This is a genomic window from Ectothiorhodospira sp. 9100, from assembly GCF_022227565.1.
Taxonomy (GTDB): domain Bacteria; phylum Pseudomonadota; class Gammaproteobacteria; order Ectothiorhodospirales; family Ectothiorhodospiraceae; genus Ectothiorhodospira; species Ectothiorhodospira marina.
Genome location: NZ_JAJNAN010000018.1, coordinates 1 through 57,671, shown reverse-complemented (window position 1 = coordinate 57,671; position 57,671 = coordinate 1). Strand labels below are relative to the sequence as shown.

Annotated in this window: 49 protein-coding genes and 1 tRNA gene (1 of these 50 running past the window's edge); 29 read left to right on the top strand and 21 right to left on the bottom strand. The window is 62.0% G+C overall.

Going from position 1 to position 57,671, the window contains the following annotated elements:
- From LPW29_RS15745 to glgB, 3 genes are all read right to left on the bottom strand, one after another.
- Nucleotides 1–238 carry the 5' portion of a tyrosine-type recombinase/integrase gene (locus tag LPW29_RS15745; RefSeq protein ID WP_238627534.1) on the bottom strand. It extends 173 nt beyond the left edge of the window, so only the first 238 of its 411 coding nucleotides appear in the window; the start codon lies at nt 236–238; the stop codon falls past the left edge of the window.
- A 30-nt stretch (nt 239–268) separates the two neighbouring features.
- Nucleotides 269–344 (bottom strand) — tRNA-Ala (locus LPW29_RS07720).
- A gap of 52 nt (nt 345–396) precedes the next feature.
- Nucleotides 397–2,574, bottom strand: a complete 2,178-nt coding sequence (gene glgB, locus LPW29_RS07715) for a 1,4-alpha-glucan branching protein GlgB (protein ID WP_238627532.1) — start codon at nt 2,572–2,574, stop codon at nt 397–399.
- 191 nt (nt 2,575–2,765) lie between these two features.
- Between glgB and glgC the strand changes: the two genes are divergently transcribed.
- From glgC to malQ, 3 genes are read left to right on the top strand one after another with little or no spacing between them, the layout of a single operon-like run.
- Nucleotides 2,766–4,031 carry a glucose-1-phosphate adenylyltransferase gene (gene glgC / locus LPW29_RS07710; protein WP_238627531.1) on the top strand — a complete coding sequence of 422 codons (1,266 nt, stop codon included), beginning with the start codon at nt 2,766–2,768 and terminating at the stop codon, nt 4,029–4,031.
- Nucleotides 4,021–5,766, top strand: a complete 1,746-nt coding sequence (locus LPW29_RS07705; protein ID WP_238627530.1) for a glycoside hydrolase family 57 protein — start codon at nt 4,021–4,023, stop codon at nt 5,764–5,766. Before glgC ends, LPW29_RS07705 begins: the two co-directional genes overlap by 11 nt.
- 44 nt (nt 5,767–5,810) lie before the next feature.
- The gene (gene malQ / locus LPW29_RS07700) at nt 5,811–7,304 is read left to right on the top strand and encodes a 4-alpha-glucanotransferase (protein WP_238627529.1); all 1,494 of its coding nucleotides are present in this window, start codon (nt 5,811–5,813) and stop codon (nt 7,302–7,304) included.
- Between the two features lie 2 nt (nt 7,305–7,306).
- On the opposite strand, the gene LPW29_RS07695 is transcribed toward malQ, so the two are convergent.
- The 11 genes from LPW29_RS07695 to bchF form a co-directional block, all read right to left on the bottom strand.
- The gene (locus tag LPW29_RS07695) at nt 7,307–9,619 is read right to left on the bottom strand and encodes a putative bifunctional diguanylate cyclase/phosphodiesterase (RefSeq protein WP_238627528.1); all 2,313 of its coding nucleotides are present in this window, start codon (nt 9,617–9,619) and stop codon (nt 7,307–7,309) included.
- A 169-nt stretch (nt 9,620–9,788) separates the two neighbouring features.
- A complete protein-coding gene (locus LPW29_RS07690) occupies nt 9,789–11,354 on the bottom strand; it encodes a mucoidy inhibitor MuiA family protein (RefSeq protein ID WP_238627527.1) in 1,566 nt (521 codons plus the stop codon).
- A gap of 32 nt (nt 11,355–11,386) precedes the next feature.
- On the bottom strand, nt 11,387–11,989 hold the full coding sequence (gene bchJ / locus LPW29_RS07685) for a bacteriochlorophyll 4-vinyl reductase (protein WP_090250340.1): 603 nt from the start codon (nt 11,987–11,989) through the stop codon (nt 11,387–11,389).
- An 18-nt stretch (nt 11,990–12,007) separates the two neighbouring features.
- Nucleotides 12,008–12,865: a putative photosynthetic complex assembly protein PuhE gene (gene puhE, locus LPW29_RS07680; protein WP_238627526.1), complete on the bottom strand. Its 858-nt coding sequence runs from the start codon at nt 12,863–12,865 to the stop codon at nt 12,008–12,010.
- A gap of 246 nt (nt 12,866–13,111) precedes the next feature.
- Nucleotides 13,112–13,606: a photosynthetic complex assembly protein PuhC gene (gene puhC, locus LPW29_RS07675; RefSeq protein ID WP_238627525.1), complete on the bottom strand. Its 495-nt coding sequence runs from the start codon at nt 13,604–13,606 to the stop codon at nt 13,112–13,114.
- On the bottom strand, nt 13,606–14,277 hold the full coding sequence (puhB, locus tag LPW29_RS07670; protein WP_090250347.1) for a photosynthetic complex putative assembly protein PuhB: 672 nt from the start codon (nt 14,275–14,277) through the stop codon (nt 13,606–13,608). Before puhB ends, puhC begins: the two co-directional genes overlap by 1 nt.
- The gene (gene puhA / locus LPW29_RS07665; protein WP_090250349.1) at nt 14,274–15,098 is read right to left on the bottom strand and encodes a photosynthetic reaction center subunit H; all 825 of its coding nucleotides are present in this window, start codon (nt 15,096–15,098) and stop codon (nt 14,274–14,276) included. The genes puhB and puhA overlap by 4 nt, the downstream gene beginning before the upstream one ends.
- A 367-nt stretch (nt 15,099–15,465) precedes the next feature.
- Nucleotides 15,466–16,179 (bottom strand): magnesium protoporphyrin IX methyltransferase, encoded by a 714-nt coding sequence (gene bchM / locus LPW29_RS07660; protein ID WP_090250351.1) that lies wholly within the window; start codon nt 16,177–16,179, stop codon nt 15,466–15,468.
- A gap of 29 nt (nt 16,180–16,208) precedes the next feature.
- A complete protein-coding gene (bchB, locus tag LPW29_RS07655; RefSeq protein WP_238627524.1) occupies nt 16,209–17,798 on the bottom strand; it encodes a ferredoxin:protochlorophyllide reductase (ATP-dependent) subunit B in 1,590 nt (529 codons plus the stop codon).
- A gap of 3 nt (nt 17,799–17,801) precedes the next feature.
- Nucleotides 17,802–19,094 (bottom strand): ferredoxin:protochlorophyllide reductase (ATP-dependent) subunit N, encoded by a 1,293-nt coding sequence (locus LPW29_RS07650; RefSeq protein WP_090250357.1) that lies wholly within the window; start codon nt 19,092–19,094, stop codon nt 17,802–17,804.
- Nucleotides 19,091–19,618: a 2-vinyl bacteriochlorophyllide hydratase gene (bchF, locus tag LPW29_RS07645; protein ID WP_238627523.1), complete on the bottom strand. Its 528-nt coding sequence runs from the start codon at nt 19,616–19,618 to the stop codon at nt 19,091–19,093. The genes LPW29_RS07650 and bchF overlap by 4 nt, the downstream gene beginning before the upstream one ends.
- A 410-nt stretch (nt 19,619–20,028) precedes the next feature.
- Here bchF and LPW29_RS07640 point away from each other — a divergent pair, with 410 nt between their 5' ends.
- From LPW29_RS07640 to fni, 6 genes are all read left to right on the top strand, one after another.
- A complete protein-coding gene (locus LPW29_RS07640) occupies nt 20,029–20,847 on the top strand; it encodes a cobalamin B12-binding domain-containing protein (RefSeq protein WP_238627522.1) in 819 nt (272 codons plus the stop codon).
- Between the two features lie 40 nt (nt 20,848–20,887).
- Complete coding sequence (ppsR, locus tag LPW29_RS07635; RefSeq protein ID WP_238627521.1) at nt 20,888–22,312, top strand: transcriptional regulator PpsR; 1,425 nt, start codon at nt 20,888–20,890, stop codon at nt 22,310–22,312.
- Between the two features lie 127 nt (nt 22,313–22,439).
- A complete protein-coding gene (gene chlG, locus LPW29_RS07630; protein ID WP_238627520.1) occupies nt 22,440–23,324 on the top strand; it encodes a chlorophyll synthase ChlG in 885 nt (294 codons plus the stop codon).
- A 352-nt stretch (nt 23,325–23,676) separates the two neighbouring features.
- Nucleotides 23,677–24,864 carry a geranylgeranyl diphosphate reductase gene (locus tag LPW29_RS07625; RefSeq protein ID WP_090250368.1) on the top strand — a complete coding sequence of 396 codons (1,188 nt, stop codon included), beginning with the start codon at nt 23,677–23,679 and terminating at the stop codon, nt 24,862–24,864.
- An 18-nt stretch (nt 24,865–24,882) separates the two neighbouring features.
- On the top strand, nt 24,883–25,146 hold the full coding sequence (locus LPW29_RS07620) for a hypothetical protein (RefSeq protein WP_238627519.1): 264 nt from the start codon (nt 24,883–24,885) through the stop codon (nt 25,144–25,146).
- A 3-nt stretch (nt 25,147–25,149) separates the two neighbouring features.
- Nucleotides 25,150–26,205: a type 2 isopentenyl-diphosphate Delta-isomerase gene (gene fni / locus LPW29_RS07615; protein ID WP_090250372.1), complete on the top strand. Its 1,056-nt coding sequence runs from the start codon at nt 25,150–25,152 to the stop codon at nt 26,203–26,205.
- A 114-nt stretch (nt 26,206–26,319) separates the two neighbouring features.
- On the opposite strand, the gene LPW29_RS07610 is transcribed toward fni, so the two are convergent.
- From LPW29_RS07610 to LPW29_RS07595, 4 genes are all read right to left on the bottom strand, one after another.
- Nucleotides 26,320–27,810 (bottom strand): alpha/beta hydrolase, encoded by a 1,491-nt coding sequence (locus LPW29_RS07610; protein ID WP_238627518.1) that lies wholly within the window; start codon nt 27,808–27,810, stop codon nt 26,320–26,322.
- A 79-nt stretch (nt 27,811–27,889) separates the two neighbouring features.
- Nucleotides 27,890–28,561 (bottom strand): HAD family hydrolase, encoded by a 672-nt coding sequence (locus LPW29_RS07605; RefSeq protein WP_238627517.1) that lies wholly within the window; start codon nt 28,559–28,561, stop codon nt 27,890–27,892.
- Between the two features lie 3 nt (nt 28,562–28,564).
- Nucleotides 28,565–29,275 carry a bifunctional 2-polyprenyl-6-hydroxyphenol methylase/3-demethylubiquinol 3-O-methyltransferase UbiG gene (ubiG, locus tag LPW29_RS07600; protein WP_177169813.1) on the bottom strand — a complete coding sequence of 237 codons (711 nt, stop codon included), beginning with the start codon at nt 29,273–29,275 and terminating at the stop codon, nt 28,565–28,567.
- 31 nt (nt 29,276–29,306) lie between these two features.
- Entirely contained in the window at nt 29,307–30,626 is a 1,320-nt protein-coding gene (locus LPW29_RS07595) for a TRZ/ATZ family hydrolase (protein ID WP_238627516.1), read from the bottom strand.
- Nucleotides 30,627–30,743: 117 nt separating this feature from the next.
- Between LPW29_RS07595 and mtnA the strand changes: the two genes are divergently transcribed.
- The 17 genes from mtnA to LPW29_RS07510 all read left to right on the top strand — a co-directional run bounded on the left by mtnA (nt 30,744) and on the right by LPW29_RS07510 (nt 50,013).
- Nucleotides 30,744–31,799 (top strand): S-methyl-5-thioribose-1-phosphate isomerase, encoded by a 1,056-nt coding sequence (gene mtnA, locus LPW29_RS07590; RefSeq protein WP_238627515.1) that lies wholly within the window; start codon nt 30,744–30,746, stop codon nt 31,797–31,799.
- A 125-nt stretch (nt 31,800–31,924) separates the two neighbouring features.
- Nucleotides 31,925–34,528, top strand: coding sequence for a DNA gyrase subunit A (gene gyrA / locus LPW29_RS07585; protein WP_238627514.1), 2,604 nt, complete (start codon nt 31,925–31,927; stop codon nt 34,526–34,528).
- 50 nt (nt 34,529–34,578) lie between these two features.
- Nucleotides 34,579–35,661, top strand: coding sequence for a 3-phosphoserine/phosphohydroxythreonine transaminase (gene serC / locus LPW29_RS07580; RefSeq protein ID WP_090250386.1), 1,083 nt, complete (start codon nt 34,579–34,581; stop codon nt 35,659–35,661).
- A gap of 1 nt (nt 35,662) precedes the next feature.
- Nucleotides 35,663–36,826, top strand: a complete 1,164-nt coding sequence (locus tag LPW29_RS07575) for a phosphoglycerate dehydrogenase (RefSeq protein ID WP_238627513.1) — start codon at nt 35,663–35,665, stop codon at nt 36,824–36,826.
- A 30-nt stretch (nt 36,827–36,856) separates the two neighbouring features.
- Nucleotides 36,857–37,948 (top strand): prephenate dehydratase, encoded by a 1,092-nt coding sequence (pheA, locus tag LPW29_RS07570; protein ID WP_238627512.1) that lies wholly within the window; start codon nt 36,857–36,859, stop codon nt 37,946–37,948.
- Between the two features lie 67 nt (nt 37,949–38,015).
- The gene (gene hisC / locus LPW29_RS07565) at nt 38,016–39,137 is read left to right on the top strand and encodes a histidinol-phosphate transaminase (RefSeq protein WP_238627511.1); all 1,122 of its coding nucleotides are present in this window, start codon (nt 38,016–38,018) and stop codon (nt 39,135–39,137) included.
- Nucleotides 39,134–39,991 (top strand): prephenate dehydrogenase, encoded by an 858-nt coding sequence (locus LPW29_RS07560; RefSeq protein WP_090250396.1) that lies wholly within the window; start codon nt 39,134–39,136, stop codon nt 39,989–39,991. The genes hisC and LPW29_RS07560 overlap by 4 nt, the downstream gene beginning before the upstream one ends.
- Nucleotides 39,992–40,084: 93 nt before the next feature.
- Nucleotides 40,085–41,428, top strand: coding sequence for a 3-phosphoshikimate 1-carboxyvinyltransferase (aroA, locus tag LPW29_RS07555; RefSeq protein ID WP_238627510.1), 1,344 nt, complete (start codon nt 40,085–40,087; stop codon nt 41,426–41,428).
- Nucleotides 41,425–42,117: a (d)CMP kinase gene (gene cmk / locus LPW29_RS07550; protein WP_238627509.1), complete on the top strand. Its 693-nt coding sequence runs from the start codon at nt 41,425–41,427 to the stop codon at nt 42,115–42,117. Before aroA ends, cmk begins: the two co-directional genes overlap by 4 nt.
- A 77-nt stretch (nt 42,118–42,194) precedes the next feature.
- On the top strand, nt 42,195–43,877 hold the full coding sequence (gene rpsA, locus LPW29_RS07545) for a 30S ribosomal protein S1 (RefSeq protein WP_090250404.1): 1,683 nt from the start codon (nt 42,195–42,197) through the stop codon (nt 43,875–43,877).
- A gap of 108 nt (nt 43,878–43,985) precedes the next feature.
- On the top strand, nt 43,986–44,312 hold the full coding sequence (locus LPW29_RS07540) for an integration host factor subunit beta (RefSeq protein WP_158407551.1): 327 nt from the start codon (nt 43,986–43,988) through the stop codon (nt 44,310–44,312).
- A gap of 60 nt (nt 44,313–44,372) precedes the next feature.
- The gene (locus LPW29_RS07535; protein WP_238627508.1) at nt 44,373–44,645 is read left to right on the top strand and encodes a lipopolysaccharide assembly protein LapA domain-containing protein; all 273 of its coding nucleotides are present in this window, start codon (nt 44,373–44,375) and stop codon (nt 44,643–44,645) included.
- A 6-nt stretch (nt 44,646–44,651) separates the two neighbouring features.
- Nucleotides 44,652–45,860, top strand: a complete 1,209-nt coding sequence (gene lapB / locus LPW29_RS07530; RefSeq protein ID WP_238627507.1) for a lipopolysaccharide assembly protein LapB — start codon at nt 44,652–44,654, stop codon at nt 45,858–45,860.
- Nucleotides 45,861–45,902: 42 nt separating this feature from the next.
- Complete coding sequence (gene pyrF / locus LPW29_RS07525; RefSeq protein ID WP_238627506.1) at nt 45,903–46,622, top strand: orotidine-5'-phosphate decarboxylase; 720 nt, start codon at nt 45,903–45,905, stop codon at nt 46,620–46,622.
- A gap of 100 nt (nt 46,623–46,722) precedes the next feature.
- The gene (locus tag LPW29_RS07520) at nt 46,723–47,013 is read left to right on the top strand and encodes a ComEA family DNA-binding protein (RefSeq protein WP_238627505.1); all 291 of its coding nucleotides are present in this window, start codon (nt 46,723–46,725) and stop codon (nt 47,011–47,013) included.
- Between the two features lie 118 nt (nt 47,014–47,131).
- On the top strand, nt 47,132–48,025 hold the full coding sequence (galU, locus tag LPW29_RS07515; RefSeq protein ID WP_238627504.1) for a UTP--glucose-1-phosphate uridylyltransferase GalU: 894 nt from the start codon (nt 47,132–47,134) through the stop codon (nt 48,023–48,025).
- A gap of 89 nt (nt 48,026–48,114) precedes the next feature.
- Nucleotides 48,115–50,013 carry a hypothetical protein gene (locus LPW29_RS07510; protein ID WP_238627503.1) on the top strand — a complete coding sequence of 633 codons (1,899 nt, stop codon included), beginning with the start codon at nt 48,115–48,117 and terminating at the stop codon, nt 50,011–50,013.
- Between the two features lie 157 nt (nt 50,014–50,170).
- Here LPW29_RS07510 and LPW29_RS07505 read toward each other — a convergent pair whose 3' ends face one another.
- Both LPW29_RS07505 and rfaH read right to left on the bottom strand, forming a co-directional pair.
- Nucleotides 50,171–52,090, bottom strand: a complete 1,920-nt coding sequence (locus LPW29_RS07505) for a polysaccharide biosynthesis protein (protein ID WP_238627502.1) — start codon at nt 52,088–52,090, stop codon at nt 50,171–50,173.
- Between the two features lie 126 nt (nt 52,091–52,216).
- Complete coding sequence (gene rfaH, locus LPW29_RS07500) at nt 52,217–52,720, bottom strand: transcription/translation regulatory transformer protein RfaH (RefSeq protein ID WP_090250423.1); 504 nt, start codon at nt 52,718–52,720, stop codon at nt 52,217–52,219.
- 148 nt (nt 52,721–52,868) lie between these two features.
- Here rfaH and LPW29_RS07495 point away from each other — a divergent pair, with 148 nt between their 5' ends.
- Nucleotides 52,869–54,437, top strand: coding sequence for an ATP-binding protein (locus LPW29_RS07495; RefSeq protein ID WP_238627501.1), 1,569 nt, complete (start codon nt 52,869–52,871; stop codon nt 54,435–54,437).
- 130 nt (nt 54,438–54,567) lie between these two features.
- Entirely contained in the window at nt 54,568–56,130 is a 1,563-nt protein-coding gene (locus LPW29_RS07490; RefSeq protein WP_238627500.1) for an ATP-binding protein, read from the top strand.
- Nucleotides 56,131–56,386: 256 nt separating this feature from the next.
- Here LPW29_RS07490 and LPW29_RS07485 read toward each other — a convergent pair whose 3' ends face one another.
- Nucleotides 56,387–56,785 carry a S24 family peptidase gene (locus tag LPW29_RS07485; protein ID WP_238627499.1) on the bottom strand — a complete coding sequence of 133 codons (399 nt, stop codon included), beginning with the start codon at nt 56,783–56,785 and terminating at the stop codon, nt 56,387–56,389.
- Nucleotides 56,786–57,219: 434 nt separating this feature from the next.
- Here LPW29_RS07485 and LPW29_RS07480 point away from each other — a divergent pair.
- A partial coding sequence (locus LPW29_RS07480; RefSeq protein ID WP_238627498.1) for a hypothetical protein occupies nt 57,220–57,671 on the top strand: 452 nt, incomplete at its 3' end.

The window sequence follows — 57,671 nt, the reverse complement described above, 5'->3', positions numbered from 1 at the left end:
CATGCCATTCCCGGGCTATCACCTCAAGGCTGTTAGCGACCTTGCCCTGTTTGGGGCTCTTCTGTGCCCGCCGGTGTTCGCTGGGGTCGACACCGTTAGCCAGTTGCTTGCGGGCCTCGTCGCGACGCTCACGAGCGACTTTCAAGGAAATATCGGGGTAGACGCCGAGGGAAAGCCGCTTCTCTTTGCCCCCATAACGATACTTGAACCGCCACCACTTGCCCCCGGACGGGGAGATTTCCAGATAAAGTCCCGTCTGGAAGTGTGCTGGTGGAGCGGATGGGAGTCGAACCCACGACCTCAGCAGTGCGATTGCTGCGCTCTCCCAACTGAGCTACCGCCCCATGTGCGCTGAGTATAAGTCAGCGCAGGCCTTGTTTGCCAGGGGGGCGGTGCTCAGGTGGAAATGGGTTTGAGCAGGATGCCTGCCAGCGGCGGCAGGGTGAGCACCACGGAGTAGGGGCGGCCCATCCAGGGCAGGTCTTCGGCCTCTACTTCCAGGTTGCCTAGATTGCTGCCGCCGTAAAAGTGGGAATCAGAGTTGAAGATTTCCCGGTAACGGCCTGGGGCTGGCACGCCAATGCGGTAACCCTCCCGGGGCGCAGGGGTGAAGTTCAGGGCCGTGAGGATGAAATCGTCCTTCTCTTTCCTCTTGCGGATGAAGCTGAGTACCGACTGGGCGGCATCGTGGCAGTCGATCCATTCAAAGCCCTGCCATTCGAAATCGAAGTGATGCAGCGCCCCCTCCCGGGCGTAGAGGGCATTGAGATCGGCCACCAGTTGCTTCACGCCACTGTGGAAGGGGAATTGCAGCAGATACCACTCCAGTTCCCGGGCGTCGTCCCACTCATTGCCCTGACCGTATTCGCAGCCCATGAACAGCAATTTCTTCCCTGGGTAGGACCACATCAGGGTGTATAACAGGCGCAGGTTGGCAAAGCGTTGCCATTCATCTCCCGGCATGCGGTAGAGCAGCGAGCGCTTGCCGTGCACGACTTCGTCGTGGGAGAAGGGCAGTACGAAATTTTCGGTAAAGGCGTAGAGCAGGCCAAAGGTGAGTTGGTCGTGGTGGTAATGGCGGTGAATGGGGTCCTTCTTGAAGTACTCCAGGGTGTCGTTCATCCACCCCATGTTCCACTTGAGTGAGAAACCCAGCCCCCCGAGCCAGGTGGGACGCGTGACCTGGGGCCAGGAGGTGGATTCCTCGGCCATGATCAGGGCGCCGGGGTGATTACCCTGCACGCTACTGTTGAGATCCCGCAGGAATTCGATGGCGTCCAGGTTCTCCTGGCCCCCGAACTTGTTGGGAACCCATTCGCCCTCTTCACGGGAATAGTTCAGGTAGAGCATGGAGGCCACGGCATCCACCCGCAGGCCATCGATGTGGAATTCCTCCACCCAGTACATGGCGCTGGAGACGAGGAAGTTACGCACCTCGTTGCGCCCATAGTTGAAGATCAGCGTGCCCCAGTCACGGTGTTCGCCCATGCGGGGGTCTTCATGCTCGTACAGGGCGCTGCCATCGAACCGGGCCAGGGCGTGCGCGTCCTTGGGGAAATGTCCCGGTGCCCAGTCCAGTAGTACCCCAACGCCATTTTCGTGACAGTGGTTGACGAAATCCCGGAAGTCGTCGGGGCTCCCAAAACGGCTGGTGGGGGCATAATAGCCAGTGGTCTGATAGCCCCAGGAGCCGTCGAAGGGGTGTTCGGTGATTGGCAGCAATTCGATGTGGGTGAAGCCCATCTCCTTCACATAGGGGACCAGCGAGCGGGCCAGCTCTCGGTAGTTGAGGAACTCTCCATCGCTGCCAAGACGCCAGGAGCCCAGGTGCACCTCGTAGATGGACATGGGGCGGTGCAGCCAGGCATCACCGGCACGCTGTTGCAGCCAGGCCTCGTCGGACCAGGGGAAGGGCTCTGGATCGTGGACCAAGGCGGCGGTTTGCGGTCGCAACTCGAAACGCTGGCCATAGGGGTCGGTCTTGACCAGGGTGGCCCCGGTGTCCCGGTTGCGGATTTCGTACTTGTACAGTGCCCCGGGCTCCAGACCAGGCAGGAAGAACTCCCACACTCCGCTGCCGCCGCGCACTCGCATGGCGTGGCAACGGCCATCCCAGCGATTGAAGTCGCCCACCACGGAAACCCGTTCGGCAGAAGGGGCCCATACGGCAAAGCGTACCCCCTGGATGCCATCCACCTCATGGGCATGGGCGCCCAGGAAGCGATAGGCATGCCAGTGCCGGCCTTCGTTGAACAGATGGATGTCAAAATCCGATACTACGGGGCCAAAGCTGTAGGGATCGTGGTCGATGTGTTCCCGGCCGTGGCCGTCGTCCCAGCGGAGGCGATAATGCTCAGGCAGGGCGTCCAGGGGACCGCGCCATTCGAAGATGCCTCGGTCATGGACCTTTTCCATGGGCTCGTCCAGGTCGTCGAGCCAGGCCTGGGCAGCGTAGGGCAGGTAGGCACGAACCACCCGTTGTTCCTGTTCCACATGGCTGCCCAGCAGACTGAACGGGTCATGATGTCTGGCGTCCAGGATGCGTTGAAGGTCTTCACGGTTGGTTTCACGCATGTGGGTTCCCGTCCTGGTTCGGCGGTTGGGCCTGCCTTGATGTGGCGGCCGGAAAGTGTAATAGAATCGAAATGATCGCGTACCATGATGGCAGGGAACGCGATGTGCCGGTCGGATGCGACCCTGCGAAAAAAACCTTAACATGCTCCAGGGGCCAAGTCCTCCACACACCCGGGTCAGAGAAGGCAGGTATGAAACCACAATCCCAACGCTTCGTCAGCCGCATCACCCGAGATACCCTGGCACTCATACTGGCTGGCGGGCGTGGCTCCCGCCTCAAGCAGTTGACTCAATGGCGGGCTAAGCCCGCGGTGCCCTTTGGGGGCAAGTTCCGGATCATCGATTTTCCGCTCTCCAACTGCATCAATTCGGGTATTCGCCAGGTGGGTGTGATCACCCAGTACAAGGCGCATTCCTTGATTCAGCATGTGCAGCGGGGCTGGAGCTTCCTGCGCGGTGAATTTGGTGAGTTCATTGAGCTGTGGCCGGCGCAACAGCGCATCGAGACTTCCTGGTACAAGGGTACGGCCGATGCGGTGTTTCAGAATCTGGACATCATCCGTGACCACGACCCCAGCTATGTACTCATCCTGGCAGGGGATCATATCTACAAGATGGACTATGGTGACATGATCGCCTACCACGTGGAGTCTGGCGCCGATATGACCGTGGGTTGCCTGGAGGTGGACCTGGACATGGCGCGCGGGTTTGGCGTGATGGGGGTGGATGCGGATGGCCGGGTGGAACGTTTCGACGAGAAGCCCGAGCATCCTCAGCCGTTACCAGGCAAGACGGACAAGGCCCTGGCCTCCATGGGCATCTACGTGTTCAACAAGGACTTTCTCTTCCAGCAACTGGTGGCGGATGCCGACACCCCCGGTTCGAGCCATGATTTTGGCAAGGACATCATCCCCAAGGTGCTCCAGTCCTGCCGGGTAATGGCCTATCCCTTCCGTGATGTACAGACCGGCACCCAGGCTTACTGGCGTGACGTGGGGACCATCGACTCCTATTGGAAGTCCAATCTGGAACTGATCGGGGTGACACCGGAACTGAATCTCTACGATATGGACTGGCCCATCTGGACCTATCAGGAACAACTTCCGCCAGCCAAGTTCGTGTTTGACGATGACGATCGACGCGGCATGGCTGTGGATTCCATGGTGTCCGGTGGTTGCATCATCTCTGGATCGCTGGTACGCCATTCACTGCTATTCTCCAACGTGACGGTGAACTCCTATGCTCAGGTGACCGATTCGGTCATCCTTCCGGATGTGGATGTCGGTCGTAATTGCGTGGTTCACAAGGCGGTCATCGACAAGGGTTGCCGGATTCCGGAAGGAATGGTGATCGGCAGGGATCGAGAGCAGGATGCCAAACGGTTTTATGTCTCCGATGGAGGAGTGACGGTGGTTACGCCCGACATGCTCGGCAACATGCCTCATCATGGCGTTTGATCCTACGAACGCGGTGCACCCGCCATTGAAGGTGGTGCTGTGCTGGCACATGCACCAGCCTCAGTACCTGGATGCCCATTCCGGCGAATATGCACTGCCCTGGACGTATCTGCACGCCATTAAGGACTACGTGGATATGGCGGCGCACCTGGAAGCAGAACCGGGTGCCCGGGCGGTGGTGAACTTTGCTCCTGTCCTGCTGGATCAGATCGAGGACTATGCCCGCCAGGTGAGTGCCTTCCTCAAGGGAGAGGGCCAGATCCATGACCCGGTCCTGGCACTGCTGGTGGCCGAACGGCCACCCGGTGACGCCTCCCAACGACTGAACCTGGCAGAGGCCTGTACCCGCGCCAATCGTCAGCGTCTGATTGAACCCTTTGGCCCCTACCGGCTGCTGGCAGACATGGTCACCTGGCTCAAGCAGCATCCCGATTATGTGTCCTATCAGGGGGATCACTTCTTTTTCGATCTCGTGACCTGGTATCACCTGGTCTGGCTGGGTGAGACAGTGCGCCGTACCGATCCTCGCATCCAGCCACTGATGAAGCAGGGCCGGGATTTCACCCTGGCGCAACGCCGGCAACTCCTGGAGGTGATCGAGGAATTGCTTGGTGGCCTGCTGGGGCGTTACCGGCGCCTGGCGGAGTCCGGGCGGGTGGAGCTCTCCTTTACCCCTTATGCCCACCCCATCATGCCGCTGATGCTGGATATGGAATCGGCCCACGAGGCGGCGCCACAGGCAGAATTGCCGCAAAGTGGCCAGTATCCGGACGGTCGAGCCCGGGTGCAGTGGCATCTGCAACGGGGACTGGATAGCTTCGAAAGACACTTTGGCCGACGGCCAGCTGGCTGCTGGCCGTCGGAAGGCAGTGTCAGCGATGCCACTTTGACCCTGCTGGACGAGGCGGGTATCCGCTGGTCCGCTTCCGGAGAGGGTGTACTCACCCATTCCCTCAAGCAGGCCTGGGAAGAGGACCTGCCTGACGATCGCCACTGGCTATACCAGCCGTATCGTTTTCAGGATCGCGAACTGTCCTTATTCTTCCGTGACGATGGGTTGTCCGATTCCATTGGCTTTCGCTATACCGACTGGCATGGCGACGATGCGGTGGGGGATTTTGTCCACCATCTGGAAGAGATCGGTCAGCGCTGGAATCGCGATTCCAGCAACCAGGGACGCGGCGCCCTGGTCACTGTGATCCTGGATGGTGAGAATGCCTGGGAATATTATCCTGCCAATGGTTATTATTTCCTCTCGGCTCTTTACCGCCGCCTGGCAGCTCACACAGACATCGAACTTGCCACATTCAGTGATTGTCTTAATGCCAGACCACAGCGGGCGCTGGAACACGTGGTGGCGGGAAGCTGGGTGTACGGCAACTTTGATACCTGGGTGGGCTCCCGGGACAAGAATCGGGGCTGGGAGATGCTCATCCAGGCCAAGCAGGTTTTTGATGAGGTGATGTCCCAAGGGCAGCTGACGGCGGCGCAGGCAGAAGCGGCCACGTTGCAACTGGCTGTGTGCGAAGGCTCGGACTGGTGCTGGTGGTTTGGTGACTACAACCCGTCAGGGACCGTGAGCCTGTTTGAGCGCTTGTACCGCCAACACCTGGTCCACCTCTACCGTTTGCTGGGAAAGACCCCGCCAGAGGAACTGTCGCATGTACTCAGTCGGGGGAGCGGGGAGCCCGCTGCCGGGGGAGTCATGCGGCAGGGACAAAAATCGGACGGGTAAGCTCGCCAAAGAGCCCGGAATTCCATGCATAGGACGGAGGAACTGTGTCCCAACACAGCGCCCAAGTACGATCCACCCTGGACCGGCGCCGCGCCGGTATCCTGCTCCATCCCACCTCCCTGCCCGGACCCGGTCAGCAGGGTGCGTTGGGGGCACAAGCCCACCGTTTCGTGGATTTCCTGGTTTCTGCCGGGATCAGCGTCTGGCAGGTATTGCCCTTGAACCAGCCCCATGGGGGCGGTTCACCCTACCAATGCATGTCGGTGCATGCCGGCAGCACTCAGTTGATTTGCCTGAATGATTTGCAGGCGCGTGGTTGGCTTTCTGATGGCTCTCTGCTGGATGAGCAGGGCATGTTGGACCCCTTTGACTCTCAAGCCCTGCGTCAGGCCCGCGAGGGGTTTATGGCCTCGGCAGATCGTGACGATCAGCGTGCCCTGGAGGACTTCAAGGCGCGCCATGCCTTCTGGCTGGAGGATTATGTCCTGTATCTGGCTCTCAAGCGGGAGCAGGATCGAGCCCCGTGGTGGGAATGGGATCCAGAGCTGCGGGACCGGGATTCAGAGGCCATGGAGGCGGCCCGCCAACGCCTGGCGGACACGCTGGCGCAGTATCGTTTCGAGCAGTTCCTGTTCTATCTGCAGTGGGCGGCGGTCAAGCAACACGCCAACCACCGGGGTATTCTGCTGTTTGGGGACATGCCCATTTTTGTGGCTCATGATAGTGCCGATGTCTGGGCGCATCGTGAACTTTTCGATCTGGATGAGCGGGGGCGACCGATGCATGTGGCGGGCGTGCCGCCGGATTATTTCTCTACCACGGGGCAGCGCTGGGGCAATCCCCATTACGATTGGGAGCGCATGCAGGAGAGCGGGTTTGCCTGGTGGATCGAGCGCATCGGTGCCGCCCTGGAGATGGTGGACCTGATCCGAATCGATCACTTCCGGGGCTTCGAGGCCTACTGGTCCATCCCGGTGGAGGACGACACGGCCATCAACGGGCATTGGACTTTGGCACCGGGTCAGGCCCTGTTTCAGCGGCTGCGGGAGCATTTTGGCACCTTGCCTCTGGTGGCCGAGGACCTGGGAGTGATCACCGATGAGGTGGAGGCCCTGCGGGACGATAATGGTCTGCCGGGGATGAAGATCCTGCAGTTCGCCTTCGAGGGGGGCGCCAGTAATCCCTACCTGCCGCATCGGCACGTGGCGAATGCGGTGGTCTATACCGGCACGCATGATAATGACACGACCCTGGGATGGTTCGAGTCCTGCGGTGAAAGCTTGCAACACCACGTTCTGGACTATCTGGGACACCCGTCAGAACCCATGCCATGGCCGCTGATTCGCAGCGCCCTGGGCTCGGTGGCGCGCCTGGCGGTGATTCCCATGCAGGATGCCCTGGTGCTGGACGGCACGCACCGCATGAATGTGCCCGGGACCACCTCGAACAATTGGTCATGGCGTTTTCAGTGGGATGAAGTGCCCGGGGAACTGGCTTCCGACCTGCGTCACCTGATGGCGTTGTACGGTCGGGAATAGGCTTAGCCTGTCCCAATCACAGAGGGAGCCGGATGGTGTTGAGGCCAAATCGCACCGATCTGGAGTAGGGGTTCCATTTCCACGGGAGGTAATGGCTGGCTGAACAGGAATCCCTGGCCCATGTGGCAGCCATTTTCCAGAAGGAATGTCTGTTGGGCTGGGTGTTCCACGCCCTCGGCAATCACACCCAGGTCCAGGTTGTGACCCAGGCCTATCATCGCTTTGACAATGGTTGCGCCCGGCCGTCGCGAGTCGGACTCCCGGTTGAGTTGAGCCACAAAGGAGCGATCGATCTTGAGACCTTGGACTGGAAGATTGCTCAGGTAGCTCATGGAGGCATAGCCAGTGCCGAAATCGTCGATGGAGAGCGAGAAACCCGCTTCCCACAGTTGTGTGAGGATGGTGATGGCCTCGCCCATGGAGCGCATGGCCGTGCTTTCCGTGATCTCGAATTCCAGCATGTCGGGGGGGATGTCGGCGGCACGGACCATGTTGGCGATGTTGCGTGCCAGGTTCTTCTTGTACAACTCCTGAGTAGAAAGGTTGATGGCGACCGGCACGGTGGCGAGTCCCGCCCTTTGCCACTGATGGATCTGCTCGCAGACCTTCTCCAGTACCACGGGACCGATGCCCAGGATCAGGCCCGTGCTCTCGGCAACGGGGATGAATCGGCCCGGCGGGATCAGGCCAAACTCGGGATGATTCCATCGCACCAGGGCCTCCAGGCTCAGGATGCGACCCGAACCCATGTGGACCCGAGGCTGGTAGAACACCACCAGTTCGTTGCGTTCCAGGCCCTGGCGTAGATCCTGTTCCAGACGGAAACGTTCTTCCAGTTGCTTGTTCAGCGAGGTGGTGTAAAAGCGGTATCCACCCTTTTCGCCATCGGCTTTGGCCCGGTGCAGGGCCGTATCGGCGCGGCGCAGAAGTTCGTCCGTGTTGTCGGCATCCTCGGGATAGAGGGCGATCCCGGTGCTGGCCGTCGCCACCAGATTGTGGTCGTCAATGCTAAAGGGCTCTTCCAGCACACCATGGATGCGCTCGGCCACCGCCAGCGCGTCCTGGTGACTGCTGATTTGCCCGCAGAGGATGACGAAATTATCTCCTCCCAGGCGAGCCAGGCTGTCTTCCTCACGCAGCAGCCCGCGCAGGCGCTGGGCCACGCCGCACAGGAGTTGATCCCCTGCCGCGTGGCCCAGGGAGTCATTCACCAGTTTGAGACCGTCCACGTCAATGGCGAACAGGGCCATCATGTGTTCGTGGCGATGGGCAGATGCCATGGCCTGATCCACGCGCTCACGCATCAGGGCGCGGTTGGGTAACTCCGTCAGTGGATCATAGTGGGCCAGGAAGGTGAGCTGGGCCGACAGGGCCTTCTTGTCGCTGATATCCTCGGCCATCTTCACGAAATGGGTGATCCGGCCCTGGCTATCCCGCAGCGGCGTGATGGTGGCCTGCTCCCAATAGTGCTGGCCGTGTTTCTTGCGCACACACAGTTCACCCTCCCATGCGCGTCCTTGCTTGAGGGTCTGCCAGACCTCTTCCTGAGGGTCTTCATCCGGCTCCAGGCCATGGGCCTGGAGCCGGGCAATCGGTCGGCCCTGTACCTCGCCGGATGAGTAACCGGTGAGTGTGCAAAAACGGGTATTGACGTATTCGATCACGCCTGAGTGGTCGGTCATCACCACAATGCTGGGGCTCTGTTCGACGACCAGGGCGAGTTTCTGGAGTTGCTGGTTCGCCTGCAGCAGGTTGTCCTGTTGCTCGATGCGTTCGGTTTGATCCACCACGTTGCAGATATATTCGCTTCGCCTGCTGATGTGCTGATTTAGGTGGATGATCTTCAGGTCGGCGACCAGCGGTGAGCCATCACGGCTGCACAGCCTGACGCTGTGGCACTGGGACATGCCCTCATTGCGAGCCCGCTGCAGCGCGGAGCCCAGGAACAGGCGGTGTTCCGGAATGGCCATGTGGGAGAATAGCTTGTGATTCAGGGCCAGCAGGCGGTGGGCGGCGGCGTTGCCATCCTGGATGAACCCTTGTTCATCGATGCACAGAACAGGGATGGGCAATTCCTGGTACAGGCCGCTAAAACGGGTGAGCGTCGCCTCGGTGGTTTGCTGACTGTCCTGAAGTGCCTCCTGCTGGATCTTCAACTCCGCATGGTAGATGTGGAGCTGCTCGAGAAGGGATTCCAGATCCAGATCCCCCTCATCCAGCGCGGCCAGGGTGTGCTCGAAGCTGTGATCCCGAAGGATCTGCCGGGCCCTTTCGCGCAGGTGTTGTGGGTCGGTGTGAGGTTTCTTGGTGGACATTCAATGACTGCCAATGCCCCGCATGCGGACACTGTGGGATACCCGTGGCATCTGGGCCAGAAAGACACGGGCCGATGGGCCCGACGTTGTGTGCGGGTCTTCCCGACCAGCGGGTGTCGATTCTAGCAGGAGTGCGTCAAGAAGGCCCATACCGTGAGGGGTTTAACGGTCAACGCAGGCCCCAGGGGGTCTCCATGTCTTCGGGCCACGTCACTGTGTAAGAGAACCGCAGGGTCATCTCTTCGCCTGCTGCAACGGTGCGATGCCAGGCCAGAAGGCCGCGATCTTCATTCATGTCCCGTTCGGAGGGTTCACTGACGTCATCGGCCAGGGTGACCGTGATGCGCTCGTCGCGGGAGACCGGTAACCGGTCCAGAACGGTGACATCCAACTCGCGGTCGTGGCTATTGTGAACGGTCATCAAATGGCTGCGCTGAAGCGTATTGTGGCGTCTCAGGCGGCCTTCCTGGCCCTGTTCGTCACGCTCCAGCTGGACCTGGATGCCAACGCGTTCGTCCACGCCAAAGGCCATTTCCAGCGCGCTGTTCGGACGCAGGCGCGGGAGTTGATGCTGGCCTACAAGGGTGCCGTCCTGGAAGAGGGTGAGTGGCCCCGGCAGGAGCGGCACATCGCCCGTGAATTCGCTTTCGGCGAACAGATAGGCACGAGGTGTCATTCGGGGTACGGCACGTACCGAAAGCCGAGTTTCCATGACTTCCTCACCCAGATTGTGGCGATGGGCCTGGTGATCCGAGGCAATGCTCACCCGGCCTGGTACCCGATAACGGACGGTGAAGGCCGTACCTTCGCTTTGCGCCATGTCGGGCTCGGCTGCCAGGGCCACTTCCGGCATGGACCTGGAGAGCCGAGTTGAGGTGGGGACAGGCTGCGGCACATCCAGGTAGCGAGGAGGTGGCTCCGGCAGGTGCCCCCCGAGTCGAGGCTGGGCCGTGGATAGGTACAAGGGGATGTCCGACCAGTCCTGTCCTGTGTTCTGGCGCACTTCGGCGCGCTGGATCAAGTGCAGTTGCCGGGTGTTGGTGTCCAGGCGGGCCTCATAAAGCGGGGTCCAGCGGGCATCGGGTACGGTGTATTCCAGGGTCACGGTGGCATGGGCCACCTTGGGGCTGTGATAGTGAATATGGGCCTGAAGGCTGTCGCGCTGGCCACTTTGCAGTTGCCCAAGCTCGCGGCGCACCCGTTCGATATCGGCCTCCAGAATGCGCCGCGCCCGCTCCTGTTCATGGATCGCGTCAAGCACCCGAAGGGCCCCTTCACCCACTCGCTTCCAGGCCTGCGGCCATTCGCTGCTGTCCGGCAGGGCCTCCGGGTGTGTGCCCAGTTGCTCAATCAGGCGCATTTGCACCTGATGAGCGCGAATCCGGTCATCGATGGTCCGCGCCTCGTCTTCCAGTGCCTGGAGTTTCTCTGTCAGTGCCTGTTCTCGGGGGTGGGCCAGATCCCGTCCCGGGATCGTTCGGGTTTCCACGCCCCCCAGCCGCATGCCCTCCGGCCCATTGGCCCGCACGCGCAGCGTGTTCACGTCCAGCCGGACCGGCAGTCCGTCAATACTGACAACGCCTTCTCCCGCCTCCAGCCGCACTTCCTTTTCCATGATGATTCCGGCGCGGTCAGGGTAGACGGTCACCTGAGTGATCTGCCCGGCCTGGAGGGCGGGGGCGATGGCCAGGATGACCAGGGTGGTGAAGAACACAGCATGGCGGGTGCGAGTCATCAGTTTCGATTCCTGTCAGGCCGGAGTGGGATTTATTGCCAACGGACCTCGAACACGCAGTGGGTGGCACCCGTGGCGGCGCACTGGGTTTCCGTCACCTGGGTTCTGGGGTGAACCAATACCTGGAACAGGCGCTGGAAGGTGCCTGCATAGTAATCGCATACAGGGTGCGCGGACTGTGCCTCTCGACATAGGGGGCTGTTGGTGATGGTCAGTGTGAGGCTGGGTTGGTGATTGACCTGAAATTGACCGCTGCCGGCAAAGGTCCAGGCATTGCGCTCGATGGCCTTGAGCAGAATGCGGCTTGAGAGCCCGGCTGGAAGGGGTTTCAGTATGGACTGCACTGGCTTGGGAATGCGGTTGGCCAGGAGGTAGTCCCCGGTCAGCTGGCCTGCCTCCAGTGATACGGCGCTGGCCTGCTCTGCAGTGAGTTCTTCTCGCAAGGCGCGGTGCAATGCGGTCACGTCACGCTCGTCCACCATGGCGGTGGGTGGGTGTGCCAGATGCCCGGTGAGGCCGGCGGCTTCAAAGATGCGTGCCGTGACCTGCTCGTCGTGCTGGTGACGCAGAGCCTGGGCCATGCGGGTGATGGAGTTCGGCCCGATCCGGGCCGTGGTTTGATTCTGTTCAGTCATGGTGTGTGCAGTGTGCAATCAGTAACGGAGGCGGCTGGAACTGACAGTGAGCCCCGGTGTGGGAGAACGCTTGTCCGGGTCGTTCGCCGCCTTGGTGGTTGGGTAGATGGGCCTGAAATGGGCTTCCTCGGGCTGGCGTGAGCGCAGTGCCCAGTTCCAGAGGGCCTGGGAGGGCAGGGGAAGCACCAGAAACCAATGCTCCAGAATGGCCAGCACCATGAGTACCGCCAGGAATGTGGCCCCGGCCACTTGGTGCGTGGCAGCCATTGGATCCATGGCCATTTGCACGATCCAGACTGCCGCGATGGTGGAGGCAGTGACGGAGATCGGGAAGAGCAGGTTCATGGGTTTCTTGCGGAAATAACTTTCCAGGTAACGCAGGTGCTCGGGCAGCCACTCCTCATTGAGGTTGCGAACGCCCAGGAACACATTGAGCTTGGTGCTGGTACGCATCACCCACAGAATGAGGAAGGTGTATAGCCCCACCTTGTTGACGCCGCCCCATGTGACCAGGGCAATGGCCAAGGCGGCAATGATGAGGGCGAATTCATGGTAGAGAATTGCCTGAACCGCGTAGAGGAATCGTCCCCAGCCACGAGCCCCCTCAGGACATCGACTGCGTCGGGAGCCTGTGATGACGCCCATGAGGAAACTCATCTCCACCCAGCCCCAGAGAATGATGGCGCCCGTGAAGGCCACGTAGGCCCCATACAGCGTTTGTTGTTGAGCGGTCAGGGCGAGTGTGTAGAGTGCGATGCCCGCGAGTACCGAGGCCCCCAGCATGCTCCAGCGATAGGTCCGTCGTGGCAGACCGTCCAGATAGATGATGGCTCCGGTGCTGAACCACCAGAGAAACACCACATAAAGTATAGGCAAGCCGTATTGAATCACCGGCCCCTCACCGTGGACGGCTGATGGACACCCTCGCGGGCGCTGTGATGGAAAAAGGGGGCGGGCAAAGCAGTTGCCACGGTGCCGTTCATCGCTGCGTTCTCCTCATTTTCCCGGCACACACGGAACCCCGGGGAACTCGGTTCGACTGCGGCCTGAGTCGATGGACGAAACTGTACAGTCTTTTGGTTCTCGGCGGCGAGTCCCGTAGGCCCCCGCTGAGGAGAAGATTCAGGAATCTTGCGCCGAATCAAGAAGCTCCGCGAAAGCGGCGGCATTCGAGGAACCGAACGCATTGAGCTTGTAGCGGACGCCCGTGGCGGGATCTTCCAGGGTCAGACCCCCATCCGACCACCGGGTCAGACGGAAGGGTGGATCCTCGTGGTCTTCCAGCTGGCGACGGTCCAGGGCAATGATGCGCAGCACAGTGCGCATGAAGCCATCGGCGCCTGGTTCAACACGCTTGAGCACCTGGTTCGTCTCGGCATTGAGGATTTCCAGGTAACCACCGGGCTTTTCCTGAGGCTTCAAGTCTATGGACTGTATCACCTCAAGATTGTCGTCAGCGGCTTCCGCGGACCCCGTGGGTTCTGCCCGAGGGGGGGGAGGGGATACCGCGTTGCTGCCCAGGTAATAGATGCCGAAGGCGAGGGCCAGTAAAACAACGCCAATTCCCGGAAAAAGGAATCGGCGCTGGGAACGGGAAGAACCGTTGGAGTCAGTCATCAGGCGGTTTCACCGGCAGTTTCTCGGTGGGTCTGCGGTGCAGATTCGGATTCGGCTGCGTCAGTCGCATCCGGGGTCCGGGCACGATTCTGGTCTTCGGCCATGGCTTCCGCCAGGATGTCGGCCACACGCCGTGCGTTGGGTATGCCGCGTAGCATGGGCTGCGGCGTCATCCAACGCCAGGGTCTGACGTGGGGCCAGAGAATGATATAGGAGACGCGTTCCGGGGGGATGAGCACCAACGGGATATCACCCGTGCCGTCCTTGTAAAGCTTGGCTGAGGCAGATTCGATGACGGAGTAGGGGAGGTTGACACTCATCTGCAAGGCAACGCCGAAACGCATGACGATGCGCTGATTGGTGATGGTGTAGACCGTGGCTCTCGCCGTAAGCCAGGCCAGCAGCATCAGCAAGCCGACGGCCGTCACTGACAGGGTCAGCAGGAAACTGGTGGAGGCAAGGGCTGCCACAAGGGATTGCGTTTCGCCATAGCTAAAGGCGGCACGTAACACAATCAGAATGGCAAGGTAGAAAATGACCTTTCTGACGTGAAATGCCCGAATGGCAAAGGTGCTCCAATGAGGAGCACCTTGCCACAAAATGCGCTCCCCCGAAGGGGGGAGCTCAGGCAGACCACGTATCGGTTCAACGGCGTGGTCGTCGTGACTCACAGCAGGGCTTCCCTACGCTCCGGGGATGCATAGAAGTGACCGCCACCGAAGTAGGCCATGATGCGGTCTTCTTCCAGACGCGTCACGGATTCCATGCTCTTGGTGGAGGGTGCATCGGCGAAGTGATGGGACATCACGGAAACCACGCGGACCTCATAGGGACGGCCGTCCTTCAGGCGCTGACCCATGGGCAGCTTGGGATCGGCGTACTTGGCGCGGGCCACCTTGGACAGGAACATCGGCACCAGGATGCGGCGGGCACTGCCCTTGACTTCCACTTCCAGGTAACGGGGCATGGCCTCGGAACGGTCCACCCACACATCGCGAACGGTGCCAGCGGGCTTGTCGTCGGCGGCGAACACGGTCATGCCGCGAGGATCGGGATCCTTTTCGGAGATGCCGAAGCCATGCTTGGTGCTGCGCATGGGCACGATGCGGGGCTCGCCATTCATGGTCACGTCGGGCTCATCGGCACGGTTGGCCCAGGAGGAGGGACCGACGCCGTCGATCATGGGGTTGCCGGTGGGATCCAGCGGCGCACCGGGGAAGGGATATGCCGGCTTGGCGTGGATCTCGCGGGTATCCGGATTGCCGTTGGCAACGATGAAGGAACCGCCGTCCATGGTGGGGAATTCCTTGGGCCCCGGGGCGGCCGGGTAGCCTTGAACGGTAATGTGGGGGGAGCGGTCGGACTCCAGCGGATAACCTTCCCGCTTGTTCTCCCGATGTAGATACCAGACTAGACCTGCGAAGAACAGCCAGAAGACGTACAGGGTGACCTGTGCGACGTCCATATATTCAGTAATGGCACCGGTTGGCATTGCTTTTCCTCCAAGTTTCGGGTGGGTTAGCCGCGTGAAATGGCTGGACCGAACCTCGATCAAGATTGCTTTCGGGTGACGCCCCCGCCTTGCATGGGCGGCCCAAACGCGTTGGGTGATACAAACAACATCAAGTTGACTAGATTTTAGACCACAACATCGCCAATTTCCGGGTCCAGAGGCCCCCCCTGACCCGAAAATTCCTGCTTTCCCAAACGCTCCGGGGCTTGGGCTGCCACACGGGCATGAGCGAGCTTTGGAGCGCTACTTCGGGATAATGCCAGACAAATCGTCGGGGTGTTGGCGCGAGCTGGCTTGAGCATGATCTGGATCAGCTTCACCGGTCAAAGGCTGGGAACAGGGCGGATCAGCTGGAAGATCCGCGCTTGAGTTCGAGGGCCTGTGAGGTATAAAAGCCCCGGGAAATCCGCCGTGTACGCTCCGCACTCCATTCGTCCAGGGACGGCTCTTCGCTGATCAGGCGCAGGAGCTTCTTCTCGGCTACCGGCTCAATCGCGGGGGAACGGTCGCTCTTGGGGAACAGTTTGCCCACGGCGTGCATCACTGACAGGGCGGGCGTGCGTGGGGCGAAGGTGAACAGGATGGCAGCATGGGTGCGCACCGTGAGACCTGCCAGAACACCCACGATGTCATGGTCCTTGTAATGGATGAACGAATCCATGGCCACCACATAATCAAACTCACCCAGTTCGGGTTTGAGAAAGTCGCCCACACGAAAGTCGATTCGACCTTCGCCCAGATCTTCGGCCTCGGCGCGTTCCCGGGCCATGTCCACCAGGTTACCGGCCAGATCGATGGCCACCACCTGGGCGCCACGTTGGGCGGCAGCCACAGAGAGCATGCCGGTGCCACAGCCTGCATCCAGCAACCATTTGCCACTGAGGTCGTCAGGCAGCCAGTCCAGCAGGGTGTTGCGCATCTCTTCGCGCCCGGCACGCACAGTGGCGCGCACCCGGCCGACGGGGGTGTCGGAGGTCAGCTTTTTCCAGGCATCCACCGCGGTGCGGTCGAAGTAGGTCTCGAGCTGACCTCGGCGTTTTTGATAAGAGGGCGTTGGCATCAGTGGAATCCGTTGGCTTGGCTAACGCATTAGCGCCCGAAGTGGGCCTTGGCGTCATACAGCGTGTCGATGGAGATCTCGTGGAGACCCTTTTCCTTGGCAAAGCGTTCAGTGTTGCGACGGGCCTTGCCGCGCACGAAGAAGGGGATCTTGCGAAGCTCCTTCTCGGCATCGGCTGTCCACACGGGTTCGCCGTCCTGGACGGGCTCGGGAGCGGTTTCGGCCGGGGTAGCCTCGGTGTGCGCTTCGGCCGAACTTGTCGCCACACGGCGTTCCGTCGTGCCGGTGCCACCCAGATGTGAGGGGGCGGCTTCAGCGTGGAATTCGAAGTCTTCCCGGAACATGCCCAGCAGGTGCTCTTCAAGACCCATCATCAGGGGGTGAACCCAGGTATCGAAGAGTACATTGGCGCCGCCAAAGCCCATCTGCGGTGCGTAGCGGGCCGGGAAGTCCTGCACATGGACGGGGGCGGAGATGACGGCGCAGCCCACGCCCAGGCGTTTGGAGATGTGTCGTTCCATCTGGGTGCCCAGCACCAACTCGGGCTGCAACTCCGCCACCTGGGCCTCCACTTCAAGATAGTCATCGGTGATCAGCGGGGTGACGTCATAGAGCTTGGCAGCCTCACGCACCTCGCGGGCAAACTCGCGACTGTAGGTGCCCAGGCCGACCACCTTGAAGCCGAATTCCTCGGTGGCCACACGGGCAGCGGCCACCGCGTGGGTAGCGTCGCCGAAGATGAAGACGCGTTTTCCGGTCAGGTAGTTGGAGTCCACCGAACGGGAATACCAGGGCAGGCGCGACTGTGCGTTCTCCAGGGCGGGTGCGGGGTCCACCTTGGCGATCTCGGCAACTTCCTGAATGAATTCCCGGGTGGCGCGTACACCGATGGGGGTCACGCGCGTGTAGGGTTGTTTGAAGGTCCGCTCGAGCCATTTGGCCGCGGTCTGGGCGATCTCCGGATAGAGGACCACGTTGAAGTCGGCCTCGCCCAGGCGGGCGATGTCGGCCGGAGTGGCCCCCATGGGAGCCGTCACATGGACATCGATCCCCAGGCTGCCCAGCAATTGGGTGATTTCCTGGATGTCATCCCGGTGGCGAAAGCCCAGGGCCGTGGCGCCGAGCAGGTTGCAGCGGGGCCGACGAGAACCGGCATCGTCCGCGGGGCGGGCATCGGCATTGCCGGCCAGGGAACGCACCAATTGATAAAAGGTTTCCGAGGCCCCCCAGTTTTCCTTGCGTGAATAGGAAGGCAATTCCAGGGGGATGGCCGGCACCGGCAGGCCGAGTGTCTGGGACAGGCCGCCCGGGTCGTCCTGGATCAGTTCGGCGGTGCAGGATGATCCCACCAGCAGGGCCTGGGGTTTGAAGCGCTCATAGGCCTCAATGGCCGTGTTGCGGAACAACTCTGCCGTATCCTGGCCCAGGTCGCGGGCCTGGAATGTGGTGTAGGTCACCGGAGGGCGCTGATTGCGCCGTTCAATCATGGTGAACAGCAGGTCCGCATAGGTGTCTCCCTGGGGAGCATGCAGGACATAGTGCAGCCGTTCCATGCCGGTGGCCACGCGCATGGCGCCCACGTGGGGTGGCCCTTCATAGGTCCATACCGTCAGTTGCACGAATCAGACCCTCAATTTGGCCCGGCGCATCAGCGGTCGGGCAAATAGTTCAGCAAGGTCGGCCGCCTGATCGTAGCCCTGAATCGGGGTGAAGACCAGTTCGATCGACCACTTGGTTGTCATGCCTTCCGCCTCCAGCGGGTTCGCCAGACCCAGGCCGCAGACCACCACGTCCGGGTGTGCCTCGCGGCAGCGGTCCAGTTGCTTGTCCAGGTGCTGTCCTTCGCTCAGGCAGGTATCTTTTGGCAGCATGGCCAACTCTTCGGCCAGATGCTGGCGATGCAGGTAGGGCGTACCGACTTCCACCAGTTCCATGCCCGCCTCACGGTGCAGAAAACGAGCCAGGGGGATTTCCAGCTGGGAATCCGGAAACAGGAAGATGCGCTTGCCCTTGAGTTCCTCAGTGATATGAGACAGACCGCGTTGCGCCCGCTCAATCCCCGGTGTGGTGACGCGATCGAAGAGCCCCGCATCCACTCCAAAGGCATCGGCCGCGGCTCGCAGCCATCCGGTGGTTCCTTCCACGCCCAGCGGGAAAGGGGCGGGCAGACGTGTGGCGCCCAGGCCCTCCAGGGCGCGCGCGGTCTCATTCAGGAAGGGCTGCGCCAGGATATACCGCGTGTTGGGACCGACGGCCGGCAGTTGATCCGAGCGTCGGGCTGGCAGATAGCGCACCTCATGGATGCCCATCTCGGCGAACAACCGGGTGAACTGATCCTCGACGATGTCAGCCAGCGAGCCTACCACCAGCAGGGAGGCTGGGTCGGCCTCGGTCTCCCGGGGGAGTTCCGGCACCAGGGCGGCGAGGCAGGTATCCTCACCCTGAGTGAAGGTGGTCTCGATACCACTGCCGGTATAGTTGAGCACCCGCACCTGGGGCATGTACTGCTGGGACAGGCGGGAAGCGGCCTTGGCAAGATCCAGCTTGATGACCTCGGAGGGACAGGACCCCACCAGGAACAGCATGCGAATATCCGGGCGCCGCTCCAGCAGTCGCGCGACGACGCGATCCAGCTCTTCGTTGGCATCCGCCAGTCCGGCCAGGTCGCGCTCCTCGATCAGGGCCGTGCCAAAACGGGGTTCGGCAAAGATCATGACGCCGGCTGCCGATTGCATCAGGTGGGCGCAGGTACGTGAACCCACCACCAGGAAAAAGGCATCCTGAATCTTGCGATGCAGCCAGATGATGCTGGTCAGGCCGCAGAAGACTTCATGCTGACCCCGTTCACGGATAATGGAAAAGTCCACGGTCTGCTCCGAGCCGTCGCTGACGGAAGGTTGCGGTGCGCCTGTCATTTGGCGGACTCCTGGCCGGAGGCTGCTGCTCGGGCCTTTTTCGCCTCGGCTTCGCCCAGGCGGGCAGCGCGCAATTTAATCAGGAACTGTGCCGCATTGACCACGTAGACGGTATAAGCCACGAGTGCCAGATACATCTGCTGTTCCGCGCTCATGAAGTTCCAGAACAGCGACGCCATGTAGACGGTGTGCAGGGCAATCACCAGCATGCTCACCATGTCTTCCCAGAAGAAGGCCTTGGCAAACAGGTAATGGCCGAAGACAACCTTCTCCCAGATCGCGCCGGTGATCATGATGGTGTAAAGGATGAACGTCTTGACGACGATGGAGGCGTGAGCGAGCCACAGGCCTTCCCCCGTGGTCAGGTATCGCACCACCAGCCAGGTACTGATGATGAAGACCAGGAACTGCAGCGGTGCCAGGATACCTTGCACGAGTGTCCACGGGGTTTCATCCCGCCGCCGACGCTGCTCGGGGGTGTACAGGGGGCGGGGCTTGCGATCCCCGGCTCCGGCATGCTGCATCGGGTATTTCTCCAGTCAACTCAACGTGGTGCGCTGAGTTTGTACAAGCCCCCTGGCTTTGTCAATCAAGCTGGACGTAAGGATTGGTTGACATTCCCGGATGTCGTAACCATGATTTTCGTAGGTGAAAATACCCGCAGGCCTGCTAAACTGCCTCCGTTGACAAGCCCGGATCGGTGGTCAGGTTTTCCGGACGGGTGAGAGGGTCGCGTCAGTCCAGGCGGCCCGCTTTCAGCCCTGGGGGGAGATGTATGGTCACTGCGAGACGTCAGCTTGGTCGCGAGGGTGGGGAGTCCTCACTGAATCCGGGAGGTGAAGCCGAGCGGAGTGGCGCGACCCAGCGAGGCGGACAAGCTGAAGGTGCCTGCCGGTCGCCGGTGCCAGGCACCCACCGAATGTGTCCCGAGTCCATGCGAAAGGAGTTGTCCCACGTCATTGAGGGCGAGATTATTCCGCGCCTGATGATGGCGCATCGCTCGGAAGAGGCGGTCCGCGGCAGCGCGGCGAAGGATGTCCCGGGGGATCCTGAAGGGGTGTCCATCGGTGTGCCGGTGGTGGAGGAGTTCTCGCGGATGGTGATCGAGCATGACGCCGCCGCGGCGCTGGCTTATGTAGACACCCTGAGGGCTCAGGGAACCGCCCTGGAAAGTGTGTTCGTTCACCTGCTGGCCCCCACGGCAAAGCGGTTGGGCGAGTTGTGGGAGGAGGATCAGGCCGATTTCACCGAAGTCACCGTGGGGTTGTGCCGCCTGCAGCACGTCCTCCGGGAGTTGGGCGGCGCCTTTGAGGGTGAGGTGGATCCGCACAGGGTGAGCGGCAAGCGCATTCTCATGTCCCCCATTCCCGGAGAGCAGCACACCTTCGGTTTGATGATGATTTCCGAATTTTTCCGCCGCGAGGGCTGGGATGTCACCTGTGACCCTTCCCTGTCCATGCGGGATCTGAACCATCTGGTGCGCCAGGAATGGTTTGACATAGTGGCCTTGTCGGTCAGTTGTCAGACCCTGCTCGACAAGGTCACCACCACTGTGCGCGGGGTGCGGCGCGTGTCGCGCAATGCTTCCGTAGGAATCATTGTCGGGGGGCGGCTGTTTACCGAAAACCCTCAACTGGTGTCGGTGGTGGGTGCGGATGAGACGGCCCAGGACGGCGCCTCGGCAGTGCGGAGGGCGGAGGCCATGCTGGCACGACGCACCGGCTGCTTCACCAGGGATATGGGGCCGATATGATGTTTCCAACCAGGATTTGAAACCGATAAGCGTGGAGCTCGTGAAGCCGTTCAAAGCCCCCAAGCAGGTGCTCGGTGACCTGGAACCCGACGAAGTCGCCTCCCTGGTGGCGACGGCGGCCGATGTTTCCCTGGTGCTCGATGAGACCGGTGTCATCCGCGATTTGGCCCTGGGCAGTGATGATCTCACCATGGAAGGGTACGGGCAGTGGGTGGGGAAGCCATGGGTGGATACAGTCACGGTGGAGAGTCGAGGCAAGATTGAGGCCCTGCTTCGTGATGCGTCCTCGCCCAGCAATGTGCGCTGGCGCCAGGTCAATCATCCTTCCAGTCGCGGCCAGGATGTGCCGGTCATGTACTCCGCCATTCAGGTGGGGGAAGGCGGGCGTGTGGTGGCCATGGGGCGGGATCTGCGAGGTGTGGCGGCACTGCAGCGACGCCTCGTTGAGGCGCAGCAATCCATGGAGCGGGAGTATGCCCGTCTGCGTCATGCCGAGACCCGGTATCGCCTGCTGTTTCAGGTGTCTTCCGAGGCGGTACTGATCATGGATGCGGCAACCCATAAGGTGGTGGAGGCCAACCCCGCGGCAGGCGAACTGCTGGGGGATGCGTCCCATAAATTGGTCGGGAGGGTCTTTCCGGAAGGTTTCGATCTGGAAAATACCCAGATGGTTCAGGATATGCTGGCCACCGTGCGTGCCACCGGTCGGGCCGAGGATATATCGGTCTGTTCCCTGGGTGGCGAACAGGCATTCATGATTTCTGCTTCGTTGTTCCGTCAGGACAACGCCTCCCATTTTCTTGTGCGTCTGCGTTGTCCTCGTGCCGAGGCTCTGGCCTCCGTGGGGCCGCAAAGTGCGTCCCGCGTCTTGAGTATGGTGGAGCGGGCCCCGGATGGCTTTGTGGTCACCGACATGAGCGGGCGCATTCTCAGTGCCAACCCGGCCTTTCTCGAGATGGCGCAACTGCCCACGGAAGAGCAGGCCCGTGGGGAATCCCTGGGCCGCTGGCTGGGACGCCCCGGCGTGGACCTTGGCGTGCTGATCGGCAACCTGCGTGAACACGGCGCGGTGAGGCTGTTTGCCACGGCGCTGCGCGGTGAGTACGGGTCTGCTTCCGAGGTGGAGATTTCCGCGGTGGCGGTGCTCGGCCTCGAGGAGCCCTGTCTGGGATTTACCATTCGTAACGTGGGTTCACGTCTGGCGCGCGAGACCCGGGTGAGTCGTGATGGTCCCCGCTCCGTGGAGCAGCTCACTGAATTGGTGGGCCGGGTCCCCCTCAAGGATCTGGTGCGCGAGAGCACGGACATGATCGAACGACTGTGCATCGAGGCAGCCCTGGAACTCACCAATGACAACCGGGCTTCGGCGGCCGAGATGCTGGGGCTGAGCCGGCAGAGTTTCTATGTGAAGTTGCGCCGTTATGGTTTGGGTCACCTGGCCCAGGAGAACGAGGAAAAGCTCTGAAGCTTGACCTCTGTCAAGGCGTGGCGTGACGCCCTTTGTGGGGTGTCCATTTGTCATTACTTATGGTGTCTCCGCGGGGTGTAAATGGTGCTTGACGAAAGGGGGGGGCGCGTATAATTTAGCCGCCATGTCGCTCCCTCAGCCCCGTGCCATTCTTGAAGTCACTCATCCGGTCACCTGGTTTCCGCCCATGTGGGCCTACGCGTGTGGCGTGGTCTCCGCCGGTGTGGCGCTGGGAGAACGCTGGGTTCTCATCATTGTCGGTGTCATGCTGGCCGGCCCGCTCATCTGCGGCACCAGCCAGGTGGTGAACGACTGGTTTGATCGCCATGTGGATGCCATCAATGAGCCTCATCGCCCGATCCCTTCTGGTCGTATCCCGGGTCAATGGGGGCTCTGGTTGGCCATTCTCTGGACGCTGGCCTCCCTGGCACTGGCCACGGTCCTGGGGATCTGGGGTTTTATTGCTGCGGTTTTCGGTCTGATCCTGGCTTGGGCCTACAGCGCCCCGCCAACCCGCCTCAAGCGCAATGGGTGGTGGGGCAATTCCGCCGTGGCCATCTGCTATGAGGGCGTGCCCTGGTTCACCGGCGTGGTGGTGATGGCGGGTGTCTTCCCCGACTGGCGCATCATTGCCGTGGCCCTTCTCTACAGTATTGGCGCTCACGGCATCATGACCCTCAACGACTTCAAGTCCGTGGAAGGTGATCGGCAGATGGGCCTGGGTTCCTTGCCGGTAAAACTCGGAGTTGATCGCGCCGCCAAGCTGGCCTGCTGGGTGATGGCCATCCCGCAACTTATTGTGGTTGCCTTGCTGCTGACCTGGGGTGCTCCCATCTACGCTGCCGCCGTGGCTGTATTGCTGGTGGTGCAGGTTGGCCTCATGGTGCGTCTGCTCAAGCGGCCCAAGGAACTGGCTCCGTGGTACAACGCCACGGGCATCACGCTCTACGTCAGTGGCATGATGGTCACCGCCTTCGCCCTGAGCAGCATGGACCTGATGGCGTCGTGAATACCCGGTGGGCAGGTGAACGGAGCTTGATCCAGGCGCCGTTCCTGGTCCCTGTCTGGCATGCCCAAGCTGCGCACCGGACTTCACCCAGGGTGATGCGCCTCTTCAATGACCACCGTTTGTCTGTTTGTATCCGGTGCGTCAGCTGGGCAGCTGGCCTGCATGTCCCGCGTCATCTTTCCCCGATCCTGTCCCTGATACCTTCTCGCGCGGGTGTACGGGTCCGTGTGCGTTCCCAGGCGGATTGGACCCTCAGGCACAGTCTCCATCGTCGCGCTCCCTGGGGCGCGCTTTTCCCTGCGGCGGCCCTGGGTGACCCTGGGCGTCGCGGCAACCGGAACAGGTGAATGTAATGGCTGAAACACAGACCTTTGATGTTGTTGTCGTGGGCGGTGGCCCGGCGGGCGCGACCGCGGCCAACGACCTGGCCCGTGCGGGCCGCAAGGTATTGCTGCTGGACCGCGGTGGGCGTATCAAGCCCTGTGGTGGGGCGATCCCGCCGGTGACCATGACCGAATTCGAACTCCCCGAGTCGGTGCTGGTGGCCAAGGTCCGCTGCGCCCGCATGTTTTCGCCCAAGGATCGCAAGGTGGACATGCCCATCCAGGGGGGTTACGTGGGCATGGTGGATCGCAAGACCTTCGACGAGTGGCTGCGCAAGCGTGCCGCCGAGGGGGGGGCAGAGCGACGTGCTGGCACCTACGAGCGGATTGATCGCGACGGGGACGGCACCGCCATCGTCCGTTACAAGGATGACTCGGGTGAAGAGGTAGGGGTGCGCGCCCGGGCGGTGATCGGTGCCGATGGTGCACGCTCCACCGTGGCCCGGCAGGAGGTGCCTGGTGCCGAAAAGATCCCGCACGTGGCTGCCTATCACGAGATCATCAGCCGTCCCACCGCCAACGATGCGGAGTTTGATCCCGAGCGTTGCGATGTGTACTACCAGGGCAAGCTGTCTCCGGACTTCTACGCCTGGGTGTTCCCCCACGGCGATACGGTAAGCGTCGGTGTGGGGTCGGCCCATAAGGGTTTTTCCCTCAAGGGCGCTGTGGCAGATCTGCGCAAGTCGGCGGGCATGGAAGATTGCGAGACCCTGCGTCGCGAAGGCGCGCCGATCCCCCTGTATCCCATGAAGTGCTGGGACAACGGCAAGGATGTGCTGCTGGCGGGGGATGCGGCGGGCGTGGTGGCACCAGCCTCCGGCGAGGGTATCTATTACGCCATGCTGGGCGGCCGCCTGGCCGGTGAGGCGGTGGCCGCGTTCCTGGAATCCGGTAATCCGGCCATGCTCAAGCAGGCCCGCAAGCGCTTCATGAAGGCCCATGGGCAGATATTCTGGATCCTGGGGATCATGCAGCGTTTCTGGTACAGCAGCGACAAGCGCCGGGAACGGTTTGTGGCCATCTGTCGGGACAAGGACGTGCAGGAACTCACCTGGCAGGCCTACATGTACAAGAAACTGGTCAAGGCCAAGCCGCTCGCCCATATGCGTATCTTCTTCAAGGATATGGGGCATCTGCTCGGGCTGTCCCGGGTGTGATCCGTCCTTAAGGCACGCATGTCGGAACTCTTCGCCACGGGTCGCATCGTTGATCTCATCCTTGTGGCGATGCTGCTGGAAGGCGCCTTGCTCTTCTGGTGGCATCGCCGCACGGGGCGCGGGTTTCCCGTGGATTTGATTGCGACCACGCTCCTGGCCGGTGGGTTTCTTTTGCTGGCCCTCCGGGCCGCCTTGACCGGGTCCGCCTGGCCCTGGGTTGCCCTTTGGTTATTTGCCGGACTGGTAGCTCATCTGGCAGATCTCCGGCGTCGGCTTTGGTGACTCATGGGCTTTGAGGTGCGCGAACCCTCGGGTGATGATTGCCGGGATCCTGAATCCAAGGGCCGTCACCTGGACGTGTGTCTCTCGGGGCCCGTGGGCTACCGCAAGTCCACGGGCCTTGAGCGTTATGATCTGCTCAATCAGGCCTTGCCCGAACTGCGTCTGGACGAGATTGATCTTTCCGTTTCACTGGCCGGGCGCACCTTGCGGGCCCCCTTGATGATGGCTCCCATGACCGGGGGTGATGCGCGCACCCATGAACTCAACTGTATCCTGGCCGCTGCTGCCCAGCGCTGGGGATTGCCCATGGGGGTGGGAAGTCAGCGGGTGGCCATCGAGGACTCGACCCGGGCCCGCTATTTCCAGTTGCGGGACGAGGCCCCGGATGCCGTGCTCTTTGCCAATATCGGCGGGGCCCAGCTGGTCAAGGGCTGGGGGGCCGAGGAGGCACGTCGTGCTGTGGCGATGATTGGGGCCGATGCCCTGTTCGTGCATCTCAACCCCATGCAGGAGGCGGTGCAGGGGGGTGACCTGGATTTTCGTGGGTTGGCAGGCCGACTGGCCCGGCTCTGCGAGGATCTGGCTGCCGACGGCATCCCGGTATTTGCCCGAGAGGTCTGTTTCGGGCTGAGTGAGCAGGCGGCCCGCGAACTGGCTGCCTGTGGCGTCGCCGGCCTGGATTGCGCCGGTGCCGGCGGTACCTCCTGGGCCAGGGTGGAGGCCCTGTGTACCGAGGGCGAGGGGGAGAGGCACCTGGGGCAGGTCTTTGGTGAGTGGGGGATTCCCACCGCTGAGAGCATTGTCAACGTCCGGCGGGTGGCCCCCGATCTCCCACTGATCGCTTGCGGGGGGCTGCGCACGGGGCTCGATGTGGCCAAGGCCCTGGCCCTGGGCGCGAATGTGGCCGCCATGGCCAGGCCGTTTCTGATCAAGGCCGCCCAAGGGCCAGAGGCACTGGATGGCTTCATCTCGCAGGTGCTCAGGGAACTGCGGGTGGCCATGTTTGCCAGCGGTGCCGGGGATGTATCCGCCCTGCGCGGTACCCTGACTCACCGCTGAACCAAACCCTGTCCTCCTCTGTGGGAGTCCTGATTGTGTGAGCCGGCCTTGCCGGCGAATGGCGGTGGCCGCCGATGCATCCCTTCGCGGCCAGGGCCGCTCCCACGGGGTGGGCTAGATCAGGGGGAACATCACCGTCAGGGTCCAGCCCAGGAAGGCGGCCAGGGCGAAGCCATCCGCCCAGGGGCGCTGTACCGGCCGGCTGACCAGCAGGGGCAGGGCCAGCATCACCGGCAGCAGGGGCAGGATGATCAGCAGGAACATCATGCCATCGACGATGGCTGCGGCGACCCCCACCGTGACCATGGTGATCAGGGCCACGCCCAACCCGACGCCCAGCCCCCGCCAGCCGGTGCGTCCCTGCAGGGCGGTGGCAAAGGCAACCGCCCAGGGCAGGATCAGCAGGGTCAGGATGGGTAGATAGGGCAGTCGATGCAGCGGCGGCCACCAGGCCAGCCACAGGGCCGCTCCCATCACCCCAAAGGCCAGCACCAGCACACCCAGCATGATCGGACCCCAGGCCAGGTCGGGCCATTCAGGACGGGGCGGACGGGTGCCCAGCGCCAGCCAGATACCCCCGGCCAGGGCCAGCCACAGGGCGAATTGGGGGCTGACCAGGATCCCGCCGATGCCATCCAGATGGATCACCTCCCCAATGCCAATGAGCAGCAGGGTGGCCAGCACCCCACTGATGGCGGCTCGCACCAAGGGTCGCCGGGTGCGCCCCTGTATTTCTGCCTGGGCCGTATCCAGGCGCAGTCGATCGCCATCCACCCAGAAGGGCGCCAGGGCACGCCAGAGAACGAGAACCCCCACAAGATTCAGCAGCCACCAGAGCATGGGGCTCACCCCGTTGCCCTGTGGTGGGGCGATCTGTGAGACCTGGGCCAGCCAGTCAATGGAGGCGGTATGAGACTGGGGGCTGAACAGCACACCGATATGCTCCACGCCAGGGATCACCTCAAGGGCCCGGGCAGTGCCTGCGGCCGGATCACCCCCGGGGCCGCCGGCCTTTTCCAGCAGGGTCTGCGCCGCCTCCAGGAACGGTCCTTCCCAGGCCCCGGCCATCAGCAGCAGGTTGGGAGGGCTTTCCGGGGTGACTTCGCTCTGCCCGGGGGACACGGCCACCACGGCCCGGATTGGCTGGGTGGTTTCCATGGCCGCATCGATCACGGCACCGGCACCCAGGGAGTGGCCCAGGAGGGACAGTCGCCCGGCATCCACCTCCGGTTGTTCGCCCAGTAACGCCAGGGCCGATCGCACATCTCGCTGGAACTGCTCGGGATCGTTCCACCAGTCCAGCGGCGCGCGGTTGCGTCCATGTCCACTGAGGTCAGGCAGGGCCACCACGAAGCCCGCATCGGCGAGTGCCAGTCCCCAGGTACGCATCAGTTGGGCTGAACCGGCAAAGCCATGAGCGACCACCACGCCGGGGGCGTGGTTGGCACTGTTCGGCAGGAGCAGGGTGACCGGCACTCCGTCCTGTTCCATCTGGCGTTGCTCGACCCCCCGCCCGGCGTCGATCACCAGGGTCCAGGCCGTGATGATCACCGTGAGGGCGAGCAGGGCGGTGATGATCCTGAGTGCGGGATGGCGTGTGTGCATGGGGTGGGTTTTCCTTGTCTCCGATCGGCGCTCGGGGCCATTGTTCCAATGGGTGTCTATACCGCGATGACCTCGGTGGTCACGACGCCTGCCCGAGCCCCGCCTGAGCCGGCAACCAGTCCATGATCTCGCCGGGGTGCTGGATGAAGCCGTCAGCGCCCCAGGTCTCCGGGGACTGAGCGGCATCGATATAGCCGTAGCGGGCCACCAGCGTGCGCATGCCCGCGGCCCGTCCTGCCTGGATATCCCGCAGGGCGTCACCGATATAGAGGCACTGCCCGGGGGTGCTGCCAGACTGCTCGCAGGCCAGCAGCATGGGCATGGGGTGGGGTTTGCACTCTGCGGTCGTGTCGCCACTGATCACCGTGGCGGCACGATCATACAGGCCCATGGAGCGCAGCAGGGGATCGGTGAGAAAGGCCGGCTTGTTGGTGACCACGCCCCAGTTCATGCCTCGGGATTCAATGGCTTCCAGCACCTCGTCCATGCCAGGGAACAGGCGACTCTCCCGGTGGATGTGGGCCATGTAAATCTCGATAAAGCGCTCCCGCAGTCCATCGAAGACGGCCCCGGCGGCCTCGGGGAAGCCCAGGGTCACCAGGGCCGACGTGCCGTGGGAGACCTGATCACGGACCTGTTCGAAGGGCAGGGGCGTCAGGCCCCGCTCCCGCTGCAGGCAGTGCAGGGCGTGATACAGGTCCGGGGCGGTGTCGGCCAGGGTACCGTCCAGGTCGAACAGGATGGTGCGCAAGGGTCAGTCTTCCCGTACGGCGTGGGCCAGGTAGTTCACATCGACACCCGGGCCCAGGCGGTAGCTGCGATTGATCAGGTCGTAGTGCATGCCTGTGAGGTTGCGCAGGGACAAGCCGGCCTGCCGCATCCATGCCTCCATTTCCGAGGGACGGATGAAGCGGGCGTACTCATGGGTACCGGGGGGCAGCATGCGCATCAGATATTCGGCCCCCAGGATGGCCATGGCAAATGACTTGGGTGTGCGATTCAGGGTAGCCACGCACAGATGTCCGCCCGGCTTGAGCAGGCGCGCGCAGGCATCGAGCACCGAGCCCGGGTCGGGGACGTGTTCCAGCATCTCCATGCAGGTGATCACGTCGAACTGGCCCGGCATCTCTGCCGCCAGGGCCTCGGCGGAACTCTGCCGGTAGTCCACTTCCAGGCCGGATTCCAGCAGGTGCAGGCGCGCCACACCCAGGGCATTTTCACCCATATCGATGCCGGTGACCTGGGCACCCCGGCGGGCCATGGCCTCCGACAGCAGGCCGCCGCCACAGCCCACGTCCAGCACCTTCCTGTCCTGCAGGCCGGCGCGTTCCTCGATGTAGTCCAGCCTGAGCGGGTTGATTTCATGCAGGGGGCGGCATTCACCCTCCGGGTCCCACCAGCGGTGGGCCATGTCATCAAACTTGGCGATCTCGGCAGCGTCGACGTTGGTATGTATCTCGGACATTGGGGGTGTCATCACGGGTCGGTTGGGTGGCTCAGTCGGCCTCTGCAATGCGGGTCTGCCAACGGGATATCCGTTGGCGCAGCTGAGTCTCATCAATGGTGGTGAGTTGGCGATCCCGCAACAGCGGGCGGCCTGCCACCCACGTATCGCTGACCTGGTGACGACCCACGGCATACACCAGATGAGAGACAGGATCGTACACGGGCTGACTTTCCAGTTCCCCCAGGTTGACGGCGACCATGTCCGCGCTCTTGCCCGGGACGAGGGAGCCGATTTCATCCGCCAGGCCCAGGGCCCGGGCACCGTTGAGGGTGGCCATGCGCAGCGCGGTGTGGGCGGGCAGGGCGGCGGCGTTGCCGCTGACGCCCTTGGCCAGCAAGGCGGCGGTGCGCATCTCGCCGAACATGTCCAGGTCGTTATTGCTGGCCGTGCCGTCGGTGCCCAAAGCCACGTTCACACCCGCCTCCACCAGGGCCTGCACAGGGCAGAATCCGGAGGCCAGCTTCAGGTTGGATTCGGGGCAATGCACCACGTGGGTGCCGGCGTCGGCCAGATGGGCGATCTCACCGGCTTCCAGTTGGGTCATGTGCACGGCCATGAGGTGGGGGCCGGCCAATCCCAGCTGCGCGAGGCGCTCCAGGGGATGGACGCCAAAGCGGGCCTTGGATTCCTCCAGTTCATGGGCCGTCTCGTGCACGTGCATGTGCACGGGCATGTCCAGTTCCGCGGCCAGGGTGGCCAGGCGCTTGAGGGGTTCATCGGCCACGGTGTAGGGGGCGTGGGGGGCAAAGCAGAACGACAGCAGGCCCTCGCCCTTGTGACGGTCGAAGATGTCCAGGCCCTTGTCGATGTACTCGGAGGCCTGCGACGCCCAGGCGCTGGGAAAGTCGATGACGATCAGGCCGATGGCAGCGCGGATGCCCACCTGGCCGCTCACCTGAGCGGTGGTCTCCGGGAAGAAATACATGTCGTTGAAGCAGGTGGTGCCACCGCGCAGCATCTCTGCCGCTGCCAGCAGGGTGCCATCATGGACAAAGTCCTCGCCGACGAAACGCCCCTCGGCGGGCCAGATGTGGTTCTGCAGCCAGTCCATCAGCGGCAGGTCATCGGCCAGCCCGCGCAGCAGGGTCATGGGGGAGTGGGTGTGGGCGTTCACCAAGCCGGGGATCAGGGCATGCTGATTCAGGCGTCGATGGGTTTCGCCGTGATAGCGCGACTCTGCTTCCGCCGTGGGTAGCAGATCCAGGATGCGACCTTCGTGAACCACCAGGCTGTAGCCTTCCAGCACCGTATCGTCCGGCTCCACTGGCACGATCCAGCGGGGGGTGATGATCTTGTCGACGCTTTGCATCCGCGCAAGATAACGATTACAGGAGGGTTGGACAAGTATTCAGCCTGGAGCGGGCTGTGGCACGAGGCGGCATATCCTGGCAAAGTACGCGGCTACCCACCGCCAACCCGACATGCCATGAGCACACACACGCACGACTCCATTCGCGCGGTCCAGTGGACCGGTACCCACCTCAGTCTGCTGGATCAGCGCCTGCTGCCCCATGAGAGCGTCTATCTGGAAACGGATAGGGCCACGGCAGCGGCAGATGCCATCCGTGACATGGTGGTCCGCGGGGCCCCGGCGATCGGTGTGACGGCTGCCTACGCGGTGGTGCTGGCTGCGCGCAGCGCCTGGTCCGAGGATGGTCAGGGCTGGCGCGCGTCCATGGCGGCCGATCTCAAGGCCCTGGCGGACTCCCGTCCCACGGCGGTGAACCTGTTTTGGGCCCTGGAACGCATGGGGCAGGTGATGGAAGGGCTGCCCGATGGCCAGGACCCGGAGCCTGCCCTGCTGGCGGAGGCCGAGCGCATCCACCAGGAGGACGTGGATGGTAACCGGCACATGGGGGACCTGGGGGCGGCCCTGTTGCAGGACGGACGGGATGTGCTCACCCATTGCAACACCGGTTCCCTGGCCACGGGGGGCTATGGCACGGCCCTGGGGGTCATTCGCAGTGCCTACGCCCAGGGGCGGGTCAGGCATGTGTATGCCGATGAGACCCGCCCCTGGTTGCAGGGCGCACGCCTGACTGCCTGGGAACTGGTGCAGGACGGGATTCCCGTGAGTCTGATGTGCGAGGGGGCGGCGGCCAGCCTGATGCGCGAGGGTCGCGTGGGTTGGGTCATTGTCGGGTCGGATCGGATTGCCGCCAATGGCGATGCGGCCAACAAGATCGGCACGTATGGTCTGGCGGTGCTGGCCCGTCATCATGGGGTGAAGTTCATGGTGGTGGCGCCTACCACCACCATCGACATGAACGCGCCCAGTGGCGCAGAGATTCCCATTGAGGAGCGCGGCCAGGAGGAAGTACTGGAACTGGCTGGTCGCCGTGTGGCTGCCCCGGGAGCCGCCGCCTGGAATCCGGCCTTCGACGTAACCCCGGCAGGGTTGATCGATGCGATCGTCACGGAGCGTGGGGTGGTGGAACAACCCAATGCACAGAAGATGAAGGCGCTATTCGCGGCCGACTGAGCCGAGGACGACACGACCGGGGGCTGGCGATGCCAGCCCTCTTCACTGCTGCCCCTCTCGCCAATGTGGTATCATCCGGCGTTTGTTTCAGTCCTTCCATGTCAACCACAGCGCCCCGAGACTGAATGGTCGAATTCGCCAAAGAAATCCTGCCCGTCAACCTGGAAGACGAGATGCGTCAGTCCTATCTGGACTACGCCATGAGCGTCATCATCGGTCGAGCGCTTCCGGACGTGCGCGACGGGCTTAAACCGGTGCACCGTCGGGTGTTGTACGCCATGCGCGTGCTGGGCAACGATTGGAATAAGCCGTACAAGAAGTCCGCCCGTGTGGTGGGTGATGTCATCGGTAAATACCACCCCCATGGGGACTCGGCCGTGTACGACACCATCGTGCGCATGGCTCAACCCTTTTCCATGCGCTACATGCTGGTGGATGGACAGGGCAACTTCGGCTCGGTGGACGGTGACGCCCCGGCAGCCATGCGATACACGGAAGTGCGCATGGCGCGGATCGCCCATGAACTGCTGGCGGACATCGACAAGGAGACGGTGGACTTTGTCGATAACTACGACGGTTCCGAGACCGAGCCCTCCGTTTTCCCCACCCAGCTGCCCAATCTGCTGATCAATGGGTCGGCCGGTATTGCCGTGGGCATGGCCACCAATATTCCGCCGCACGGCCTCACCGAGGTGGTCAACGCGTGTGTGGCGCTCATCGACACCCCGGATCTGGGCGTGGAAGGCCTGATGGAATACATACCGGGCCCGGATTTTCCCACGGCCGGCATCATCAATGGCGACCGGGGCATCCACGAGGCGTATCGCACCGGACGCGGGCGTATCCATGTGCGGGCCCGTTCCCATGTGGAGACCGACGAGTCCACCGGGCGTAACAGTATCGTGGTGACGGAACTGCCGTATCAGGTGAACAAGGCCCGCCTTCTGGAGCGCATTGCTGAACTGGTGAAGGACAAGAAGCTGGAGGGCATCAGCGAACTGCGGGACGAGTCCGACAAGGATGGCATGCGCATGGTGGTGGAGCTCAAGCGCGGCGAAGTCCCTGAGGTGGTGCTCAACAATCTCTATCTGCACACCCAGATGCAGAATGTTTTCGGCATCAACATGGTGGCCCTGGTGGACGGGCAGCCGCGCTTACTGGATCTGAAGCAGATTCTGGAGGCCTTTTTGCGCCATCGGCGCGAAGTGGTCACCCGCCGAACCATCTTCGAACTGCGCAAGGCCCGTGAGCGGGCCCATGTGCTGGAAGGCCTGGCTGTGGCTCTGGCCAATATCGACGAGATCATTGCCCTGATCAAGACCTCCGGCAGTCCGGCGGAGGCCAAGGAAGGATTGTTGGGGCGTCTCTGGGCCCCAGGTGTGGTGCAGGACATGCTGGATCGTGCCGGTGCCTGGGCATCGCGACCCGAGGAGCTGGCCAGCGAGTTCGGATTGCAGGAAGGGGGCTATCGGCTTTCCGAGGCGCAGGCACAGGCCATTCTCGACCTGCGACTGCACCGCCTGACCGGTCTTGAACAGGATAAGATTGTCAACGAATACCGTGAATTGCTGGGGCGGATCGAGGAGTTGCTGGAGATCCTGTCCAGCCCTGGGCGCCTGATGGAGGTGATTCGCGAGGAGTTGGTCGCCATGCGCGATCAGTATGGTGATACCCGCCGCACCGAGATCCTCAGCAATCATGTGGATCTTACCCTGGAAGACCTGATCACCGAGGAAGACGTGGTGGTCACGCTCTCCCATGCCGGTTATGCCAAGTACCAGCCCCTGACAGCCTACCGGGCGCAAAAGCGCGGTGGGCGGGGTAAGACCGCCACCACCTTCCGTGACGAGGACTTCATCGATCGTCTGGTGGTGGCCAATACCCACGATACCATCCTGTGCTTCTCCAGCCGCGGCAAGGCCTACTGGCTCAAGGTATATGAACTGCCCATGGGGAGTCGTGCCGCTCGTGGACGGCCCATGGTGAACCTGCTGCCCCTGGAAGAGGGGGAGCGCATCAACGCCATCCTGCCGGTGCGGGAGTATCGGGAGGACATGTATGTGTTCATGGCCACCAGCAGCGGCATCGTCAAGAAGACGCCTTTGGTGGACTTTTCCCGTCCGCGTTCCAACGGCATCATCGCCGTGGGCCTGCGCGAGGACGACTGGCTGGTGGATGTGAAGGTCACCGACGGGCACCAGGATGTCATGCTGCTCAGTTCCGCCGGCAAGGCGGTGCGGTTCAGCGAGGACACCGTGCGGGCCATGGGGCGGACGGCCAGCGGCGTGCGTGGCGTGCGCCTGGGCTCGGATCAGCAGGTGATTTCCTTGATCATTGTTGACCAGGGCAACATCCTGATCGCGACCGAGAATGGCTATGGCAAGCGCACCTCGCCGGAGGAATTCCCCCTCCATGGTCGAGGCGGCCAGGGCGTGATCGCCATTCAGACGGGAGGCCGCAACGGTGCGGTGGTGGGGGCCACGCTGGTGGGAGACGACGATCAGGTCATGCTCATTACCAATGGTGGCACCCTCGTGCGCACGCCGATCGGCGATATCCCGGTCCTGGGGCGCAATACCCAGGGCGTGCGCCTGATACGCCTTGCCGATGATGAAAAGCTGGTAGAACTGGCGCGGGTCGAGGGCCTCAATGGCGACGATAACGAGAGCGGCGATGACAGCAGCGACGATGCCGAAGACGGCGAATCATCCCCGGATGACGCCTCCTGACCTGATTCCCGCGAAATCAATCTGTCCGTGATCCAAACCAGGAGTGAAACATGACACGTGTTTATAACTTCAGCGCCGGCCCCGCCGTGCTCCCCGAACCGGTGCTGGAGCGCGCCCGCGCGGAAATGCTCGACTGGAATGGCACCGGCATGTCGGTGATGGAAATGAGTCACCGCGGCAAGGCCTTCGTGTCCATTGCCGCCCAGGCGGAACAGGATGTGCGTGACCTGCTCAAGGTGCCGGACAATTACAAGGTCCTGTTCCTCCAGGGCGGTGCGTCGGGTCAGTTTGCTGCTGTCCCCATGAACCTGCTGCGAGGCAAGAAGCAGGTGGATTACGTGAACACCGGTTCCTGGTCCAAGAAGGCCATCTCCGAAGCCAAGAAATATGCGGATGTGAGCGTGGTGGCCACCAGTGAAGGGGACAACTTCACGCATATCCCCGCCTTCGAGACCTGGCAATGCAACCCTGAGGCAGCCTACCTGCATTACACCCCCAATGAGACCATTGGTGGAGTGGAGTTCCATTGGGTGCCCGAGACGGGTGATGTGCCGCTGGTGGCGGATATGTCCTCGAATATCCTCTCCCGCCCCATCGATGTCTCGAAATATGGCGTGATTTACGCTGGTGCCCAGAAGAATATCGGCCCTGCCGGTCTGACTCTGGTCATCGTTCGGGATGACCTGATGGGTGATCCCATGCCGGGCCTGCCCAGCATCCTGGATTACAAGATCCAGGCGGATGCGGATTCCATGTCCAATACCCCGCCCACCTATGGCTGGTACCTGGCGGGTCTGGTCTTTCAGTGGCTCAAGGAGTTGGGTGGTCTGGAGGCCATGGAACAGATCAATCGCCGCAAGGCGGAGAAGCTCTATACCGCCATCGATAACTCTGCCTTCTATCACAACCCGGTGGAGGTGTCGGCCCGCTCACTGATGAATGTGCCCTTTACCCTGGCGGATGCTGAACTGGATGGTCTATTCCTCAAGGAGGCCGAGCAGGCAGGCTTGACCACCCTCAAGGGGCACCGTTCCGTGGGCGGCATGCGCGCCAGCATCTACAACGCCATGCCGGAGGCGGGCGTGGATGCCCTGGTGGAATTCATGGTGGACTTCGAACAGCGCAAGGCCTGACATGTACAAGATTCTCACGCTCAATAATATTTCCCCCAAGGGCCTGGACCAGTTCGGTCACGAGCACTATGAAGTGGCCTCGGAGATGTCGCAGCCCGATGCCATCATGGTGCGCTCGGCCAACATGCATGACATGGAGATCCCGACCAGCCTCAAGGCGGTGGGGCGCGCTGGTGCCGGCGTGAACAACATACCCATTGATGCCATGAGCGAGCGGGGCGTGGCGGTATTCAATGCGCCGGGTGCCAATGCCAATGCCGTCAAGGAAATGGTGTTGGCAGGGATGCTGCTGGCAGCGCGCAATATCTGTCAGGCCTGGGATTATGCCCGGCACCTGGAAGGGGACGATGCCGGTGTGCACAAACAGGTGGAGGCGGGCAAGAAACAGTATGCCGGCTTCGAGTTGCCCAGCCGCACCCTGGGTGTGGTGGGTCTGGGGGCCATCGGCGTTCAGGTCGCGAACGCGGCTCGCGCCCTGGGCATGCGGGTAGTGGGCTACGATCCCCACATGACCGTGAACCGTGCCTGGCAGCTGGACGCTGCGGTGGAACAGGCGGTGAGCGTGGATGATCTGCTCAGCCGCTGCGATATGGTCACCTTCCATGTGCCCCTCAACGACTATACCCGCCACCTGATCAATAGTGATCGCCTGCACAACATGAAGCGCGGTTCCGTGGTCCTCAATTTTGCCCGGGATGCCATCGTCGACGAGCAGGCGGTGCTGGCGGCGCTGGCCTCGGGGCAGTTGCACGCCTATGTATGCGATTTCCCCAGCAACGGTCTGAAGGGGCAGGACAAGGTGATTGCACTGCCGCACCTGGGCGCGTCCACCCGTGAGGCGGAAGAGAATTGTGCCGTCATGGTGGGAGAGCAGTTGCGGGATTACCTGGAGAACGGCAACGTGCGCAATTCGGTGAATCTGCCCGAGATCATGCTGCCGCGCGCGGGCAAGGCGCGTCTGGCCGTGATGAACCGCAACCGCCCGGATATGGTGGGGCAGATCTCCCATGTGCTGGGCCAGAGCGATATCAACATCGTTCACATGATGAATGAATCCCGCAATGGCATTGCCTACAATCTCATCGATGTGGAGGATGAGATTGATGAGGAAGCTGCGCGGGGTATCGCGGGTATTGATGGCGTGTTGCGTGTGCGCGTCCTCTAACAGGGCCGAAACGGCGGGGCAGGTTGATTGATGAGTGCCGGGGACGAGACAACGCTCGCTGATATCCGTCAGCGTATTGATTCGCTGGATGCGCAGATCATGGCGCTGATCAGCGATCGTGCCGCCTGTGCCCAGGAAGTCGCCCGTATCAAGCGGGAGGCCGATGCCCAGGCGGAGTTCTATCGGCCGGAGCGCGAAGCCCAGGTGCTTCGCCGCATTCATCAGTCCAATCCTGGCCCTCTGGACAGCGAGGAGATGACCCGTCTGTTCAGGGAAATCATGTCTGCCTGTCTGGCCCTGGAACAGCAGTTGTCGGTGGCCTTCCTGGGTCCAGAGGGCACCTTTACCCAGGCAGCGGCATTGAAGCATTTTGGCCATTCCGTCAAGACCGTGGCCATGAGTGCCATCGATGAGGTCTTCCGGGAAGTGGAATCGGGCACCGCACACTATGGTGTGGTGCCGATAGAGAACTCCACCGAAGGCGTGGTCACGCACACCCTGGATCGCTTCATGCAGTCTCCCTTGAGTATCTGCGGTGAAGTGGAACTGCGGATTCATCACCATCTGCTGTCTGCTGAGAGGGACCTGGCTCAGGTGGAGCGGGTGTACTCCCATCAGCAGTCACTGGCTCAGTGCCGGGAATGGCTGGACGCGCGCCTGGGCCACGCCGAGCGCGTTGCCGTGAGCAGCAATGCCGAGGCCGCGCGGCGTTCGGCTCGCGAACCGGGTACCGCGGCCATTGCCAGCGAGGCGGCGGCGGAGTTGTATGGCCTGGGTGTGCTCTCTGCCAATATCGAGGACTCCCCCGACAATACCACGCGTTTTTTGGTGATCGGGCCACGTTCAAGCGGGCCATCAGGTCATGACAAGACCACGCTGCTACTGTCCGCGCGCAATCGTCCGGGCTCCCTGTTTGCGCTTTTGTCACCCTTTGCCAATAACGACGTCAGTCTGACACGCATTGAATCCCGTCCGTCCCAATGTGTGAACTGGGAGTATGTCTTCTTCATCGACATCGTCGGACATACAGCCGAGGCGCCGGTATCCAAGGCGCTGGACGAACTGCGGGAGGCGGCGGAGTTGGTGAAGGTGCTGGGCTCCTATCCCAAGGCAGTGCTTTAGTTCTGGCCATCGGTAGCCAGATCGCTCCCAGGGGAAGGGGTTCTCATCGACATCATCAGGAGAGAGTATGAGTTGTGATTTTCAGGCCCTGGCTAACGCCGGGGTGCAAAAGCTGATGCCCTATCAGCCCGGCAAGCCGGTGGAAGAGCTTGAGCGGGAGTTGGGCATCTCCGAGAGCATCAAGCTGGCCTCCAATGAGAATCCCCTGGGCCCCAGTCCTCGCGCTGTGCAGGCCCTGGGAAGTCTGCTGGATCAGTTGGCGCAATACCCGGATGGCAATGGCTTTGCCCTGCGTAGCCGCCTGGCGGAAAAGCTGAGCGTGGAGGCGGAATGCATCACCCTGGGCAATGGCTCCAATGACGTGCTGGAGCTCATTGCTCGCGCCTATCTGGCACCGGGTCGCAGCGCGGTATTCTCCGCTCACGCCTTTGCCGTGTACCCCCTGGCCGTGCAGGCCGTGGGCGCGGAGGCCCGCGTGGCGGCCGCGAATGCACCGGACCATGCCATGCCCTGGGGGCATGATCTCTCCGCCATGGCGGATCAGGTGAACGAGTCCACCCGCGTGATTTTCGTGGCCAACCCCAATAATCCCACGGGGACCTGGGTCGATGGTGAGAGTCTGCATGATTTCATTGCCGCCCAGCCGGCCGATACCCTGGTGGTGGTCGACGAAGCCTATTGCGAGTATGTGGAGGAGCAGGACTATCCGGATACCACGCGATGGCTGAGCGAATTCCCCAATCTGATCGTGACCCGGACCTTTTCCAAGATTCACGGTCTTGCCGGACTGCGCATGGGCTATGCTGTATCTCATCCGCAGGTGGCGGATATCCTCAACCGGGTGCGCCAGCCCTTCAACACCAACAGTCTGGCCCAGGCCGCCGCCCTGGAAGCCCTGGATGACGAGGCCCATGTGCATCAGTCCGTGCAGGTGAACCGTGAGGGGCTGGCGCAACTCACTCAGGCCTTCAATGAGCGTGGCTTGGGTTACATCCCTTCCGTCGGTAATTTCATCTGTGTGGATGTGGGGAGCGACGCTGAGCCCGTCTACCAGGCGTTGCTTCACCAGGGGGTGATCGTCCGGCCCGTGGGCGGCTACGGCTTGCCTCAGCATCTGCGCGTCACCGTGGGGCGCGCCCATGAGAACCGGCGTTTCATTGACGCCCTGGACCAGGTACTGAACCGGTGATTCGTCGTCTGACCATATTCGGGGTGGGCCTCATCGGAGGCTCACTGTCCCTGGCGCTTCGAGCTGCGGGCACCTGCCAGGAAGTGGTGGGTTGCTCCCGTTCGGAAAATCATCTGCGGGAGGCCAAGGAACTCGGTGTCATCGATCGCTACACCCTGGACCCGGTCGAGGCCGTGAAGGGTGCGGATATGGTGGTGCTGGCCGTACCACTTGGGGCCATGCGCGGTGTGTGCGAGGCCATCCGCGGTCATCTGGCCCCGGATGCCTCCCTCACGGATGTGGGCAGCGCCAAGGCCAGTGTCGTTGAAGCGGTGCGCGAGGGGTTCGGCGAAATGCCCCTGGGGTTCGTCCCCGGGCATCCCATCGCGGGTACCGAGAAAAGCGGCGTGTCGGCGGCCTTTCCCACCCTGTTCCATGAGCGACGAGTGATCCTTACCCCCCTGGAGACCACCGATCTGGGCGCCCTGGCCCGGGTACGAACCATGTGGGAAGAGGCGGGTGCAGTGGTGGAGACCATGTCCGTGGAGCACCACGACGAGGTCCTGGCCGCCACCAGCCATCTACCTCATCTGCTGGCCTTTGGTCTGGTGGACAGCCTGGCACGCATGGGCGAACGGGAGGAGATCTTCCGTTATGCCGCCGGCGGTTTTCGGGATTTCACCCGGATTGCTTCCAGCGACCCGATCATGTGGCGGGACATCTGCCTGGCCAATCGCGAGGCCATCCTCAAGGTGATGGGGCGCTACCAGGATGATCTGGGCATGATTACCCGGGCCATCGAAGCGGGCGATGGTGATGTCTTGCTGGAGATCTTTCACCGTGCCAAGGGTGCCCGTGACCGTTTCTGCCCATAATGGCAGGATCCATGATCCATTCAGTTTTCACGACCGAGGGCGACCTGATATGCCCGACATGACCGGGGTGAGCCGCCGCGGAGGAGAACAAGCATGACTGACCCACAGGATGTGACACTGCGGGTGGAGCCGGGCGGCCGGTTGCAGGGCTGTTGCAGGGTGCCGGGGGACAAGTCCATCTCCCATCGTGCCATCATGCTCGGGGCCCTTGCCGAGGGAGACACCCGCATCACCGGATTCCTCGAGGGTGAAGACTGCCTGGCGACGTTGAAGGCCTTCCGTGCCATGGGGGTGGAGATCAAGGGCCCCGAACACGGGGAGGTCCATGTGAGCGGTGTCGGTCTTCATGGCCTCAAGGCCCCCGAGGGCCCTCTGGACGTGGGGAATTCCGGAACCTCCATGCGCCTGATGGCCGGCCTGCTCTCCGGGCAGGCCTTTGACTCCATCCTGACCGGTGATGCCTCGTTGACGCGCCGCCCCATGCGCCGGGTGACCGAGCCCCTGGCCCGCATGGGCGCCCGCATCCGTACCAGTGATGAGGGTACGCCGCCGCTGCACATCCAGGGGAGGGCATCACTTCAGGGTGTGGACTACCGCATGCCGATCGCCAGTGCCCAGGTGAAGTCCAGCCTGTTGCTGGCAGGACTGTATGCCCAGGGGCAGACCTGCGTGACCGAGCCGGCCCCCACCCGCGACCATACCGAACGCATGCTGTCCGGTTTCGGTTATCGAGTGCAGCGTCACGACGGCTGTGTGTGCCTGCGCGGGGGAGGGCAACTTCAGGGCGGGGCGATCGATGTCCCGGCAGATATCTCCTCGGCCGCCTTTTTCCTGGTGGGGGCCAGTATCGCTGCGGATTGCCAGTTGCGACTGGAACACGTGGGCATGAATCCCACGCGCACCGGCATCATCGATATCCTCAGGCTCATGGGGGCCCATATCCAGGTGGAGAACCCCCGCGAGGTGGGGGGCGAGCCGGTGGCCGATCTGCTGGTGCGGTCGGCCCCATTGCAGGGTGTGCGTATTCCCCCGGAGATGGTGCCCCTGGCCATTGATGAATTTCCGGCGCTGTTCGTGGCCGCAGCCTGTGCCCAGGGCGAAACCGTGCTCACGGATGCCGAGGAATTGCGGGTCAAGGAGAGCGACCGGATTCAGGTGATGGCCGAAGGTCTGAACACCCTGGGTATCCAGGCCCGGCCCACGCCCGATGGTATCGTCATTGAGGGCGGGTCGTTCACCGGCGGCACCGTGAACAGTCATGGTGATCACCGGGTGGCCATGTCCTTTGCGATGGCGGGCCTGCGGGCTCAGGCGCCCATCCGGATACTTCACTGTGCCAACGTGAACACTTCATTCCCTGGGTTCGTGGACCTGGCGGCGCGCATGGGGCTTCATATTCAACAGCAGAATATTCAACAGCAGGAGGGTGGGGCATGAGTGTGCCTGTCATCACCGTGGACGGGCCGAGCGGTTCGGGCAAGGGCACCATCAGTCGCCAGGTGGCCAACAGGCTGGGCTGGGGTTTTCTTGATAGCGGCGCCTTGTATCGCCTGGTCGCCCTGGCTGCGCTGCGTCGTGCCTTGCCCCTGGATGATGCCGAAGCCCTGTTCGACCTGGCCCGCAACCTGGATGTGCATTTCGATGCCGGGGGGGCGGAGGGCCCGGGAGTCTTCCTGGACGGGCAGCGCGTGTCCTCGGAGTTGCGCACCGAGGCCTGTGGTGATGCCGCCTCCCAGGTGGCGGCGCTGCCACCAGTGCGCGAGGCCCTGCTGGCCCGTCAGCGGGACTTTCGCGTGGCGCCCGGATTGGTGGCTGATGGCCGCGACATGGGAACGGTTATCTTTCCCGACGCGCAGTTAAAGGTCTTTCTTACAGCCAGTCGTGAAGAGCGTGCCCAGAGACGTTACAAGCAGTTGATGGAACAAGGACTTAGTGCTAACCTTCAGTCCCTTTTAGACGAGCTTGCCGAGCGTGACCGGCGTGATACAGAGCGGGTTGTGGCTCCGCTCAAACCGGCGGAAGATGCTGTCGAGGTGGACTCCACCCACATGAGCATCGACGCGGTGCTCGATGAGATACTCTCATTGGCAGCCAAGCGCGGCTTAAGTACCGTCCCCGGCAGGTAGGCCAGGGATCTTTTAAAAACAACCGGTTTGCAAAGGGACTGATTGCAGACCTTAATCATTGCAGGTTCAACTAACCCATGACAGAAAGTTTCGCGCAAATGCTCGAGGAGAGCATGGCCAGCACCCAGATGCGGCCCGGCTCCATCCTCCACGGCACCGTCATCGATATCCGCAACGACATGGTTGTGGTGAACGCCGGTCTGAAATCCGAAGGTGTGATTCCGATCGAGCAGTTCTACAACGACAAGGGAGAAGTCGAAATCCAGGTGGGTGACGAAGTGGAAGTCGCCCTGGAAACGCCCGAAGACGGCTTCGGCGAGACCCGCATGTCCCGCGAGAAGGCCAAGCGTGCCAAGGCCTGGGAACGCCTGGAAGAAGCCATGGAGAAGGACGAGACCATCTCCGGCATGATCAGCGGCAAGGTCAAGGGCGGCTTTACTGTCGAACTGGGCGATATCCGTGCATTCCTTCCCGGCTCGCTGGTGGACGTTCGCCCCGTGCGCGACACCGCCTATCTGGAAGGCAAGGAACTGGAATTCAAGCTCATCAAGCTGGACCGTCGCCGCAACAACGTCGTGGTATCCCGCCGCGCCGTGGTGGAGAAGGAATACAGCGCCGAGCGCGAGGCCCTGCTGCAGAACCTGCAGGAAGGCATGATGCTCACCGGTATCGTCAAGAACCTCACCGACTACGGTGCGTTCCTGGATCTGGGTGGTATCGACGGCCTGCTGCACATCACCGACATGGCCTGGAAGCGGGTCAAGCACCCTTCCGAAGTGGTCAACATTGGTGACGAAATCAACGTCAAGGTGCTCAAGTTCGATCGCGAGCGCAACCGTGTTTCCCTGGGCCTCAAGCAACTGGGTGAGGATCCGTGGGAGAACATCACCCGCCGTTACCCTGTGGGCACCCGCCTGTTCGGCAAGATCACCAACATCACCGATTACGGCTGCTTCGTGGAAGTGGAAGACGGCGTCGAGGGTCTGGTGCACGTCTCCGAGATGGACTGGACCAACAAGAACGTCAACCCCGCCAAGGTGGTGACCGTGGGCGAGGAAGTGGAGGTGATGATCCTCGACATCGACGAGGAACGTCGCCGGATCTCCCTGGGCATGAAGCAGTGCCAGCCCAATCCCTGGGACGAATTCGCCGCCATGCACAACAAGGGCGAGAAGGTCACCGGCGTGATCAAGTCCATTACGGACTTCGGTATCTTCGTGGGCCTGGATGGTGGCATCGACGGACTGGTTCACCTGTCCGACCTGTCCTGGAACATGCCTGGCGAAGAAGCCGTGCGCAACTTCCGCAAGGGCGAGGAGATCGACGCCGTGGTTCTGTCCGTGGATCCCGAGCGCGAGCGCATCTCCCTGGGCCTGAAGCAGCTGGACAAGGATCCCTTCTCCAACTTTGTGGCTGAACACAGCAAGGGTAGTATCGTGAAGGGCGTGATCAAGGAAGTGGACGCCAAGGCGGCCATCATTGATCTGGGTGACGGCGTGGACGGTGTGCTGCGTGCCTCTGAACTCTCGCGGGATCGTGTCGAGGATGCCCGGACCATGCTCAATGTGGGTGACCAGATCGACGCCAAGTTCGTTGGCGTGGATCGCAAGAACCGCACCGTGAGCCTGTCCATCAAGGCCAAGGAAACCGACGAAGAGCAGGAAATGATGCAGGACTACAGCAGTTCTTCGGTCGCTACCACCTCCTTGGGCGATATCCTCAAGGAACAACTGGCCGGCAACGATTCAGACAAGAAGTAATCGGGAGGGCACCAAGCACGCTGGAGCCAGGGAGGGCTCCATCGGGCCTCTGACTCCGCGCTCGAGGGCACCCGGCGAACCAGCCAGGGATTGTCATGGTGGTGTAACGTGCAACAGGGCAGAACGATGACGAAATCGGAACTCATCGATATACTAGCTCGCAAACAAAGCCATCTCGCGTACAAAGATGTCGAGCTGTCTGTGAAGACCATCCTCGAACAGATGAGCCAGGCCTTGGCGACTGGGGATCGCATCGAAATCCGTGGTTTCGGAAGTTTTTCCTTACACTTCCGCCCGCCGCGGGTGGGGCGCAATCCGAAAACGGGGGAGACGGTGTCTCTTCCCGGGAAGTACGTGCCCCATTTCAAGCCTGGAAAGGAACTGCGGGAGCGGGTGAACGAGCCGGAAAAGCCTGACAAGGTGGCGATCCGCTGACGTGGCAACAACCAATGTCCACAATCGGGAATGCAGCCCATGAGTCGATTGATACTTATCTTGTTTGTTATCGTAGCCGTTGTGCTGGGAGCCAGCTTCACGGTCATTAACGCGGGGGACGTGGGTGTCAACCTGTACCTGGAAACCTACCAGGTGCCCCTGTCCATCGTGGTGTTCGTGAGTCTTCTGCTGGGGGCCGTCCTTGGGGGGTTGGCCACGTCTGGTATGGTGATGAGTCGAGGCCGTGAAGTGCGCCAGATGCGCAAGCGCTGCAAGCGTGCCGAAGACGAGATCGCCAGACTGCGCCAGTTGCCCAGTAGCGGTAAGGTGTAAGCCTGCATGCTCGAACTCCTGTGGCTGCTGCTCCCGGTAGCAGCGGCTTCGGGATGGCTGGCAGCGCGACGTACCCAGCAGGGGGCTGATACCCCGGGGCGGAGCGCTGCTTTTTCTTCCGAATACATCCAGGGTCTCAATTACCTGCTCAGTGAGCAGTCGGATCGTGCCCTGGAGGTGTTCATCGATATGGTGGAGGTCGATCCGGAAACGGTCGAGACTCACCTGATTCTGGGCAGTCTATTCCGTCGACGTGGCGAGGTGGACCGGGCCATCCGGATACACCAGAACCTCATGGAACGCCCCAGTCTCGAACCGGCCCAGCGGGCCAACGCCCTGATGGAGCTTGGGCGTGACTACATGAAGGCCGGCGTGCTGGATCAGGCGGAACACCTGTTCAAGGAACTGGTCGGGCTGGGCTATCTCCAGGCAGAGGCGTACAAGCGTCTACGATCCCTCTATGAGCAGGAGAAGGACTGGCCCCAGGCGATATGGGCCAGCGAACAGCTCTGCGAATTCTCCAGTGAACCCCAAAACCGTCGCATCGCACACTACCATTGTGAATTGGGTGAGTTGGCGCGTGCACGAGGGGATGGCGCTGAAGCGGGGCGTTGCGCTCGCAGGGCGCTGAGCTTTGACCAGCACTGTGCGCGGGCCAGCATCCTCATGGGTGACCTGGCGCGTGAAGAAAATCACCCGCACCTGGCCATCGAGCACTATAGCCGGGTCATGCGACAGGATGCCGGGTTTGTCCCGCTGGTACTGGATCAGGCCCGGGATGCATTCCAGACGTTGGGTGATACCCAGGGCTACGAGAGTTTTCTGCAGTCGGTGCGCGAGAATGACACCTCGGTGGGATCGGCGCTGGCGCTGGTGCGCCTGCTTCACAACCGGGACCAGCGGGAGCCGCTGGATCAGTTGTTGACTGAGGAGATGGGCCGAGACCGCGTCCCTTTGCGGCTGGTGAAGGAATACCTGCTCATCATGTCGGCGCGGGGCGAGGCCGGTGATAACGATGCGCTGGATAAGGTTGCACGTGCCCTGGAAGCCTTTTTGCGGGAACGGCCCCAATTTGGCTGTGTACGTTGTGGTTTTCAGTCCCGTAACCATTTCTGGCATTGTCCAGGCTGTCATGCTTGGGGCAGTATCCGCCCACTCGAGCGCCCCCAGGTCTCCCGCCCTGAAACCTCGCTCACACCGCCTGCAGGCACTTGAAGCGCCCACAACTTATCCCTTAACTGAGCCCACGCTACCGCCATGCTGACTGAAAATACGGATCCTCGCATCATCATCGCCCTGGACTTTCCCGACGCGGATTCAGCGCTGTCTTTCGTGAAACCACTGGATCCTGCATTGTGCCGTCTCAAGGTGGGCTTCGAGTTGTTTGTGGCAGCGGGTCCTGCGCTGGTGGAGGCCTTGCAGGCCCGAGGTTTTCAGGTATTTCTGGATCTTAAATTTCACGATATTCCCAATACCGTGGCGAGCGCCTGTCGCGCGGCCGCGGCCCTGGGTGTGTGGATGATCAACGTCCATGCCGGTGGGGGGCAACGCATGATGGAGGCGGCACGCGAGGCTCTCGAAGGCAGTGTGGACCGGCCTTTGCTGATTGCCGTGACGGTACTCACCTCCATGGATGACGCGGAGTTGGGAGCCTGTGGTGTGGGTCGCGGGGTGGATGCTCAGGCACGCTTCCTGGCCCGGTTGACTCAGGAAAGCGGCCTGGATGGTGTGGTGTGTTCTGCCCGTGAGGCCGCCGCGCTGCGAGAGGATCTGGGCGCGGCATTTCTCAAGGTGACGCCGGGAATTCGCCCCCGCGGTAGCGAGGCCGGTGATCAAAGGCGCATCGTGACTCCGGCGGATGCCCTGCGTGATGGAGCTACGCACCTGGTCATTGGTCGTCCGATTACCCGGGCACAGGACCCGGCCACCGTGCTTGCGGACATCCATGGGGAGTTGGCAGCGGTCATGGAGGCTTGAAGAACTCGTCAACTCGGGTAAGATAGCTTGGGTGAGTCACAGGATGGCAGGACAGACTGGCTCACCTCAAACCATGGATATGCCAAGGAGGCAATTGGTCATGAAGAAGCATCTCTCCGTTTTTATCCTGTTTTTTCTTTGCACGTTCACCGCGGGCGGTCTGCACGCGGGCGGCACCGTGGACATCAATCGGGCGGACGTCCAGGCCTTGTCAGAAGCGTTGCAGGGCGTGGGTCCAGCCAAGGCACGGGCCATCGTGGAGCATCGTGAAGCGCATGGCCCTTTCCGGTCGGTGCATGAACTGACGCAGGTGCCCGGCATCGGTGCTCGGACTGTGGAGATCAATCTGGGCGCCATCACCCTGGACGAAGATGTGACCGTTTCACAATAATCCCCGGAACCCGTCTCCCAATGAAAAGGACCCAGGGGCAGCATCGCTGCCCCTTGTCTTTTTGTGGGGCAGTCACGCATGCTTCGACTACCACTCAACTGGACGCTGAAGACTCATTATGCACAAGAAGATACGCAAGGCTGTCTTTCCCGTGGCAGGCATGGGAACGCGTTTCCTTCCGGCCACGAAGGCCAATCCAAAGGAAATGTTGCCGGTGGTGGATAAGCCGTTGATCCAGTACGCCGCCGAGGAGGCCGTTGCGGCCGGGATTGATGTGCTCGTGTTCGTTACCGGCCGTAACAAGCGCTCCATCCCCGATCATTTCGATAAGGCTTATGAGCTGGAAACGGAATTGGAGGAGCGCGGCAAGGAGAAGATGCTGGAGATCGTCCGCAACATCCTGCCACCGAATGTCACCTGTGTGTACATTCGTCAGGCTGAGGCCCTGGGTCTGGGGCATGCGGTGGGCTGCGCCCGTCCCGTGGTGGGGGATGAACCCTTTGCCGTGATCCTGGCCGATGACCTGATCGATGGGGAGGGGGGAGGATCTGCCCTCAGGCAGATGGTGGACGTCTACGAGGAGTATGGCTGCAGCATCCTGGGTGTGGAAGATGTTCCTGAGGACGAGACTCACAAGTATGGCGTGGTGAGCCCGGAGCGGGTGTCCGATCGCCTCTGGGATGTGAAGGCCATCGTGGAGAAGCCGTCCCCGGCCGATGCCCCCTCGAACATGGCGGTGGTGGGTCGTTACATTCTTACGCCCCGCATTTTCGATTTGATCGAAAACACTGGCAAAGGGGCGGGGGGCGAGATCCAGTTGACGGATGCCATCTCCGATCTGCTGAGTGAGCAACGCGTGCTGGCACAGCGCTTCAAGGGCACCCGCTATGACTGCGGCAGCAAGCTGGGCTATCTCCAGGCCACGGTGGAATATGCCCTCAAACACCCGGATTTGGCCGACGACTTCCGTGGCTATCTGCAAAATGACGTGTGCAAGCGTCTCCTGGGCTGACGTTTCACCGACAGGGCCGTGTCCCGTCTCAAGCCGTTGCACCGTCAGTCCAAGGACACTTCCCATGAGCGCCATCGGGCAATCCTGACGTGAACTGGAGTCAGTTCAGTCGATTCCGCCGTCCTCGACAGCAGGACGGCGTCTCCCTGGGGCGGGCCGGTAATGAGAAGGTGGAGCGCGTGACGCGCGCCGTCCGGCGCGTGCGTGTCTCCCGTAACCTGCTGAAAATCGTCTGGACTGCTGGCCCAGTGACAGGACTGGGCCTCTACGGGGGGTACTACATCGGCTACGGCCATGCGCCCTCCACTCAGCTGTTGACCTATTTTGTGAGCTTCACCGTCCTCTCGGGCCTGATTGGTCTGCTGGCTACCATTGTTTACGACAGCACCCACGGGGTGACCAAGGAGCAGGCCCGGGCGGATGTGCTGGAAACCATCGACATCCTCGGCGATCTCATCCTCGCCGTGCTGGATCTCTCCATGGAAGGCTTCGAGCCGGATGTGCTCCGACGCGAGGCAGCCGTTCATCTGTTGCAGCGGGTGGATCTGTCACCGGATGGGGTGGCCTTTGCCTGTGAGGAGCTGACTGGTGACCAGGCATTGGGCCAGTGTCTGGCGCATATCGACCATCTGCGTCGGGCGGGTCTGTACAGTCGCATCCGCGACCTGCATCGGGAGCAAGGGGAGCGTTTCGACAAGGCCTTGTCAGACTTGCAGCCGGTGGCCCCCATCGCCGCTTCCATTCTGCGCGAGCGTTACATGGGCGGGGCACCCAAACTGCAGCAGGGCACACCCAGGGATGAGTTTTTCCTGGGAAGGGTGATGGCGGCCATTGAAGAGGACAATCCTCTGTTGATGACGGCGACCGATGTGGAATCCATGCTCGTGTTGGCCTTTGAACTGATCAATGGCCGAGAGATTCCCATGCTGCTGTTCAGTTACAGTGGCAAATGGCGCCTGGCAGGGGCGCTGGACCGACTCGAGGAACAGCGCAGCCGCTATCGCATTGCCCAGGCGGCGGGCGGTAATCGCATCCGCGCGTTGGCCTCCTGGCTGGTGGAAGTGGAAGCGCTGCCCTACGAGGAGGTGCCCGAAGGGCTGTCAACGCCGGTTCTGGTGGAGCGTGTCCTCAAGGCGCTGGATGGCATCACACGAGACCTGGCTGACCTCAGCGCCCGGGCCGACAATCTCCCCAATGGTGTGACCTTGGGTGATGTGCGGCGGCAAGGTGACATCCTCGCCAACGCTGTACGGTTGTACCGCATGGCTCACGAGGCCTTCAAGGATATTGGCCGTGTGCACGCGGAATTTCTCAAGGCGGCAGAGGAATGGGAGCGGATCGTGGCACGCTCTGGCGAGGAATCCGGTCAACTGCGCCTGGGACCGGGCAGCAAGGGGCTGCGCATTGTCGAGAAGGTGATCAGCCTGGACGAGGATGCCCGGGAGGCATTTTGCAGCCACATCGTCAATTATCTGCATGGTGAACACTTGGAGAAACGGGGACGGCGTTTCTTCACGCGTCATGAGGGCCGCCGTCGCGCACTGACATTGGAGGGGGGACGTCAATTGGCTGTGGAAGTGGCCCTGGCACTGGAGCCGCATGTGCAGCTCTCCCGTGCCGAGGTGCAGCGAGGCGTGGGTGCCACCAATGCCAGTTACCTGGGGGGATTGGAGCCGGGGATGAGTGCACAGGAGAAACGCGCCCTGGGTGAAGCCATGGCCCAGGATGTGGAACAGGACATGAGCCAGGCCGCAGAACGGCTGGCCCTGGCCTTGGTAAAGCACTACCGGGTTCAACTCACGGAGGACGCCCGTGAGTTTCTTACGGAGACCTATGGGGCGCGGGAGCAGGTACTGAGCATGATCTCTCAGAGCAATGCCGAGGAAATGCCCCGTATGAATCTGCTGAGCCAGCGCCCGCCGGTGGTGCCGGCGCCCCGACGCAGTTGGTACCGCGCCTTGGCTCGGGCCCGCCGCATCCTGCCATGATCAAGGGAGTGAGCGGCGGTCTCCCGCCTGTTCTGGCACGTGCCGGTACAGGCGTGCCAGCGAGGGCCTCATCGTGCATGCATCCCAGTATAAACCTCCCGAAACACCGGCAGGTGGCTTCGAGGGAGAACGCTCCAACTTGGTGTTCATCTGTGGCTCAACTTCCTGCCACCTTCAGGGGACGCCGTTCCTCCAGCACCTCAACCAGCTTGCCCTCGGGTTGAGGTGGCGTTGAAGGCCCCGCGTATTCAGGTACCAGTCGCCCCAGTCGCTCGCGAACCTCGGCCTCGTCCTGGCGCTGACAGGCCGTGCGCAGGTGGGCCAGGTGATCCTCCAGCCACGGGCCCTGGATGCAACGTGTCTGGGCGCGCATGATCTTGGCGTGCCCGGTCCCAACCAGGTTCTCATCACAGTGGAAGAGTTCTTCGAAGAGCTTCTCGCCCGGTCGCAGGCCCACGTACTGGATCTCGATATCCTCGTCCGGCTCCTTGTCGTACAGGCGAATCATCTCTCGGGCCAGATCATCGATCTTCACCGGGTCGCCCATGTCCAGCACGAACACCTCGCCACCTTCCCCCATGGCCGCCGCCTGCAGGATCAGGCTGACCGCCTCGGGGATGGTCATGAAAAACCGGGTGATGTCCGGGTGCGTGACCGTGACGGGCCCGCCCGCCTCGATTTGCTTGCGGAACAGGGGCACCACCGAACCGGCCGAGCCCAGCACATTGCCAAAACGGGTGACGATGAAGGCCGTCTTCGAGCGATCATGCAGGGCCTGGCAGCACATCTCCGCCGCCCGCTTGGTGGCCCCCATCACATTGGTGGGGTTCACCGCCTTGTCGGTGGACACCAGCAGGAACTTCTCGGCCTCGAACTCCGAGGCCAGGCCGGCCACGGTGGCGGTTCCCAACAGGTTGGTACTCAGGCCCTCCACCGGGTTGTGTTCCACCAGGGGCACATGCTTGTAGGCCGCCGCATGCAGCACCACCTGAGGCCGAAAACGGCGGAAGATGTCGCGCATCCGCCCCTCGTGGCGTACATCCCCGATCAGTGTATGCAGCCGATCCGCCGGGATGAGCCGCTGGATCTCCTGATCCACCGTGTACAGGTTGAACTCGGCGTGATCCACCATGATCACCTGGGCCGGTGCGTAATGGCACACCTGCCGGCACAACTCCGAACCGATGGACCCGCCGGCCCCGGTGACCAGCACCCGCTTGCCATCCACAAACTGGCGGATGATGCTGTCATCCAGGCTGATGGAGTCGCGTCCCAGTAGGTCCTCGATACGGATGTCCCGGAGCTGGGCTACGCTGGAGACCCCCTCGGCAATCTCGCTCACCGAGGGCAGGGTGCCGCAGCGCACCTGTTGGTCATGGCAGGTATCGGCCACCTGGCGCATCACCTGGCCCGGCGCCGAGGGCATGGCCAGCAGTACCACGTCCACCTTGAGCCGTGAGACGGTGGCTGCCAGCTGCGTCAAAGGCCCCAGGATGCGCACACCGTGTAGTTCCCGGCCCCATTTCTCGGGGGCATCATCCAGCAGCCCCACGGGTGAATAATGGTCATCCTTGAGCAGGTCCCGCACGAGCATGTCCCCGGCGCGGCCGGCACCGATCACCAGGGCGCGCTGACCGTCCTCGCGAGCCAGCTTCAGGTTGTGGTCCTTGAGCCAGCGATACAGCAGACGCGGCCCGGTCAGGCCCATGGTGAGGAAGATGGGAAACAGCACGATCGCCGTGCGCGGCACACCCTCCACGCGCAGGAAAAAGACCAGGGCGGCAACCCCCATGGCCCCGGCGGATACCGCCTTGAGGATGCGCATCAGATCGGGCACCGAGGCAAAGCGCCAGATGCCCCGATACAGGCCAAAGGCCCAGAAGGCCACCGCCTGCACCCCGACGGCCAACGGCGCCAGGGTGAGAAAGCCTTCGTAATCCGGCGGCGTCATCAACCGGAAGTTGGCATGAGCCCAGTAGGCCAGCAATAAAGCCACCGGAATCCAGGCAAGATCGTGCGCAAACGCCCCCCAACGCTTGAACGAATGCCTCCATAGCTGTCCCGATTCAACCTGCATGAACACTCCCTTTGATGCCCCTGTGCAAACGTCCTGAGTTTAACCTAATCCTGGGTACGAAAAAGGGGACGGATTTATTTTCCCGCCGCCAAAAGCGGCGGGAAAATAAATCCGTCCCCTTTTTCGCTACGCCTGGGTGATGGCGCCTTCCGGCACGGTGGTGCGCACCGACTGCTGCATGATGTTGAGCAAGACGATAACCCGATCCTGGCCACTATGGGACTGGAACAGGGCCTCATGGCCAGCGAAGGGGCCATCAACGATGCGGATGGCCTGATTGCGTTGATAGCGGCTGGCGCCGGTGAGATCCACCCAGCCGTGGTCCTTGTCCTCGCGCTGGTGGAGATCTTGAATGATCTCGTCAGGCAAGGGGGTGGGGTAGGTGCCAAAACGCACCAGATCCAGCACACCTCGGGTGGAGCGGATGGGGCTCCAGTCACCCTGGGTGGCGTCCAGGTGGATGAACAAATAACCCGGGAACAGTGACTCGATACGATGAGTCACACTGTTACCCCGCCGGCGTCGCATGCGGGCGAGGGGGCGATAGACCTCATATTCCTGATTGCCGAGCTGCATCTCGGCCCGCTCGTCCTCACGGGGTTTGCAACGGACGACGTACCACTGCTGCATGTAACGACCTGAAGTCTGCCTTGACGGGTGCGGACCCGATCATACCGAACAAAAGCCACCATGATAAACTCCCCGCTGCGTTACCTCTCTTCATTTCCTTTGCCGTGATAAACCTGCACCGGCAGGACGTTTCACTCTGGAGGCCAGCATGGCTACCGATCAGCGCCTGAGGCTCCCGGTGGGAATTCAGACCTTCTCCGAGATCCGCGACGGGGGCTACTACTACGTCGACAAGACGCCGGTGATCGAACGCCTGATCCAGCAGAACAAATACTACTTCCTCTCCCGCCCCCGACGTTTCGGCAAAAGCCTGCTGCTGGACACCCTGCGCTGCCTGTTCGAAGGCCGCAAGGCTCTGTTCGAAGGGCTCTACATCCATGATAAATGGGACTGGCAGACCACCCATCCGGTGATCCGCCTGAGCTTTGGCAGCGGCGTGATGCAAAGCCGCGCCGAGCTCGATGTCCGCATTCGTTACCAGCTTGACTCCACTCGCCAGGCGCTGGGCTTGCCCCCGCCTGCGGACACGGACATCGCAGGCGAGTTCACCGATCTGATCAAGGCGGCACACCGCCAGCACGGGCAAAGACCCGTCATCCTCATCGATGAGTACGACAAGCCGATCCTGGACAACCTCCGGGACCCGGAACGCGCCCGCGAGCTGCGCGAGGGCCTCAAAAACCTCTACAGCGTCATGAAAGATGCAGACCCGCATTTGCACTTTGTCATGCTCACCGGTGTTTCAAAGTTCAGCAAGGTCAGCCTGTTCTCTGGGCTGAACAATCTCAACGACATTACCCTGGATGCCCCGTATAGCACGATCTGTGGCTATACCGATGCGGACATCGACACCGTGTTCGCCCCGGAGCTTGCCGGGCTTGACCGTGACGCCATCCGTCAGTGGTATAACGGCTACCGTTGGGGTGGGCGAGGCATCACCCCCGTGTACAACCCCTTCGATGTACTGCTGCTGTTTCAAAAGCGCCAGTTCGGCCCCTACTGGTTCGAATCCGCAACCCCCACGTTTCTTGTGGATCTGCTCAAAGAGCGCGGCGTCTTCACTCCCGCACTCACCGCCTGGCACAGCCGCCCGGCACTGCTTAGCCGTTTTGATGTGGACGATATCTCCACTGATGCCCTGTTGTTTCAGACGGGCTACCTCACCCTGAAGAATATCCACGAAGAAGTCCCCAACCGACCGCTCTACGAACTGGGCCTGCCCAACCAGGAGGTGGAGACGAGCCTCAACGAAGCCTTGCTACCGGTGCTGGGCGTCAGTCACGCCATCTTCGATGAGTTGGTCATCCGGTTGCCGCGCTTGCTCAAAGCCACTGACATGGCAGGCCTTGAGGCCCACATGAAGGCCCTCTACGCCGGCCTGCCCCACGACTGGTATCGCAACAACCCCATTGCCCAATACGAAGGCCACTACGCCAGCGTCTTCTACAGCCACTTCGCCGCCCTTGGGGTCCAGGTCACGGTGGAAGACTCAAGCCACCACGGCAAGGTGGACATGACTGTCGACTTCGGCGGCCACCTCTACCTGTTCGAATTCAAGGTGGTGGAACAACTCCCCGAGGGCAAGGCGCTGGAGCAGATCAAGGCCAAGGGCTATGCCGACAAGTACCGAGCCTCCGGCAAGCCCATCCACCTGATCGGCGTGGAGTTCTCCAGCAAGCAGCGCCAGATCGTGGCATTCGACGTGGAAACAACGTGAGCCCCCAAAAGGCCCGCTCCCACAGAGGCCAGCCCCCCCCCACAAAAGGCCCGCTCCCACACAAGCGCAGAACCGCCAGGGGCCATGATAGACTGCGACCGGCACAAGACTTGTCCCTGGAGGGCCAGGCATGGCTGACCAACAGCGTCTCAGACTCCCCATCGGCATTCAGACCTTCTCCGAGATCCGCGAGGGAGGGTACTACTACGTGGACAAGACGCCGATCATTGAGCGCCTGATCCAGCAGAACAAATACTACTTCCTCTCCCGTCCCCGACGTTTCGGCAAAAGCCTGCTGCTGGACACCCTGCGCTGCCTGTTCGAGGGCCGTCAGTCACTCTTCGAGGGGCTGTACATTCATGATAAATGGGACTGGCAGACCACATACCCGGTCATCCGCTTGAGCTTTGGCAGCGGGGTGATGCGCAGCCGCGCCGAGCTGGACGAGCGAATTCGCCATCAGTTGCGCAAGCATCGCGAGCGTTTCAAGCTGGCAGCCACACCCCAAACGGATATTCCCGGTGAATTCTCGGACCTGCTGGAACTCACTCATCAGGAAACCGGCAAGCCGGTCGTGCTGCTGATCGACGAGTACGACAAGCCCATCCTGGACAACATTCTGGAACCAGAGCGTGCCCGGGAACTGCGCGAGGGGCTCAAGAACCTCTACAGCGTGCTCAAGGACGCGGACCCGCACCTGCATCTGGTGCTGATCACCGGCGTGTCCAAGTTCAGCAAGGTCAGCCTGTTCTCGGGGCTGAACAACCTGCGCGATATCACGCTGCTGCCTGAGTATTCAACGATCTGCGGCTATACCGATGAGGATATCGACAACGTATTCGCCCCGGAGTTGCCCGGCCTGGACCGCGACGCGATCCGCACCTGGTACAACGGCTACCGCTGGGGTGGCCCCGAGGTCACATCGGTCTACAACCCCTTCGATGCGCTGCTACTGCTCCAGAATCGCGAGTTCGGCCCTTACTGGTTCGAGAGCGCCACGCCCACCTTCCTGGTCGACGTCCTCAAGCAACGTGGCGTCTTCACCCCTTCACTGGAGCAGTGGGAGACGGAATATGAATTACTCAGCCAGTTCGATGTGGACAACATCAGCACCGACGCGCTGCTTTTCCAGGCCGGCTACCTGACCATCAAGCAGATCAAGGAGCCCATGCTGGGCTACCGCCAGTACACTCTGGGCTTTCCCAACCACGAGGTGGAAACCAGCCTGAACCATGCGCTGCTCCCTTCACTGGGCGTCGAGAACGGCCCACGTGAACGCCGCACCCTGTTCAAGCACTTGCAGCGTCACGACCTGGCGGGCCTGGAAGCCCACCTCAAGGCCCTCTACGCCGGCCTGCCCCACGACTGGTATCGCAACAACCCCATTGCCCAGTACGAAAGCCACTATGCCAGCGTCTTCTACAGCCACTTCGCCGCCCTTGGGGTCCAGGTCACGGTGGAAGACTCAAGCCACCACGGCAAGGTGGACATGGCGGTGGACTTCAGCGGGCACATCTACCTGTTCGAATTCAAAGTGGTGGAACAGTTGCCTGAGGGCAGGGCGCTTGAGCAGATCAAAGCCAAAGGCTATGCCGACAAGTACCGAGCCTCCGGCAAGCCCATCCACCTGATCGGCGTGGAGTTTTCCCGCGAACAGCGACAGATCGTGGCATTCGATGTGGAAACAACCTGAGCCCCCGTGGGAGCCGGCCTGCCGGCGAAAAACGGCGGGCACAATCCAACCGGGGAAAAGGTGTCCGTCCCCTTAATGGTCGATACCGCCTCTACACGCTGGGATTCCCCAACCTTGAAGTGGAGAGCAGCCTCAATGACCTGCTGCTTCCCGTCCTCGGGATAGGCCACAGCGAGGCGCAGACCCACCAGCTTGGCCTGATGGACACTCTAAGGGTGTGTCCAGTTGCATGATCCGCAAGAACACCGCTCTTACCTCATAGGCCATGCCCAACCCAGATCACTCTGCCCAGAATTCGTGTCTGCGCCGTGTACTGAAAGTCCTGACGGTTCATCTCGAAGGGCTCATAGGCCGAGTGGTCGGATGTCAGCCGTAATTTTTGGCCAGGCAGGTTTTGCAACCGCTTGAGCAGGACAACCCCTTCCAGGCAGATGAGGTATACGCCATCCTCCGGCGGCCAGGCGTTTCGTCGGTCTACCAACATGATGTCCCCGTCACATAAGGTGGGGTGCATGCCATCCCCCTCCACCTCCACGCATAGCGCATCCTGCTCGCACAAGCCCCATTGAGCCATCACCCATTGCCGCGAAAACGCCAGTCGAGGTGACCCCAACTCGCAATCGTCGCACCCCTGGAGGGCGCTCAAGCTGCCCATGCGATGTATCGGTATGCGCAGTAAGCTGCCTTCCTCTCCAGGCCCGCGGTAGCTTCCTGCGTATTCATGGACGTGATTTGCAGGCAGATCAGACGGGGGCGCCATGGGGTCTCCCCAACCGGTGAGCAGCCAGTGACCATTAACGCCAGCTTCGACCGCTATCGCCTCCAAGCGCGATGCCTTTGGCTCGGCTGTGCCCGCCAGGTAGGTTTCCAGCGTGCGACGCGGGATGCCGGCGCCTCGCGCTAGTCGGCTCCCGCTTCCCACCAGTTTGGCGCAATATTTAAGGCGCTCACTTAGCGTAAGCATGAGGCATTGACTTGCAATGTGGCAGGTTCGAGAAGGGGTTTCCCCGGGGGAATCGCATCATGTTGCCAATGACACCTGGTGGATGCTATAAAATGCGCAGTAAATTGCTATATGGGTGATGGGCAATGGGTATTTTTCTCGGACTCAGGATATTCCCAGACCGGATTCACGCGGATGACTGGAGCGACTTTTACGGCGATTCACTCCGATTGCTGCGCGCCTTCCCTGAGCCCCTGATCAGCCCAAGCCGACGAATCATCCAGGGGTTTGAGTGCACCAGTTACTCCTGTCAGATCGAGAGGGATCTGGACGACCCACAATCACGCCACTGGCACGTCTCGGGCTCGATGCGGGACGTCAGTGTCGCGGAAGCAATCAAGGACCAACAGTACCTGACCACGGCCGAATCCTTCCTGATGTTCGAAGCCCTGCAAAGTTACAGAACTCGGCGTGAAGATTCAAAAGCGGTTGAAATCGTCGATGCTGCCGATTACGAGACCAGTGAGGCAGCATCCTGCGAAGTCTTTTTTGCCAAGACGCAGGGACTTGCCTTTCACCTTCCTTTGCTGTCGGTTGC

What these genes read in the sequence shown, in the direction of transcription:
- glgB (WP_238627532.1), bottom strand. Translation starts at nt 2,574, where the DNA reads ATGCGTGAAACCAACCGTGAAGACCTTCAACGCATCCTGGACGCCAGA.
- glgC (WP_238627531.1), top strand. Translation starts at nt 2,766, where the DNA reads ATGAAACCACAATCCCAACGCTTCGTCAGCCGCATCACCCGAGATACC.
- LPW29_RS07705 (WP_238627530.1), top strand. Translation starts at nt 4,021, where the DNA reads ATGGCGTTTGATCCTACGAACGCGGTGCACCCGCCATTGAAGGTGGTG.
- LPW29_RS07695 (WP_238627528.1), bottom strand. Translation starts at nt 9,619, where the DNA reads ATGTCCACCAAGAAACCTCACACCGACCCACAACACCTGCGCGAAAGG.
- LPW29_RS07690 (WP_238627527.1), bottom strand. Translation starts at nt 11,354, where the DNA reads ATGACTCGCACCCGCCATGCTGTGTTCTTCACCACCCTGGTCATCCTG.
- bchJ (WP_090250340.1), bottom strand. Translation starts at nt 11,989, where the DNA reads ATGACTGAACAGAATCAAACCACGGCCCGGATCGGGCCGAACTCCATC.
- puhC (WP_238627525.1), bottom strand. Translation starts at nt 13,606, where the DNA reads ATGACTGACTCCAACGGTTCTTCCCGTTCCCAGCGCCGATTCCTTTTT.
- puhA (WP_090250349.1), bottom strand. Translation starts at nt 15,098, where the DNA reads ATGCCAACCGGTGCCATTACTGAATATATGGACGTCGCACAGGTCACC.
- bchM (WP_090250351.1), bottom strand. Translation starts at nt 16,179, where the DNA reads ATGCCAACGCCCTCTTATCAAAAACGCCGAGGTCAGCTCGAGACCTAC.
- LPW29_RS07650 (WP_090250357.1), bottom strand. Translation starts at nt 19,094, where the DNA reads ATGACAGGCGCACCGCAACCTTCCGTCAGCGACGGCTCGGAGCAGACC.
- bchF (WP_238627523.1), bottom strand. Translation starts at nt 19,618, where the DNA reads ATGCAGCATGCCGGAGCCGGGGATCGCAAGCCCCGCCCCCTGTACACC.
- LPW29_RS07640 (WP_238627522.1), top strand. Translation starts at nt 20,029, where the DNA reads ATGCGAAAGGAGTTGTCCCACGTCATTGAGGGCGAGATTATTCCGCGC.
- chlG (WP_238627520.1), top strand. Translation starts at nt 22,440, where the DNA reads ATGTCGCTCCCTCAGCCCCGTGCCATTCTTGAAGTCACTCATCCGGTC.
- LPW29_RS07625 (WP_090250368.1), top strand. Translation starts at nt 23,677, where the DNA reads ATGGCTGAAACACAGACCTTTGATGTTGTTGTCGTGGGCGGTGGCCCG.
- LPW29_RS07620 (WP_238627519.1), top strand. Translation starts at nt 24,883, where the DNA reads ATGTCGGAACTCTTCGCCACGGGTCGCATCGTTGATCTCATCCTTGTG.
- fni (WP_090250372.1), top strand. Translation starts at nt 25,150, where the DNA reads ATGGGCTTTGAGGTGCGCGAACCCTCGGGTGATGATTGCCGGGATCCT.
- LPW29_RS07610 (WP_238627518.1), bottom strand. Translation starts at nt 27,810, where the DNA reads ATGCACACACGCCATCCCGCACTCAGGATCATCACCGCCCTGCTCGCC.
- ubiG (WP_177169813.1), bottom strand. Translation starts at nt 29,275, where the DNA reads ATGTCCGAGATACATACCAACGTCGACGCTGCCGAGATCGCCAAGTTT.
- LPW29_RS07595 (WP_238627516.1), bottom strand. Translation starts at nt 30,626, where the DNA reads ATGCAAAGCGTCGACAAGATCATCACCCCCCGCTGGATCGTGCCAGTG.
- mtnA (WP_238627515.1), top strand. Translation starts at nt 30,744, where the DNA reads ATGAGCACACACACGCACGACTCCATTCGCGCGGTCCAGTGGACCGGT.
- gyrA (WP_238627514.1), top strand. Translation starts at nt 31,925, where the DNA reads ATGGTCGAATTCGCCAAAGAAATCCTGCCCGTCAACCTGGAAGACGAG.
- serC (WP_090250386.1), top strand. Translation starts at nt 34,579, where the DNA reads ATGACACGTGTTTATAACTTCAGCGCCGGCCCCGCCGTGCTCCCCGAA.
- LPW29_RS07575 (WP_238627513.1), top strand. Translation starts at nt 35,663, where the DNA reads ATGTACAAGATTCTCACGCTCAATAATATTTCCCCCAAGGGCCTGGAC.
- pheA (WP_238627512.1), top strand. Translation starts at nt 36,857, where the DNA reads ATGAGTGCCGGGGACGAGACAACGCTCGCTGATATCCGTCAGCGTATT.
- hisC (WP_238627511.1), top strand. Translation starts at nt 38,016, where the DNA reads ATGAGTTGTGATTTTCAGGCCCTGGCTAACGCCGGGGTGCAAAAGCTG.
- aroA (WP_238627510.1), top strand. Translation starts at nt 40,085, where the DNA reads ATGACTGACCCACAGGATGTGACACTGCGGGTGGAGCCGGGCGGCCGG.
- cmk (WP_238627509.1), top strand. Translation starts at nt 41,425, where the DNA reads ATGAGTGTGCCTGTCATCACCGTGGACGGGCCGAGCGGTTCGGGCAAG.
- rpsA (WP_090250404.1), top strand. Translation starts at nt 42,195, where the DNA reads ATGACAGAAAGTTTCGCGCAAATGCTCGAGGAGAGCATGGCCAGCACC.
- lapB (WP_238627507.1), top strand. Translation starts at nt 44,652, where the DNA reads ATGCTCGAACTCCTGTGGCTGCTGCTCCCGGTAGCAGCGGCTTCGGGA.
- pyrF (WP_238627506.1), top strand. Translation starts at nt 45,903, where the DNA reads ATGCTGACTGAAAATACGGATCCTCGCATCATCATCGCCCTGGACTTT.
- LPW29_RS07520 (WP_238627505.1), top strand. Translation starts at nt 46,723, where the DNA reads ATGAAGAAGCATCTCTCCGTTTTTATCCTGTTTTTTCTTTGCACGTTC.
- galU (WP_238627504.1), top strand. Translation starts at nt 47,132, where the DNA reads ATGCACAAGAAGATACGCAAGGCTGTCTTTCCCGTGGCAGGCATGGGA.
- LPW29_RS07505 (WP_238627502.1), bottom strand. Translation starts at nt 52,090, where the DNA reads ATGCAGGTTGAATCGGGACAGCTATGGAGGCATTCGTTCAAGCGTTGG.
- rfaH (WP_090250423.1), bottom strand. Translation starts at nt 52,720, where the DNA reads ATGCAGCAGTGGTACGTCGTCCGTTGCAAACCCCGTGAGGACGAGCGG.
- LPW29_RS07495 (WP_238627501.1), top strand. Translation starts at nt 52,869, where the DNA reads ATGGCTACCGATCAGCGCCTGAGGCTCCCGGTGGGAATTCAGACCTTC.
- LPW29_RS07490 (WP_238627500.1), top strand. Translation starts at nt 54,568, where the DNA reads ATGGCTGACCAACAGCGTCTCAGACTCCCCATCGGCATTCAGACCTTC.
- LPW29_RS07485 (WP_238627499.1), bottom strand. Translation starts at nt 56,785, where the DNA reads ATGGGCAGCTTGAGCGCCCTCCAGGGGTGCGACGATTGCGAGTTGGGG.